The 57,671-nt window shown below is 41.3% G+C and carries 51 protein-coding genes and 1 pseudogene (2 of these 52 running past the window's edge); 24 read left to right on the top strand and 28 right to left on the bottom strand.

The window, feature by feature from the left end; genetic code table 11:
- A protein-coding gene (locus tag HCR01_RS15730) for an adenylate/guanylate cyclase domain-containing protein (RefSeq protein WP_193197081.1) crosses the window boundary here: on the bottom strand, positions 1 to 767 show its 5' end (the start). 1,564 nt of this gene lie to the left of the window's left edge; 767 of the gene's 2,331 nt are visible here — the first part of the coding sequence; its start codon is at positions 765 to 767; the stop codon falls past the left edge of the window.
- Positions 768 to 1,463: 696 nt separating this feature from the next.
- Positions 1,464 to 1,898, bottom strand: a complete 435-nt coding sequence (locus tag HCR01_RS15725; RefSeq protein ID WP_193197080.1) for a hypothetical protein — start codon at positions 1,896 to 1,898, stop codon at positions 1,464 to 1,466.
- Between the two features lie 188 nt (positions 1,899 to 2,086).
- Here HCR01_RS15725 and HCR01_RS15720 point away from each other — a divergent pair, with 188 nt between their 5' ends.
- From HCR01_RS15720 to HCR01_RS15700, 5 genes are all read left to right on the top strand, one after another.
- Entirely contained in the window at positions 2,087 to 2,446 is a 360-nt protein-coding gene (locus HCR01_RS15720) for a VOC family protein (protein WP_193197079.1), read from the top strand.
- 390 nt (positions 2,447 to 2,836) lie between these two features.
- Positions 2,837 to 3,646, top strand: a complete 810-nt coding sequence (locus tag HCR01_RS15715) for a hypothetical protein (protein ID WP_193197078.1) — start codon at positions 2,837 to 2,839, stop codon at positions 3,644 to 3,646.
- A gap of 60 nt (positions 3,647 to 3,706) precedes the next feature.
- Complete coding sequence (locus tag HCR01_RS15710; RefSeq protein WP_193197077.1) at positions 3,707 to 4,999, top strand: recombinase family protein; 1,293 nt, start codon at positions 3,707 to 3,709, stop codon at positions 4,997 to 4,999.
- A gap of 658 nt (positions 5,000 to 5,657) precedes the next feature.
- On the top strand, positions 5,658 to 7,277 hold the full coding sequence (locus HCR01_RS15705) for an ArnT family glycosyltransferase (RefSeq protein ID WP_193197076.1): 1,620 nt from the start codon (positions 5,658 to 5,660) through the stop codon (positions 7,275 to 7,277).
- 326 nt (positions 7,278 to 7,603) lie between these two features.
- The gene (locus HCR01_RS15700; protein ID WP_320073123.1) at positions 7,604 to 8,620 is read left to right on the top strand and encodes a hypothetical protein; all 1,017 of its coding nucleotides are present in this window, start codon (positions 7,604 to 7,606) and stop codon (positions 8,618 to 8,620) included.
- 257 nt (positions 8,621 to 8,877) lie between these two features.
- Here HCR01_RS15700 and HCR01_RS15695 read toward each other — a convergent pair whose 3' ends face one another.
- Positions 8,878 to 9,261 carry a hypothetical protein gene (locus HCR01_RS15695; RefSeq protein WP_193197075.1) on the bottom strand — a complete coding sequence of 128 codons (384 nt, stop codon included), beginning with the start codon at positions 9,259 to 9,261 and terminating at the stop codon, positions 8,878 to 8,880.
- A 479-nt stretch (positions 9,262 to 9,740) separates the two neighbouring features.
- Between HCR01_RS15695 and HCR01_RS15690 the strand changes: the two genes are divergently transcribed.
- A complete protein-coding gene (locus tag HCR01_RS15690; protein ID WP_193197074.1) occupies positions 9,741 to 11,702 on the top strand; it encodes a chloride channel protein in 1,962 nt (653 codons plus the stop codon).
- Between the two features lie 42 nt (positions 11,703 to 11,744).
- Here the strand turns inward: HCR01_RS15690 and HCR01_RS15685 are convergent, their stop codons facing one another.
- Positions 11,745 to 12,158, bottom strand: coding sequence for an AbrB family transcriptional regulator (locus HCR01_RS15685; RefSeq protein ID WP_193197073.1), 414 nt, complete (start codon positions 12,156 to 12,158; stop codon positions 11,745 to 11,747).
- A gap of 401 nt (positions 12,159 to 12,559) precedes the next feature.
- On the opposite strand from HCR01_RS15685, the gene HCR01_RS15680 reads away from it, so the two are divergent.
- The 4 genes from HCR01_RS15680 to HCR01_RS15665 all read left to right on the top strand — a co-directional run bounded on the left by HCR01_RS15680 (position 12,560) and on the right by HCR01_RS15665 (position 17,573).
- Complete coding sequence (locus HCR01_RS15680) at positions 12,560 to 13,003, top strand: Rrf2 family transcriptional regulator (RefSeq protein WP_162394992.1); 444 nt, start codon at positions 12,560 to 12,562, stop codon at positions 13,001 to 13,003.
- 78 nt (positions 13,004 to 13,081) lie between these two features.
- Positions 13,082 to 14,053 (top strand): adenosylcobinamide-phosphate synthase CbiB, encoded by a 972-nt coding sequence (gene cbiB / locus HCR01_RS15675; protein WP_193197072.1) that lies wholly within the window; start codon positions 13,082 to 13,084, stop codon positions 14,051 to 14,053.
- Between the two features lie 154 nt (positions 14,054 to 14,207).
- Complete coding sequence (gene pyrR, locus HCR01_RS15670; RefSeq protein ID WP_193197150.1) at positions 14,208 to 14,744, top strand: bifunctional pyr operon transcriptional regulator/uracil phosphoribosyltransferase PyrR; 537 nt, start codon at positions 14,208 to 14,210, stop codon at positions 14,742 to 14,744.
- A 111-nt stretch (positions 14,745 to 14,855) separates the two neighbouring features.
- Complete coding sequence (locus tag HCR01_RS15665) at positions 14,856 to 17,573, top strand: tetratricopeptide repeat protein (RefSeq protein ID WP_320073122.1); 2,718 nt, start codon at positions 14,856 to 14,858, stop codon at positions 17,571 to 17,573.
- Positions 17,574 to 17,853: 280 nt separating this feature from the next.
- Here HCR01_RS15665 and HCR01_RS15660 read toward each other — a convergent pair whose 3' ends face one another.
- The 5 genes from HCR01_RS15660 to HCR01_RS15640 all read right to left on the bottom strand — a co-directional run bounded on the left by HCR01_RS15660 (position 17,854) and on the right by HCR01_RS15640 (position 26,794).
- Complete coding sequence (locus HCR01_RS15660) at positions 17,854 to 18,234, bottom strand: nuclear transport factor 2 family protein (protein WP_193197071.1); 381 nt, start codon at positions 18,232 to 18,234, stop codon at positions 17,854 to 17,856.
- A 90-nt stretch (positions 18,235 to 18,324) separates the two neighbouring features.
- Positions 18,325 to 20,214, bottom strand: coding sequence for a response regulator (locus HCR01_RS15655; protein WP_193197070.1), 1,890 nt, complete (start codon positions 20,212 to 20,214; stop codon positions 18,325 to 18,327).
- Positions 20,180 to 20,677: a response regulator gene (locus tag HCR01_RS15650; protein ID WP_193197069.1), complete on the bottom strand. Its 498-nt coding sequence runs from the start codon at positions 20,675 to 20,677 to the stop codon at positions 20,180 to 20,182. The genes HCR01_RS15655 and HCR01_RS15650 overlap by 35 nt, the downstream gene beginning before the upstream one ends.
- A 128-nt stretch (positions 20,678 to 20,805) precedes the next feature.
- Positions 20,806 to 24,102, bottom strand: a complete 3,297-nt coding sequence (locus HCR01_RS15645) for a PAS domain-containing protein (RefSeq protein ID WP_193197068.1) — start codon at positions 24,100 to 24,102, stop codon at positions 20,806 to 20,808.
- A gap of 280 nt (positions 24,103 to 24,382) precedes the next feature.
- Complete coding sequence (locus HCR01_RS15640; RefSeq protein WP_193197067.1) at positions 24,383 to 26,794, bottom strand: PAS domain S-box protein; 2,412 nt, start codon at positions 26,792 to 26,794, stop codon at positions 24,383 to 24,385.
- 867 nt (positions 26,795 to 27,661) lie between these two features.
- Between HCR01_RS15640 and HCR01_RS15635 the strand changes: the two genes are divergently transcribed.
- Positions 27,662 to 28,144, top strand: a complete 483-nt coding sequence (locus HCR01_RS15635; RefSeq protein ID WP_162395000.1) for a molybdenum cofactor biosynthesis protein MoaE — start codon at positions 27,662 to 27,664, stop codon at positions 28,142 to 28,144.
- A 48-nt stretch (positions 28,145 to 28,192) separates the two neighbouring features.
- On the opposite strand, the gene HCR01_RS15630 is transcribed toward HCR01_RS15635, so the two are convergent.
- From HCR01_RS15630 to hsdR, 10 genes are all read right to left on the bottom strand, one after another.
- Entirely contained in the window at positions 28,193 to 28,492 is a 300-nt protein-coding gene (locus HCR01_RS15630) for a type II toxin-antitoxin system RelE/ParE family toxin (RefSeq protein WP_193197066.1), read from the bottom strand.
- Entirely contained in the window at positions 28,489 to 28,755 is a 267-nt protein-coding gene (locus tag HCR01_RS15625) for a type II toxin-antitoxin system ParD family antitoxin (protein WP_193197065.1), read from the bottom strand. Before HCR01_RS15625 ends, HCR01_RS15630 begins: the two co-directional genes overlap by 4 nt.
- Positions 28,756 to 28,765: 10 nt before the next feature.
- Positions 28,766 to 29,005 (bottom strand): hypothetical protein, encoded by a 240-nt coding sequence (locus tag HCR01_RS15620; RefSeq protein WP_193197064.1) that lies wholly within the window; start codon positions 29,003 to 29,005, stop codon positions 28,766 to 28,768.
- A gap of 408 nt (positions 29,006 to 29,413) precedes the next feature.
- Positions 29,414 to 30,955 carry a restriction endonuclease subunit S gene (locus tag HCR01_RS15615; protein ID WP_226889367.1) on the bottom strand — a complete coding sequence of 514 codons (1,542 nt, stop codon included), beginning with the start codon at positions 30,953 to 30,955 and terminating at the stop codon, positions 29,414 to 29,416.
- Positions 30,956 to 31,280: 325 nt separating this feature from the next.
- Positions 31,281 to 31,550, bottom strand: a complete 270-nt coding sequence (locus HCR01_RS15610; RefSeq protein WP_193197063.1) for a hypothetical protein — start codon at positions 31,548 to 31,550, stop codon at positions 31,281 to 31,283.
- A gap of 234 nt (positions 31,551 to 31,784) precedes the next feature.
- Positions 31,785 to 31,955, bottom strand: coding sequence for a type II toxin-antitoxin system HicB family antitoxin (locus tag HCR01_RS15605; protein WP_193197062.1), 171 nt, complete (start codon positions 31,953 to 31,955; stop codon positions 31,785 to 31,787).
- A 103-nt stretch (positions 31,956 to 32,058) separates the two neighbouring features.
- Positions 32,059 to 32,436 (bottom strand): type II toxin-antitoxin system VapC family toxin, encoded by a 378-nt coding sequence (locus HCR01_RS15600; protein WP_193197147.1) that lies wholly within the window; start codon positions 32,434 to 32,436, stop codon positions 32,059 to 32,061.
- 197 nt (positions 32,437 to 32,633) lie between these two features.
- Positions 32,634 to 32,777: a hypothetical protein gene (locus tag HCR01_RS15595; protein ID WP_193197061.1), complete on the bottom strand. Its 144-nt coding sequence runs from the start codon at positions 32,775 to 32,777 to the stop codon at positions 32,634 to 32,636.
- A gap of 118 nt (positions 32,778 to 32,895) precedes the next feature.
- Positions 32,896 to 34,365, bottom strand: coding sequence for an N-6 DNA methylase (locus HCR01_RS15590; protein WP_193197060.1), 1,470 nt, complete (start codon positions 34,363 to 34,365; stop codon positions 32,896 to 32,898).
- Positions 34,366 to 34,507: 142 nt separating this feature from the next.
- Positions 34,508 to 37,858: a type I restriction-modification system endonuclease gene (gene hsdR, locus HCR01_RS15585; protein ID WP_193197059.1), complete on the bottom strand. Its 3,351-nt coding sequence runs from the start codon at positions 37,856 to 37,858 to the stop codon at positions 34,508 to 34,510.
- 6 nt (positions 37,859 to 37,864) lie between these two features.
- On the opposite strand from hsdR, the gene HCR01_RS39995 reads away from it, so the two are divergent.
- Positions 37,865 to 37,993 carry a hypothetical protein gene (locus tag HCR01_RS39995; RefSeq protein ID WP_264299912.1) on the top strand — a complete coding sequence of 43 codons (129 nt, stop codon included), beginning with the start codon at positions 37,865 to 37,867 and terminating at the stop codon, positions 37,991 to 37,993.
- 508 nt (positions 37,994 to 38,501) lie between these two features.
- Positions 38,502 to 38,822, top strand: a complete 321-nt coding sequence (locus HCR01_RS15580) for a hypothetical protein (protein WP_193197058.1) — start codon at positions 38,502 to 38,504, stop codon at positions 38,820 to 38,822.
- 76 nt (positions 38,823 to 38,898) lie between these two features.
- Here HCR01_RS15580 and HCR01_RS15575 read toward each other — a convergent pair whose 3' ends face one another.
- The 4 genes from HCR01_RS15575 to alaS form a co-directional block, all read right to left on the bottom strand.
- Positions 38,899 to 39,222, bottom strand: a complete 324-nt coding sequence (locus HCR01_RS15575) for a DUF2103 domain-containing protein (protein ID WP_193197057.1) — start codon at positions 39,220 to 39,222, stop codon at positions 38,899 to 38,901.
- 5 nt (positions 39,223 to 39,227) lie between these two features.
- Entirely contained in the window at positions 39,228 to 39,554 is a 327-nt protein-coding gene (clpS, locus tag HCR01_RS15570) for an ATP-dependent Clp protease adapter ClpS (protein ID WP_193197056.1), read from the bottom strand.
- A gap of 164 nt (positions 39,555 to 39,718) precedes the next feature.
- Positions 39,719 to 41,767, bottom strand: a complete 2,049-nt coding sequence (locus tag HCR01_RS15565) for an FAD-dependent oxidoreductase (protein ID WP_193197055.1) — start codon at positions 41,765 to 41,767, stop codon at positions 39,719 to 39,721.
- A gap of 717 nt (positions 41,768 to 42,484) precedes the next feature.
- Positions 42,485 to 45,145, bottom strand: a complete 2,661-nt coding sequence (gene alaS / locus HCR01_RS15560; protein WP_193197054.1) for an alanine--tRNA ligase — start codon at positions 45,143 to 45,145, stop codon at positions 42,485 to 42,487.
- 280 nt (positions 45,146 to 45,425) lie between these two features.
- Between alaS and HCR01_RS15555 the strand changes: the two genes are divergently transcribed.
- A complete protein-coding gene (locus HCR01_RS15555) occupies positions 45,426 to 45,626 on the top strand; it encodes a heavy-metal-associated domain-containing protein (protein ID WP_193197053.1) in 201 nt (66 codons plus the stop codon).
- Between the two features lie 1,048 nt (positions 45,627 to 46,674).
- A complete protein-coding gene (locus HCR01_RS15550) occupies positions 46,675 to 47,694 on the top strand; it encodes a GGDEF domain-containing protein (protein ID WP_193197052.1) in 1,020 nt (339 codons plus the stop codon).
- Positions 47,695 to 47,696: 2 nt separating this feature from the next.
- On the opposite strand, the gene HCR01_RS15545 is transcribed toward HCR01_RS15550, so the two are convergent.
- On the bottom strand, positions 47,697 to 48,374 hold the full coding sequence (locus HCR01_RS15545; RefSeq protein WP_193197051.1) for an ATP-dependent Zn protease: 678 nt from the start codon (positions 48,372 to 48,374) through the stop codon (positions 47,697 to 47,699).
- 334 nt (positions 48,375 to 48,708) lie between these two features.
- On the opposite strand from HCR01_RS15545, the gene HCR01_RS15540 reads away from it, so the two are divergent.
- Positions 48,709 to 48,939 (top strand): hypothetical protein, encoded by a 231-nt coding sequence (locus HCR01_RS15540; protein WP_193197050.1) that lies wholly within the window; start codon positions 48,709 to 48,711, stop codon positions 48,937 to 48,939.
- 151 nt (positions 48,940 to 49,090) lie between these two features.
- The gene (locus tag HCR01_RS39990) at positions 49,091 to 49,213 is read left to right on the top strand and encodes a hypothetical protein (RefSeq protein ID WP_264299911.1); all 123 of its coding nucleotides are present in this window, start codon (positions 49,091 to 49,093) and stop codon (positions 49,211 to 49,213) included.
- Positions 49,214 to 49,313: 100 nt separating this feature from the next.
- Here HCR01_RS39990 and HCR01_RS15535 read toward each other — a convergent pair whose 3' ends face one another.
- Both HCR01_RS15535 and HCR01_RS15530 read right to left on the bottom strand, forming a co-directional pair.
- Positions 49,314 to 49,505, bottom strand: coding sequence for a hypothetical protein (locus HCR01_RS15535; protein ID WP_162398187.1), 192 nt, complete (start codon positions 49,503 to 49,505; stop codon positions 49,314 to 49,316).
- Positions 49,506 to 49,650: 145 nt separating this feature from the next.
- A complete protein-coding gene (locus HCR01_RS15530) occupies positions 49,651 to 50,529 on the bottom strand; it encodes a phosphodiester glycosidase family protein (RefSeq protein ID WP_320073121.1) in 879 nt (292 codons plus the stop codon).
- A 481-nt stretch (positions 50,530 to 51,010) separates the two neighbouring features.
- On the opposite strand from HCR01_RS15530, the gene HCR01_RS15525 reads away from it, so the two are divergent.
- The 4 genes from HCR01_RS15525 (at position 51,011) to HCR01_RS15505 (ending at position 53,547) form a co-directional block, all read left to right on the top strand.
- Entirely contained in the window at positions 51,011 to 51,232 is a 222-nt protein-coding gene (locus HCR01_RS15525) for a hypothetical protein (protein WP_162398185.1), read from the top strand.
- 303 nt (positions 51,233 to 51,535) lie between these two features.
- Positions 51,536 to 52,603 (top strand): phosphotransferase enzyme family protein, encoded by a 1,068-nt coding sequence (locus HCR01_RS15515; protein WP_320073120.1) that lies wholly within the window; start codon positions 51,536 to 51,538, stop codon positions 52,601 to 52,603.
- The gene (locus HCR01_RS15510; protein WP_193197048.1) at positions 52,590 to 52,814 is read left to right on the top strand and encodes a hypothetical protein; all 225 of its coding nucleotides are present in this window, start codon (positions 52,590 to 52,592) and stop codon (positions 52,812 to 52,814) included. The genes HCR01_RS15515 and HCR01_RS15510 overlap by 14 nt, the downstream gene beginning before the upstream one ends.
- A complete protein-coding gene (locus HCR01_RS15505; RefSeq protein ID WP_193197047.1) occupies positions 52,807 to 53,547 on the top strand; it encodes a class I SAM-dependent methyltransferase in 741 nt (246 codons plus the stop codon). The genes HCR01_RS15510 and HCR01_RS15505 overlap by 8 nt, the downstream gene beginning before the upstream one ends.
- Here the strand turns inward: HCR01_RS15505 and HCR01_RS15500 are convergent.
- Together HCR01_RS15500 and HCR01_RS15495 are read right to left on the bottom strand one after the other, a co-directional pair.
- Positions 53,544 to 54,077 (bottom strand): helix-hairpin-helix domain-containing protein, encoded by a 534-nt coding sequence (locus tag HCR01_RS15500; protein WP_193197046.1) that lies wholly within the window; start codon positions 54,075 to 54,077, stop codon positions 53,544 to 53,546. The two genes, HCR01_RS15505 and HCR01_RS15500, sit on opposite strands and share 4 nt — an antisense overlap.
- A 14-nt stretch (positions 54,078 to 54,091) precedes the next feature.
- Complete coding sequence (locus HCR01_RS15495) at positions 54,092 to 54,466, bottom strand: NINE protein (protein ID WP_193197045.1); 375 nt, start codon at positions 54,464 to 54,466, stop codon at positions 54,092 to 54,094.
- Positions 54,467 to 54,860: 394 nt separating this feature from the next.
- Here HCR01_RS15495 and HCR01_RS15490 point away from each other — a divergent pair, with 394 nt between their 5' ends.
- The 3 genes and pseudogenes from HCR01_RS15490 to HCR01_RS15480 all read left to right on the top strand — a co-directional run.
- Positions 54,861 to 55,634 (top strand): hypothetical protein, encoded by a 774-nt coding sequence (locus tag HCR01_RS15490; RefSeq protein ID WP_226889366.1) that lies wholly within the window; start codon positions 54,861 to 54,863, stop codon positions 55,632 to 55,634.
- Positions 55,635 to 55,822: 188 nt separating this feature from the next.
- Complete coding sequence (locus tag HCR01_RS15485) at positions 55,823 to 56,329, top strand: hypothetical protein (protein ID WP_193197043.1); 507 nt, start codon at positions 55,823 to 55,825, stop codon at positions 56,327 to 56,329.
- A 134-nt stretch (positions 56,330 to 56,463) separates the two neighbouring features.
- A pseudogene (locus tag HCR01_RS15480) lies at positions 56,464 to 57,671 on the top strand (IS701 family transposase); it runs 56 nt beyond the window's last position.

Raw genomic sequence — 57,671 nt, 5'->3', positions numbered from 1 at the left:
CGACCAATATAAACAATATCTTCTAAACCTTCTATTTTTTTATGAATCACAGAACAGGAAAAAGCAACTAATAACTTTTCTTTTGCTTTTGTTCTACAAACTAGCTCTAAATTCTGAGAATATTTTTTAAAAGAAGCATATTGTTGAATTACTTTTATTAATCCTTGCTCATCATCAATTATCAGTGATATTGGTTGATTAATTAATTCTTCTTTATTAAAACCAAATAACTTTTGGGCAGCATGATTTACTTTTTTTATTTTTCCTAAACTATTTGTTACCAGTAAGGCATCTGCCATTGAAAGGATAACTTTATCCATATAATTTTTATATGACATTAAGGCACTTGATAGCATACGTGCTTCATTAGCTCGTTGTGCTAACTTTTGTTGTAAAGCCATCCTGTCAGTAACATCTTCAATTAGGATGATTAATCTATTGCCAGATTCCTTTGTATACTGTTCGCCGATGATATATATATCCATATATACATTGGATTTATCATCATTACATCGTCCGATACCTTGTAATTCAAATAGTTCTTGTTTTCCTTGTAGAATAGATTTTAGAATATCTTCAAGTCCAATAAACTCAGGAAAACTTAGTCGAACATCTTTTCCTCGCATCACTTCTTTGGGGCGATCAGCAAACCGTTGTACTTGCTCGGATGTATCTACGATGCAGAAATTATCATCCAGTTCCAAGCGTTCAAACTTACGTGGAAAAGAAGGTTTGTTAAAAATCCGATTTAGTACTTGGTATTTCATTGCGATGTGGGAATAAGCTTTAGACTTTGCTTGAAAATAATGATCAGAGGATATAAGAAGGAGAGAGAAAACTTCAACCTGTTGCCCTATCACACCATTACTCCACTGAAAACTCAGGATTCAGGAGTAGGACTAATAATTAAAGATTTAGTACTTTTGATGATTCTTTCAAATATTTGATCAATATACAAGCCTGTCTGGGTAGAATTTATAGAATTTGTTAATACTCAGTTGTATTACTGAAGTTAATATTGATTGATTAAGTGTGCAATTTTTATTATTCTCAGATAAGTATGTTTGGTTAAAAGTACTACAAGCAATTTCAAAGGTCTATCTGATATAAATTAAGTAGATTAATATAATCAAATCAGTATTTTATATTTGTTATTAATTGTTGGCAAGTGAATAAATTTTTACACTCAGTCAGCAGTTCTTGGTTAAAAATAGTATTCAGAATATTTGACTTAAATTTTCCCAACCTACCGATTATTTATTAGAAGCAAGCGATGGCGTACCCGCCCGCCGTAGGCGATCGCATCTCTCAATATTCTACAAAACAGAGAATAAAGTTACTTGACTGAATGTCAAAATGCAAATGTTGAGCATCTAAACCAGCTTGAATAGTAGAATATCACAGGATTGCGATCGCATCTTATACTTGATCTGGATCAACCCCCAAAGCTCGCAATCGTTATGCTAGCTGGTCTGCACGTTTGGTTCGGTATATTCGCAAAAAATATTCAATCCGATTTTAAGGATATATAAAACAATAACAGTAGCGATCGCTGGATCAATCGGCAAGCCGTTCGCCGTTGCTAAACCCACGAGGGAAACAATCAAACCTGTCAGCAAAGACGCACTCCCTGGATTCTTTGTGTAGTCTTTAAGTTGACCGCGAAAGCCATCATCGCCACAGAGTTCCTGACGCAGTACCTTTAGTGTTACTTGCCAGAGAGATTTACCTTGCTGCATAAGCGGTTGCCCATTTTTTTCTGTCCATAAATCCTGGAAAGAGCGTTCTAGGTTGCCATTATGCATTGCCAAATTATCCAATGCATGTACTGCTGGCTCGTAATCTTGCAGAATTTCGCGTGAGACATTGATTTCTGTAAGATTTAATTTAGCATCCATAATTTATCCTCGTTATTAATTGACAGCGCCAAAGTATTTTATTGGTCATTGGTCATTAGTCATTTGTCAAGGGTCAAGAATCAGTATTTATTCCTCTTGTGGTTCGCTACCCCTCCACTTCTCCACTCTCTCCTTAGTGGTTCAAATTAGGTCAAAATCTAAATAAACCCGATCGCATCTTACTGATAATGCAGATTACCCAGAGCCTTCATACAGCCATTCTCGTTACTGACTTAGAACGCTCCGAACACTTTTATGGCAAAGTATTAGGACTATCCAAAATAGATCGCTCCTTAAAATACTCTGGTGCATGGTATCAAGTCGGCAACTATCAAATTCACTTGATTGTCGCAACCACCGTACCCACCGAAAACCCAAACGAAAAATGGGGACGCAACCCCCACATAGCTTTCTCTGTTGCTGACTTAGACACCGCCAAATTAGAGTTACTCAATCACAATTATCGCATTCAAGCTAGCGCCTCCGGTCGCGCCGCCCTCTTCACCCAAGACCCTGATGGAAATATTATCGAGCTGAGTCAGCAGTGATGGGAAGTGAAGGAATGAGGCAGGGAGAGAATTAATAACTCTTGACTGCGAATTTTAGATTTTTTGGTTCATGCCCCGCCCGAAAACTTACCCCTTAATAACAAAATTCCGGCATGAATTACGCAAGCAATTGCAAAGGGCTTAAACCGCAAATGTTTTGGCTTTACAAGAGTACCATTTGAGCCAGATTGGTATATTTATCACCTGATTCTCCTGATTTTTTACCAATTGAGAACTCTTGGTCGAAAATCAAAGAGTTTTTGCGATGCCTACTGTGGGCGGGTACACCATCGCTTACCACTAGAACTTTAATACTTGAAAAGGAGCAAATACCTGCATCTATCGCCTAAAATTTATTGGTATAAACTTGTGAGAAAGTTAGGAGACGATATGACTATCGACTTTGAAACTGACACTCCTGTTAATACATTTCGCGATCAACTACGGCAAGTCCTAAACATCGTATTTGCGATCGCTCAGGCAGTTTCACCCTTCTTTGCAGATATCGCCGGAATTGGTCAGCCTATTTGGACACGCTCCGATATAGTCGAAACGCCCGCCACTCCTGCTACCTACACTTTCTTTATCTGGTTGTTCATCTTCGTAACTTGCATCGGCTATTCTGTTTATCAGTCCCTACCAAGTCGGCGCAACGACCCGTTTCTTCGCAGCATCGGCTTTTTCACTGCCACAGCTTTCTTTGGCAGCACGCTGTGGGAGATCGATAACCAACTTCATGGGGTAAATTGGCTTAGTGTCGTGCTGATTATCTTCGTCTTGTTTACTATTGGCAATGCTTTCGTTGAGGTAGTTCGCCGACGTGCTTCACTCACAAACGCTGAGCGCTGGTTTGTGGCTCTCCCTGTTAGTGTCTTCACAGGATGGGAATCAATTGCGACTTTCGCCGTTATATCCCAAGCACTGGAAGCCTCTGGGTTCGACTATTTCGGACTATCACAGGAGAACTTCTCCATCATGACGGTAATTGTTGCTGGGATTTTCGGTACTATTATAACTTTCCTGAGTAGAGGAAATTGGTATTGTGGCTTGGCAATTATTTGGGCGCTAATCGGTATTGTTTTTAACAACATTACTAGCCAGCAAAACACTGCGGTCGCCGTTACAGCAAGCGGGATGGCAATGCTAGTAGCTATAACTTTACTGGGAGCGCGGATGATAGATAAGGACAGACGCATCTAATTCGCCTGATAGGGTTGTGTTTGAGAGTGAGAGAAGAGGAGGCGTCTAACCGAATGACAAATGAAAATCATTGCTTACACTTACAGTGACCCTCTACTAGAACCATCTTTTGAGCAGACTAATTGGGGATGGGAGGTGGATTGTGTTTATCAAGATTTGGGCAATAGATCGCAATTAGAACAATTATTCACGGACTGCCAAACTGAACCAGTAGATTATCTGCTAATTCGTCGCTTGGAAGAATTGGGGGACACTGTAGATGAAGTGAGCGATCGCTTAAATCAACTCGAAGCGATGGGAGTCATAGTAATTGCCACTGAACAATCATACACATCTGAAAACTCGGATCTCCGCAGCGAATTGCTGAATTTGCTACACGAAGTTCAACGTCAGCAACGCAGTCGTCGCATCCGCCAAGGACATGCCCGCAATCGGCTTGATGCTGCACCTCCGCCTGGTAAAGTTCCCTATGGCTACCGCAGAGGTAAAGGAAAATATACTATTGACCGCAGTACTTCGCCAGTGGTCAAAGATTTTTTTGAACACTTTTTACTCTATGGTTCTCTGCGGGGTTCAGTCCGTTATCTGGCGAAAAAATATGGCAAGAAAATCTCTGTAACCACTGGACGGCGTTGGCTGACGAATCCAGTCTATCGGGGCGATACAGCTTATCACAATGGTGAAATTCTCTCCAATACCCATGTTCCGATAATTTCTAAAGAAGAAGCTGCTCAAATTGACCGACTTTTGCGCCGTAACAGCCGTTTACCATCTCGCACTGCTAGTGCGCCACGTTCTCTAGCTGGGTTGGTTATCTGTGATGAGTGTCAGTCACATTTGGTAGTTACCAGCGTCACTCAACGAAACCAAGACAAAGAGTATCTTTATTTACGTTCAATTAGCTGTCCCAAACATCCTAAATGTCGTGCCATTCCTTACCAAGAAGTTTTGGAACACACAATTGAAACGGTTTGCCGTGACTTACCGTTAGCAGTGGCAGGAATGAATTTTCCTCAACTAGATGCAGTCAAGAATAGTTTAAGTGAAGCGATCGCTCGTCAGCAAGAAATACTTGCTCAGTTACCCACTTTAGTCGAAACAGAAATTTTGGATACTGAAACAGCAAAATTAAGGGCTTACAAACTCCGCACAGAAATTTCTGTACTGCAAGCTAAGCTGGCAACTTTCCCACCTGTAAACTTACGTTCTGTTGCTCAAGCTGTTTCTATCCCACAATTTTGGTTAGACCTGTCGGAAGCAGAGCGACGATTTTACTTTCGAGAATTCATCAGGCAAATTGAGATTATTCGTCAGGATAAAAAATGGTATTTGCAAGTAATCTTTATTTTTTAATTGCTAATTGACCACTAACTGATTCAACATCTCGCAAATTTTCGATTTTTACTAGTTATTAAAAAAATATTAGATCTCAGTTAGTTTTTTTACTTTATATTCGTAATTTATTTGACTTCTGGACTACTGTCGGTATTTGTATTTTTACCTGAAATCGGCAGCAAAACTTTTGACTAAAATGTAATCAAAATTACTATCTTTATATCGCCAAAAATACTTTAACTATGATGCAACGCAGAGGTCTGGTTTGGGAATGAGTGATATAATGATGAAGCCTTAGCCAAGTTACCTTGCAGGATAAACTTGTTAGATTTTTTTGTTTATTGATTGACACTAGCAAATTTAAAATTAAGTAAAAAAAAGTTAAACTAAATGCTACATCTAAAATAAAAATTGGTTAACTTACACACTCTTCAACAAGTGATTCAATAGTTTCTACTTGTATTGTTTTTATCAAAAATCTCAAAAAATCCTTGTTAAATAACTAGACAAATAACTAAGATAAATTTCTCAAAAAGTTAGCACCAATTAGAAAAAATTGAGTTAACCTTAAAAACTAGCAATTGTTAAGAACACAGGTTGTTATTGGGTGGCAACATAGGAGATTCGTTCTAGTCTCTTGTAATCAAACCAGCAAGCAAAATGATTATCATAGAATATGCAAGAAGGAAGCTTTGTTTGGGGTCATCTAGAGAGACAGCATCGCACGGTTGGTAAATGGATTGATTGGGTATGGTTGGTAGTACTGCTTTTAGCGGCAGTTTTACTATTTAGCATCAATCTTGGAGGATTACCGCTGCGAGATTGGGATGAAGGCACTGTGGCCCAGGTTGCTCGTGAAATTTGGCGTGCTCCAGAAGGCTCAATGCGTTGGCTTTACCCAACCCTAGGAGGCGAACCGTATCACAACAAGCCGCCCCTGATGCATTTGCTAATTGCTTGGGCTTATTCTCTAGGAGGCATGAATGAAGGAACAACACGCTTACCTGGAGCAATTTTAACAGCTATATCAGTACCTTTACTGTATTGCATTGGTCGAGAGATATTTCGCCAACGCTGGGCGGCTATTTATAGCGCCTTGATTTACCTAACAATGCTACCTGTCGTACGTCATGGGCGTTTGGCAATGTTAGATGGAGCGGTGGTAAGTTTTTTGATGTTGATGATGTTGTGTGTATTACGATCACGCCGGGATTTACGTTATTGCCTTGGTGTTGGTGTCAGTTTTGGGTTGATTTGTCTAACTCAAGGACTGTTAGGCGGATTGCTAGGTGCGATCGCGATCGTATTTTTGTTTTGGGACACACCACGACTACTTACCAGTTATTATTTTTGGCTGGCAATCTTCATCGGCATTCTGCCTGTGGCTTCTTGGTATAGCGCCCAACTGATCCATTATGGTTATACTTTTGTCGAAGACGGCATTGTAAATCAATCCTTAAACAGAATCGGCACCGTCATCGAAAAGAATCCTCAACCACCCTGGTACTATGTCATCGAACTTCTAAAATGGACATGGCCATGGCTAGTGTTTTTACCGCAAACTGTACGTTTAACCTGGGAAAATCGCAACCTCAGCTGGGCAAAACTCGTACTAGTGTGGAGTGGTGTTTATCTGCTGGCAATTTCTTTCATGAGTACCAAATTTGCCTGGTACATATTCCCGATTTACCCTAGCTTAGCCTTAGGTTTTGGTATCCAATTAACAGAGACGGAAAATTCACCTTTACTGTCATCGTACCCTCGTACTTGGGTAGCTGGTTTAGCAATACTTGCTGTGGCTGCTTCTGCTGGTAGTATGTATTTCAGTTGGGGTACAGCACCAAAAACTGACTTACAGTTGATTTTTGCAGCAATAGCTTTAACTATGACCTTAGCAGCTATTTTGGCAGAGCGAGGTGACGGACAATTCCTGAAAATTTTGTTTTGGGGAAGTTATCTTTCGCTACTGCTGTTGATGAAATCCAACTACTGGGTTTGGGAATTAAGTAAAGCTTATCCAGTTAAACCAGTTGCCGCCATGATCGTGCAGGCAAATCCAGCTGTGAAAAAGATTTACACATCTTTTCCCTATCATCGTCCCTCGTTGGATTTTTATAGTGATCGCACTATCATTCCCGCATCTCCAGGTGAACTGAAATATTATTGGCACTACAGCGGACAACCCTACTTCTTACTAAATGCATCTACTGCAAACAATCTCCAACTAGAGTCAATGAAGCTAATTGACCAAGCTGAAGGTTGGAAACTAGTTACAAAAGATACTAATCGACTGTAGAAAGTCAAGTTGTAACATCCAAAATTTGAGCATTGTTTTGGCAATACCTTGCGGTTAAGGGGGAAAGGGAAAAGGCTGGAATTTACTTTTACTCCTTACCCTTTGCCCAGACCACAAGGAAAATTGTTAGGCTTATCCGAATATTGGATGTTATGGTAGCGATCGTCTTTTTCCAGAAAGTTTGATTCTTTTTCGCTAGTTTGTAAAAGCTCCAGGATTTTAGTTTGAAGAGATGATAAACCCCGTAATCTTGCGGTTTTTATAGCGAGATTGATTTTTCTATGCTGGAAAAGACTAAGAAATATTTCATTAGATAGAGAAATCAGGTGTTGATAAATTTACAAAATATTGCATCATTTTCAGATAAACCAGAAGAACTTGTTGAAACCGGAGCAAATCAAAAATTTTCAGAAGCGTGGGCGAAGAAGTATTTGCGAAAGCTAGCTGAACAGGATGATTTGACCGAAGCCCTCAACCGAAGTGAAATGGCAACTGAGATTGCAAAAACGTTAATGCAGACACTCCGAACTACGAGTCTTGAAGCGTGGGCAAGAACGGAAGCACTTCTATCTCAAGAGGTAATTCGGCATCAAATTGACCCTCAATTCATTGATCCGTGGGCAGTAACAAAAGATGCTCACCAGATTTATCAAACTGCGCTATCAGCTTATGCTCAACAGATTCCCCCACCGAAGTTTTCTACATGGATTGCATCGGATTTAGGACATATTCGGCAGAAATACATAGCAGATGATCCTAGAGTCATTGGGTTTATTAGTATGCAATTCCACTACAGCGGACAAATGCTGCTAAACTTGACACCACCAGCACAGCAACTATTGCTCAGTGCTTACTTCAAAGTGATTGATGACCATCTTTACATGCCGCTTCAGCGTGCTTACCATGCAGCAGGACAACATGCTTACAACGCGCCACCATTAAAAGCAGTCCAGCAACTCTTGCCGTTATGCACTGAGATTGCAACCAAGATTGTAGAACGGGTAATGGAGTTATATCCTGCTTATCATTGCCATACAGGTCGTTTAAGTGACACTAATATAAAAATTTCGAGTATTCGTGATACCGAAATGTTCCAAGTCTATCTGTGGGTCTGTGTTTTGGAGAACAACATTAGTGCCATACAACAAGAACTATTTCCGCTGTGTGTGATGCTGTACCCTCGATTGAAGGTACGTTGGGAATTGGTGCGGCAATTGATTCACTTGCTTGGCAATGAGATCCGCTCTCGTCTAGAACCACAACAGGCTGCTTATTTTATCCCTTACTACGAGTCATTGTGGGGAATGTTTTCACCTCAAGTATTCCCAGATAGTACATTATAGATGCCCTTGTATATCGACCTTCAAATTGCATGAGATTTTAAAAAATAGCTAAACTCGTAGGGTGGGCATTGTAATGCCCACCCTACTGTGGTCTATTTGTACGAAAGAAAAACTCTATTCAGAGAATACAGCAATACATATTTACCCCAAACCGTGTTTTATTTGCCTCAAACAAATAGAACACGGTGAAACATAAGTATGTTTTGTTATAATAGTACTGACAGTAATGTAAGATTTAGTTATAACAGGGTGTAAACTTATGGAGATTTTTCCCCTACTTCTTTAATTTGCTCTATGGGAAAAACTTGGCGATCGTAGCTTGTGCTTTCCTGGGTAATAGCAATCATACTAAAGAAAATGGCACTTCCAACAGCTAGGGCTACCATAGGACGCTTGAGTAAGACAAAATCTCTTATAATCCTAGCTAGGGGTCGGCTTTGACGACGTAGCGCCGAAGCAATCATCATCTGTCTCCAGGTAAATGGGTCACGAACGTAATGACCACTTTGACAAACTACTAGACGTTCCTGGCAATACGGACAGGTAAACAAGCCAATGCACGTCTTGACTGGTTTGGGCGTAGCATTTCTCTGGCAAATTGGGCAAGTAACATAATGATTATCAAAGGTGTGTGTATTCATTTACCTTGTCCGCCTAGTCCATTTATTCGCTCTATAACAATAGCTATATTGAATTCCAATCAATATTTAGTAAATCGCTAAGTATGGTTTGATATGAGCCATAAATCACACATAAATTTGCATTCCTAATTAAGGATAGCTCAATAGTTACAACACGAGTATAGCTAGATTTAGCTAAGGATGACTCTCCTTTAATGCTTGTCTATCGTGCGTCCACTCAGCTCGCAAATATTGTATTTTGTTTACAGAGAATAGAGTCGAAGCTCACTTGCATCTAGGAGAGCGATCGCTAACCCTTAATTATTAATTCTCTCCCATTTAACCGTTCTCACCACAAAAATTTTGCACAATGACATTTTTTGCTAAAGCTTTGTAAATCAAGCAAATAAAGTCTACTTGTCTGGTTGCTAAATAATGGCTCACAATGAGAAGTAACAGATAAAAACTTAAATTTTTTCTTACATTTACCCCGCCTCTCGATGACTCTCTTGCCTCCCACTGAACTGAGGAAGGTAACGGAACAACCTGCCTTTCCTACACCTTCTGCGCGTTTAGCTCAGCTAATTAACCGTTTTCAACCATCACCAGAAACCGTAGTGCTGTTTTTAGCCATGCTAATTGGCGGTGGTACTGGTATGGGTATAGTTACTTTTCACTATTTAATCCAGCTGATTCACCACCTGATGCTGGAAACTTTGATGGGCCAGATTGGTGGTTGGGGTGCTTGGACTTTAGCCTGCGTTCCTACCCTTGGCGGACTCATTGTTGGCTTGATGCGCTGGCGCACTCAAGACTTTGGGCCTGGACTTTCATCTCTCATCGCCGCCTCCCAAGGAACAGAAATAAAGCGACCACTGCGACCAGTAACGAAGATGCTGGCTGCATCTGTTTCCTTGGGAAGCGGTGCTTCTTTAGGACCAGAGGGGCCAAGTGTAGAAATTGGTGCCAATTTTGGGATGTTATTATCTCTAATACTACAAGTATCTCAAGAACGACGGCGATTGCTTTTAGGTGCTGGTGCTGCTGCTGGATTAGCTGCTGGATTTAATGCTCCGATTGCGGGAGTATTCTTTGCACTAGAGGTGGTGATGGGAACTACATCCTTCGCTACTTCTGCTGTGAGTGTGGTGCTGCTAGCAGCTGTGGTGGCGGCATTAATTGCTCAAATTGGTTTGGGGGCACAACCTGCTTTTGCTTTACCTGTTTACCAAGTTCGCAGTCCTTTGGAATTACCCCTTTATCTTGGTTTGGGTTTAGGGGCTAGTCTAGTTTCTCTAGCTTATACACAATCAATTCGTTTGGCAAAAGCCTGCTTTGGTGGAAAGGTTGCGGGTTTTGACTTTTTGGGACGAATTCCTCAGCCGATTCATCCCATTATTGGCGGCGTCATCGTGGGTGCAGTTGCTTTACTTTTTCCGCAAATTTTAGGTGTCGGTTATGAAACTGTGGAAGCAATGCTTCAAGATGTACAGTTCTCGCTCTTATTATTGGTTGAGCTGTTGGTGCTAAAACTACTGATGACTGCTATTAGTACAGGTAGTGGTTTTGTTGGCGGTTTGTTTGCACCAGCGATGTTTCTGGGTGCTTCTTTTGGATCGGCTTACGCCAAAATTTTGGCTTTAGTCTTTCCGGTAATTGGTGAGCAAATGGCAGCTCCCCCAGCTTATGCAATGGTGGGAATGGCAGCAGTCCTAGCTGCCAGTGTTAGAGCACCATTAACGGCAATTTTAATGCTGTTTGAATTAACTCGTGACTACCGTATTGTTTTACCGTTGATGGCAGCTGTGGGTCTGAGTGTTTGGCTAGTGGAGCGGATTAAGCCGACTTTTAATTCTAACTCTAATTTACAGCAAATTGGTCTTTCGGAATTGAAAGATGAACAGGCGGAAATTGTGCAACAAATTTTGGTAGAAGATGCCATGCACTCTTCTCCAAAAAAGTTATCTGCAACGTTGGGGGTGTTAGATGCAGCTGTGGAAATGACACGCGATCGCGTGCGGAGTGCTTTAGTAATTGATGAAGCCGATCAGTTAGTTGGTATCCTTTCTCTGGAAGATATTAACCGCGCTCTTTCTCTTTGGCAAACTTACTCAAATTCATCAACAGAAATTGGGGATAATTTATCCAGTCAGACTCTCATAGACATTTGTACCACTGAAATCCTCTATGCTTGGCAAGATGAACTCTTATCTGAAGCTTTAGACCGCATGGCTCTTAGAGGTTTGCATCAATTACCAGTAGTATCACGAGACAATCCTGATCGCATTTTAGGTCTATTAGAAAAAGAGCAAATTGCATTAACTTGCAATTTAGCAGTTACGCGTAAGGCGCTTCGTTACTATTTACCAGTTTTACCCACAACAGATGTAGTTATTAGTCAAGAGTCAAGGGTCAAGGGTCAAGAGTCAAGAGTCAAGAGTCAAGAGTCAAAAAATCTTTGATTGTGGACTTTGGACTTTGGACTTTAGACTCTTGACTATTTATTAAGCTGTAGCTTCTATAGCTTCGACACCTTCTTGATCTTCTGGGTCTACCTGCCTTAGACGAATATGCTTTTTCCCTAAAGTGATGAGAAACTCATCTCCTGGTTTGAGATTCATCTGTTTCGTATAAGCTGAACCTATCAGTAAGTTACCATTCGATTGCACACTAATTCTATAGCTAGCACTGCGTCCACCACGCCCGTTGGCATTGGGCGCACTGTCTAACTGAATGCCTTCGGCATCAATTAGGGCGTTTAAGAACTTCATCATATTAACGCGCTCTATACCATTTTTGGTAACGGTATAGTAGCCGCACTTCTTGGCTTTGTCTTCTTTGCTCTCGTTCTCTAGCTCTTTGACTTTTTTGAGCAGTTCTTCACCGACGAGGGGTTCAATTTTTTTCTGTTTAGGCATCAACTTAGGTTGAAAACGAATGTTTGAAGTGTTGGAATCGATTTTATTTTAGCTGACGTTAAGCTAACAAGAACAGAGTCTTTTAGTTTTTATCTCAGCCTAGCCAAGTATATTACACTGATAGACAGAATTGTTGCTTGATTACTAATATTGTTAAGACAATGTATTTTATATAATTCTGGCAATGCTGATAACTATATATAGTTTGTGAATCACTGCTAGACTGTATTTGTTTAAGTTTTTTAAACTAACCCTAAAAAGGTACTCTACTTGCTGAGCATGATAATTGGAATACACAATGATAAGCAAAACTGATCCTTAGTCAAGAGTGAAGAGTCAAAAGTCCAAGAGTTTTTGTCCATTGAGTATTGACTCTTGACTAAATAACAAAGCTTACCAAAATGAAACTAACTACCAGAGGACACTATAGTGTGAAGGCATTGCTAGATTTGAGTTTACAGCCAGAATATGGACCTGTATCTGTCAGAGCGATCGCCAAACGTCAAGATATCCCTGCTCCCTACTTAGAAAAACTGCTAATAGAAATGCGTCGTGCTGGATTAGTAAAATCAATTCGCGGTAGCATTGGTGGATACCAATTGGCACAACAGCCTGCACAAATATCTATAGGACAAATTTTAGAAGCAGTCGGTGAAACTATTACCCATTTACCCCATCACACACCAGCACCAGCACAAGCTGAAGATTGGGTAACATTTACCCTGTGGCAGAGGCTCAACCAAAAACTCAAAGAGGCTTTATACAGTATTACTCTGGCAGACCTTTATTATGATGCTCGCAGTTGGCAAGCTTCTCTAGGGGAAGAAGCTAGTTTTGTTGTTTAGTCATCGGTCAAAAGTCAATAGTCCAGAGTCCAAATATTGACCCTTGACCCTTGACTGTTGACCCTTGACTGTTGACTCATGACTAATAACATTTATATTTTAATCATTGCCGCACTTTTAGATTATTTAATCGGTGATCCTTGGGGTTGGCCTCATCCAGTGCAAGTTATGGGATGGGTAATTTCTCGCTTCAGCAAATTTTCTTGGCGATTGTGTCAGAATTCTTTAACACAACGCATAGCTGGAATTGTACTAGGCATTGTCCTAATAATTGGGAGCGGCGTTTTTGGCTATTTTATAATTCAAAGTGCCAGATGGCTGCATCCGCTGTTGGGAATCGCTTTAGAAAGCATTCTCTTGGCTAGTTGTTTTGCTGGTAGAAGTTTGCGGGCAGCAGCAATTGCTGTTTTACAACCTTTAACAGCAAATCATCTTGAGGAGGCTCGTAATATCTTAAGTAATTATGTTGGACGAGATACACAAAACCTCTCAGAAGCAGAAGTTTTGCGAGCAATTTTAGAAACAGTTACAGAAAATGCCACCGATGGGGTAATGGCTCCGCTGTTTTATGCAATTGTTGGTGTCTTTGTGCCAGGTGTGGGGCCAGTTCCTTTAGCTTTAGCATATAAAGCTAGTAGTACTTTAGATTCAATGGTGGGCTATCGGGAAGCACCTTATACTTATTTGGGATGGTTTAGTGCGCGGTTAGAAGATTGTTTGACTTGGCTACCTTGTAGGTTAACAGTTATGACTCTGGCACTTTTATCAGGTAAGCCTATGCATGTTTGGCGGATTTGTCGCCGGGATGCAGTTATCGATCCTAGTCCTAATTCTGGTTGGAGTGAGTGCGCCTATGCTGCTATTTTAGGCGTGCAGATGGGAGGTACAAATTGGTATGGCAGGATAGCTAAGCAAAAACCACTGCTAGGAGATGCAATTTATCCCATCACCCCAACTTCTATTTATAATGCTTTGCAACTGACTCGATATAGTTTTTTGCTGTGGTTAGTGGTAGCGATCGCTATATTTTTAATACTGCTAAACAGGTAATGATAAATATAGAGCATTGGGTATTAGGGATTGAAGAAAGGCAAAAGGGGGAAAGAGTAAACCAAGAAGCATCCCTTTAACCTTTTCCCCTCTTAAAAGTCCCTAGTCCCCAATCCCCAGTCCCTAGTCCATTCAGGGGTATCCGTCTATGACTATGTCTACCAAAGTAGTTGAAATTCTCTCATCCGAAGAAATCCGTCGTACTTTGACTCGCCTTGCTTCCCAAATTGTGGAAAGGACACGTGATTTATCCCAACTGGTGCTTCTTGGTGTTTATACCAGAGGTGCGCTATTAGCCGAATTGTTGGCGCGTCAGATTGAGATACTCGAGGGTGTACGTGTGTCAGTCGGCGCTTTGGATATTACGTTTTATCGAGATGACCTCGACAAAATTGGTTTGCGAACTCCCGCGAAAAGCGATATTCCTTTTGACCTCACAGGAAAAACGGTTGTGCTTGTAGATGATGTGATTTTCAAAGGACGAACGATTCGCGCTGCTTTAAATGCAGTCAACGACTACGGTAGACCAGAGTTAATCCGTTTAGCTGTATTAGTAGATAGAGGACATCGTGAATTACCAATTCATCCAGATTTTATTGGTAAGAAATTACCTACTGCTAAAGAAGAAATTGTCAAGGTTTACTTACAAGATTCGGATGGACGAGATGCTGTGGAGTTGATTGGGGATTAAGTGATGAGGAGTCAAAATAATTCGTAATTGATAATGGGCTACGCCCCGCTACCGCACTTCAGCACTCAGCACTCTCAAGTTAGGAGGCCGTAGTAACTCCGAGTAAACCTTGTGTTCAACATTCTTCAGGCAATACCCACATTTTATAGAGATAACAAGGAATTTATTGACAATCTGCTCTCTGGTGGGTTGCCTGCTATTTTGCCTGCCATTGTCAGCTTTTTTTGGTGGTTGGCATGGCGCGATCGCCAGCGGCGCATTCCTCATCCAACTTTTGCTTTTGAGGTGATTAAACCTCAAAGTTCAGGTTTGATGCAACGGATTCTCGGCGGAAATGATAAAGATCCTTTGGCTGACCGCAATATTGCTTACCAAAATCGAGTGGTGAATCGCAGCATCCGCCAAGAACTCCAACAGCAGCTAGAAGAATACCGCTGGGTGTTAATTGTGGGACGTAACGGGCTGGGAAAAACGCGGGAAGCAGCGGAATTAGCCCAACATCTCAATCAAGCAGGCTGGACAGTGCTTTACCTCAAGCCAAATGAATGGTTAGATATTCCAGCCCGGATGCCAACGGAAATAGGCGGCGATCGCAAATTGCTGTTTTTCTTGGATGACCTCAACCAGAAAATGCACCGCAGTCATGAGGAAATATCTCCAGAAGCCGAAAAAAGTCAAGTGGAACGGTTTACAGTCCCGCTGCAACAGCGCCTACTGGATGCCTTAACAAGATATGAGTCCTTCTGTGGCAAAGCGGAAATCCGTGTGATTGCTACAGCACGCAATGAACGGCAACCAGATTTTCCTGGGGAAGCCAGCGCTTGGGAAAAACTGCAATGGGAAAAATACGCCAAGTTATGGCAAAAATTCCAAATTTATGAATTGCCGGAACCGGAAGATCAGGCAATTATTGAAGTATTAACAGTAACCGTTCCCAAAACTAATATTTCCGCCCAGCCAGAACAGTATCCCGAACTAGCGAGGCGTAACGATGCCACTTTTAGAAATGTGGTAGAGAATCTCCAACATCTGCGAAATGATGGTTTGCCTTTGAATCCCAAAAATTATCGGGAAAGTCTCGGCAAAACCTGGGAAAAGCGCTATCAAGAGTCAGTTGAGAGATATCCAGTTAGTTGCTACATTTATGATGCGGTAGACTTGTTGCGGCAATTCGACATCCCACTTTATCGATTCAGTGTGGAGGCGACAGCACGAATGTTGGCGGGGGGAAATTGTTGGCAACGGTTGTGGTATCGTTGGCAAGTTAGCACTGCTACCAACTTTTTAATTCATACTGAACGCATCCTCGAACCCCGCGATGGGCAAATTGAAGCCAAGGGTAGCCATATAGAAGTCGGGGAATACATCTTATCTTTCACTCAACTGATTTTACAACTTGCAGATCAATACCCCAAACAAATACACCGCATACTACTAAATTTTGGTGTACAGTTAGCGCAATCAAGTTACTATCAGCAAGCTATTACCTGTTGGGATAAAGCGATACAAATCCAACCAGATTATTACCAAGCTTGGGGGAACCGGGGTATTGCACTGGGTAACTTAGGACTGTGGACAGAGGCGATCGCATCATACAACAAAGTATTAGAATTCAAACCCGATGACTATTTAGCGTTGTATTACCGTGGTAATGCCTTAGATGAAACGGGGCGAAGTGCCGAGGCGATCGCATCTTATGACAAAGCAATTGCCATCAAACCCGATTTACACCAAGCTTGGAACAATCGGGGTATTGCGCTGCGAAATTTGGGACTACATGAAGAGGCGTTCGCATCCTATGACCAAGCAATTGCCATTAAACCCAATTTACACCACGCTTGGATTAATCGCGGCAATGCACTCAAAAACTTAGGTCGATTTGCAGAGGCGGTTACTTCATACGATCAAGCAGTTTTAATTAAACGCGAAGACTATTATACCTGGTACATTCGGGGTAATGCGCTCAAGAACTTGGGTCGATTTGAAGAGGCTGTTGCTTCCTACGACCAAGCCCTCGCTATCAAACCTAAAGACGATGAAGCCTGGTATAATCGGGGTCATGCTTTGGGCGATTTGGGAAATTACACTGAAGCGATCGCCTCTTACGACCAAGCACTCGCCATCAAAGCCGACAAACACGAAGCTTGGTACAATCGGGGCAATGCTCTGTTTAATTTGGCAAAATATCCAGAAGCGATCGCATCTTACGACCGAGCACTTGACCTTGAGCCTGATAAACACGAAGCTTGGAATAATCGAGGCAATGCTCTGTTTAATTTAGAACAATATACCGCAGCGATCGCATCTTACGACCAAGCACTCAAACGACAACCTGACAAACATAAAGCTTGGAAAAACCGAGGCAATGCCCTATTTAAATTAGGACAATATGATGATGCTATAGCATCTTACGATCAAGCACTTATAATTAAACCTGATAAACATGAAGCTTGGTACAACCGAGGCAATGCCCTATTTAATCTCGGAAAATATGATGATGCGATCGCATCTTATGACCAAGCACTCATAATCAAACCTGACAAACACGAAGCTTGGAACAATCGGGGATTAGCGCTGACATCTTTAGTAAAATATAACGATGCGATCGCATCCTATGAGCAAGCACTCTTAATTAAACCCAATGATGACTGTGCCTGGTACAACAAGGCTTGCTGCTATGGATTCCTGGGGAATGTAGAATTGGCGATCAAAAATTTACAACAAGCTATCAAGCTAAATCCTCAAGAATGTCGAGAAATGGCAAAATCTGACTCTGATTTTAATAAAATTAGGCAAGATAGGCGTTTTCAAGATTTGATTAGTCATTAGTCAAGGGTCATTAATTATTTTGGCATTGCTGAATTGAAGTATGAAATTTAAAAGCTTAACATCTTAAACTCTTACTCTCTGTGCCTCTGTCTTGAAAAGTTTCCTGGGTCGGGCTAACCCTCCTTCTCCTGACGGAGACCGGAGGCGAACAGAACTTTTCACTGCGTCTCTGGGTGTTAGCATTCGCGGAGCGTCTCGTAGAGAAGCGGGGCGTAGCCCGGTAAATTCATCCCTGGATTCAGCAACGCCATTATTTTCATGCTCTGCATCTCTGCTCTCTTTACCGCATAATTGGGCTACCGTGATGATGTATTAAATACCATTTCCCTCCGAAATGCTGAAATACATTTGTAGCCATTGATTGTGCTTCGAGTCTTCTCCCACCGACGACTTGAAAGACATTTTCTATCAGCACAACATAAGCAATATTATCATTTACTTCAGTAGTAATTATTTCCGTATTAATTTCAATGTATGCGGTGTTTTTAAATATCTGCGCCCAAGAATTGCGAATCTCCTTCCAACCTCGCAATATATTACCTCCAGGATGAATACAAAAACTACCAGTTCCCTGTGACCAAACTGTACTCATCGCCTCAATGTCTTTTTTTTCAAAAGCTCGATAAAAAGCTTCGTTAGCTGCTAAAACTTCAGATGTCATTGGGAATGAGGGAATGGGGGAATGGGGCAGAGGGGCAGGGGAAGCAGGGAAGAGAATAATTAATGACAAATGACAAATGACAAATGACTCTTAACATCTTTTAACTGTGCTAATGGTTTGTAATAGTTGGCTAGCTGTGTAAGGTTTAGAGAGAAAAGCTTTAATACCCATATCATAAGCTACATTGACCTTATCGCTCGAAGCCAATCCGCTAACAGCAATAATTTTGACATCTGGGTTAATTTTTCGGAGAGTGCGAATAGTAGTTAACCCATCCATAGACGGCATTACCATATCAGTTAAGACAAGAAATATTTTATCCCGGTGTTCTGCGTATAAAGCTATTGCCTCAATGCCGTCACTGGCTGTAATCGCTTTGTAGTTATGACTTTCCAGGGATGTTTTTGTAACATCTCGAATGGCGGCTTCGTCATCTACAACCAAAATCAGTTCTCCATTACCTAAAGGTAATTCTTGTTCTTGTTCTGCGATAGTTTCGGTTGCTTCTTGTGCTGGCAAATATACCTTAAATTGGCTGCCTTTACGTGGTTCGGTGTATACATTGATAAAACCACCGTGGCTTTTAATAATACCAAGTACTGTAGAAAGACCTAAGCCTGTGCCTTTACCGAGTTCTTTGGTAGTAAAAAATGGCTCAAATATACGCTCTAATATTTCCGGTTTAATACCAATTCCGCTATCAGTAATAGTAACGGCAACATAGGAGCCAACTTTAGCATCAATATGCATCTCGGCATAATTTTCATCAACTAAAAGATTTTCCGCAGATATTTTTAAAATTCCACCATTAGGCATAGCATCACGAGCATTGACACAAAGATTCATCAGTACTTGATGCAGTTGAGTGGCATCACCACATACAGTGTAAAGATTATGCGGAATTTGAGTGGAAACTTCAATTGATTTAGGAAAAGTTTCTTTAATAATTTGTTGAATGTCAACTATTAAATGCTTGAGTTGCAGAAGGGTACGTTCCCCTTCAATCCCTCTAGTGAAAGACAGTACTTGCTTGACTAAATTTGCCCCACGTTGAGCGTTTTTGATCATTATTGACAGGAATCTTTGAGAATGCTCATCATGTACTTGTTTTTCCAAAAGTTGTGCTGTCATCAAAATGGGAGCAAGAACATTATTGAGGTCATGGGCAATACCACTTGCTAAAGTACCAATACTCTCTAATCGCTGAGCGCGGAGAAATTGCGCTTCTAGTTGTTTTTTTTGCGTGATATCAGTGTTAACAACCAGGATTGATTGTGCTTTGTGACTGAACTCACGCACTAGTGTCCAACGGCTTTCGACAATAATTTCTTTGCTGGATTTTGTTATTTGATATAACTCGCCTTCCCAAGAACCATTTTTTGTTAAAATGAGGAGTGCTTCTTGTAATTGAGATAAATTTTTTTCTTGCCAGAGATTGTGTTTATGTTTAGCGATCGCCTCTTCATTGTTCCAACCATACAGACGTTCGGCGGCTTTGTTCCAAAATAAAATTTTGTCGTCTAAATCATGTACAAAAATTGCATCGGTGGCAATATCTAGTAAAGCAGCTTGTTCGCGAATTTTCTGTTCTGTTTGTTTGCGCTCTATGGCGTAACGAATAGAACGCTCTAGTAAAGGTGCTGTCAACTGGCTTTTTTCCAGGTAATCGGCTGCTCCGGCTTTCATTGCCTCCAAATCTATTTCTCGATCTCCCTGGCCTGTCAGTAAAATCATTGGAGAAGAACAGCCTTGAGCAATTGCTTCGCGCAACAGTTCCAGTCCGTTATGTTCCCCCAAGCGGTAGTCTACAAGATAAATATCATGCTGGAAATTAGCGATCACATTTCTTGCTGCTTCATAGTTATCTAACCATTCCAATTCACAGCCAGTTACTTGAAACTCACAAAACCAATCACGAGTTAAAATATAATCATCTTCATCATCATCAATTAAAAGAACTTTGATTGGGCTGTTGTCCATTGTTTTCTCCCACTGCTTTTAGCGGCAGCTTTACAATCTCAAACCAGTATTTTCCTAAAATTTTCATGACTTCTACTAAGGAGGCAAAAGTCACTGGCTTAATGATGAAGGAGTTTGCACCTAAATCGTAGGTATTATCTATATCTTCCTCTGCCCCGGAAGTTGTCAGTACTACAACGGGAATTCGCCGCAATTGTGGGTCACTTTTAATATCTCTGAGTGTCTCAAGACCGTCTTTTTTGGGCATGTTTAAATCTAATAAAATCAAATCTGGACGCGGCGCGCTGCTCTTGTCAGTATATTGACCACGATTATACAGATAATCCATCAACTCCTCACCATTCCTGACGACGTATGGTTCGATTGACAATTGACATTCTGCCAACGCCTCACGAACCAATATACTGTCGTCTTCATCATCATCAGCCATTAAGATAGTGACAGTTTTTTGCCGACCTTTCACTCTGTATTCTCTCCTTTACACTAATTGTTACTATGAATTAATTATTAACATGCTGTGGATTCCCAGACACAATTGTATAATTAACCTTTTTTTCTGGTCTATTAGTAATCCATCTCTAGGAGTAAAAATCAAGGATGGAAAATAATTGGTAATGTAACAATAAATCTTGCTCCTTGTCCTGGTTTACTTTGTGCTGTGATATTACCATGATGACGTTCAGTAATTTTTCGACAGATAGCTAAGCCCATACCAGTGCCTTCGTATTCTCTGCGACTATGTAGACGTTGAAAAACATTAAAAATGCGATCAAGATACTTTTCTTCAAAACCAATGCCATTATCTTCAACAATAATTTGACAAAGTTCACAACAATTGCAGACTTTATCTGATGGATTTTTTGATAATTGACTAAAGATTTTGATCACAGGTGGTACTTGTGGGCGATGAAATTTGAGGGCGTTGCCGATTAAGTTTTGCAATAATTGGCGCATTTGTAGGGGATCGGCTGTAATCGTCGGTAAGTCTTCTAGATGCACCTTTGCCCCGGTTTGCTGGATACGCACTTCTAAATCAGACAGTACTTCTTGTGCTATTTGTGTTAGATTCACCGACACAAAAGGTTTTGCCCTAGTGGTAACTCGTGATAGTCTCAACAAATCTTCAATCAATGTCTGCATTCTCAAGGCTGCATTCTGCATCCGCTCTAGGTAGTCATGCCCCTGTTCGGTTAAGTTGTCACCACAGCTAGCTTTGAGTCGTTCGCTAAAGGTCTTAATTTTACGTAGTGGCTCTTGCAAATCGTGAGAGGCAATAAAAGCAAATTGTTGCAGTTCTTCATTAGAACGGGTGAGTTCTTGCCGCTGACGAGTTTCTTGTTCTAGGATTAGACTTTGAGCTAGGGCAATGCCTATTTGATTTGCCAACTGCTGCAAAAGTTCAATTTCCCAGTTACTCCACTGGCGGGGGTGAGCGCACTGATGGGCAATTAGCAGTCCCCAGAGTTGATTTTTCAGCAAGATTGGGACGACGAGGTTAGCTTTGACGGCAAATTGTTGTAAAAATTCGATGTGGCAAGGTTGAATATCAGCTTGTTCTATGTCGGGAATAGCGCTAATTCGCCCTTGGCAGTAATGCTGGATGTAATCTTGCTTAAAGCAAGGGTCGGTAATCTGCTGCCCTAAAATAACGGGTAAACCGGGAACTACTGCTTCTTGAACCGCGATAAAAGCGCCATTTGACCGTAAGCGCAAAATTAATACACGGTCTGCGTGCAGTAGCTTTTGCACTTCTGTAACACTGGTTTTGAGAATTTCATCGATTTGTAAAGACTGACGAATTTTCAGGGTAATATCGGCGAATAATTGCGATCGCAAGTTTTGACGTTCTAATTCTGCTTGTGTGCGCTTGCGATCGGTCATATCCATCATTGCACCAATCATCCGTACTGGCTTGCCTGTATCGTCACGGACAACATAACCGCGATCAAAAATGTAGGCATAAGAACCATCGCTGCGGCGAAAGCGGTATTCACTTGACCAAAATTGTTTACCGCTATTAATCACAGCGCTTACACCAGAAACAATTTTTTGCCTATCGTCTGGATGTAGACGTTCAGTCCACCAAGCGTTATCAAAATTTATTTGCTCTCTTGAGTATCCAAAGAGGGCCTGTACAGAGTTATTCCACCACACTTCATCTTTGAGTAAATCCCAATCCCATAAAGCATCATTGGTAGCGCGGGCAACTATTTGGAAACGTTCTTCACTTTGACGCAGTTGTTCTTCTGCCAGTTTACGTTCAGTGATATCCGTATGGGAACTTGCCATTCGCACTACACTATCATCTTCATTCCACACCGCCTGACCGCGATGCAAAATCCATTTGTAAGTACCGTCCTTACACCGAACTCGATGCTCGTTGATGTAAAACGAGGTTTTTTTAGCAAAATGGTCAGCGATCGCTTGTATCACCGAGTCTATATCATTTGGATGTACTCGTGTTGCCCATTCATCTAATTGATTAGAAATCTCATGGTCTTCGTAACCAAGCATTTCTTTCCAGCGAGTTGAGAAAAACACTTCATTATTTTTAACGTTCCAGTCCAAAATGCCATCCTTACTACCCTGTACTGCTAATTGCCAGCGTTCTTCGCTTTTTTTCAGGGCATCTTCTACACGTTGGCGTTCAATTGCTGTAGCTAGAACATTTGCAACAGCTTGAAGAAAATAAATATCATCTCTAGTGAAGGTGCGCTGTTTGGTTGTGTGCGCTCCCAAAACGCCAAAAGGGCGCTCTTTACCATGAATCACTACGCTCATACCACTGACCACTTGGCTGTGATGACCGATAATAACTGGCTCAGGGGAAAGAGCTGTATAGCCGATTGGCGAATGCATCTCAGTTGTGATTTCTGGCTCTGTGAGGTCTTGTTGGCAACCTATGCCGGCACGCAGCAGTAGTCCATTACCATCTGGTAGTAGTTCCAAAACCTTGCAAGACTGGACTTTCAGGCATTGAGCAACGATTGTGACGCACGAGTTCATCAGCCTGGTCAAATCTGTATCAGCTAATGCTATTTGGCTAAGTTCTGCCACAATTGCCTGCTGGTTGGCATGAACTTCCAGCGCCTCCTCTGCTTGCTTGCGCTTGGTGATATCTATATATACTCCAGACATCTGCACAGCTAACCCAGATGCGTCTCGAAAAACTACTCCTTTGCTTGCTAAAGTGCGAATACGAGCACCAGGCAAAACAACTCGAAATTCGATGTCATATTCTACCCCATCTTGAATAGCTTGGTGATGCGATCGGCTAACGAGATCGCGATCTTGGGGATGAATTAAGTTAATGAAAGCTTCGTATGTATCAATGAAAACGCCTTTTTCCAAGCCAAAAAGTGCTTCCAGGTTATCTGACCAAGTAATTTTATGAGTCAGGAGATCCCAGTTCCAGATGCTCATGCGAGCAGCGTCTAACGCCATCCTGAGTTGTGTTTCACGCAGTTGTGCTTGTGTAGTTTGCTGCCGCAATTCCTTCATAGCCTGATGAGCTTCCAAAAGACGATGCAATCTTTGACGTAAAACTGGCCATTGAATCGGCTTGCTAATAAAATCAGTTGCACCCACAGCAAAAGCTTGCTCCACGGATGCTTGATCATAAAGAGCGGTAATCATTAACACAGGTGTGTCTTTGCCATTGGGAAGTTTTTGCAACTGAGAGCAGCAACTAAAACCGTCCATGACTGGCATCATGGCATCTAGCAGTACTATATGTGGGTGCAGGCGAGTATAGATAGCTAGCGCCTCTAAACCATTATTTGCCTGTGCCACTTGATACCCTGCTTCTTCTATTAGCTCACACAGATGTATTCGAGTTAAATCGTCATCGTCTACAACTAGAATAAGGGGAAAATTTTTCTTAATCATGAGTCAAGATTCAAGAGTCAAGAATTCTTAAAATCAAGACTAGCTTGTCTGGGCTGATAAGTGTTTCTTAAATATATATAAGGTTAATACGTGTATTTTTGCTGTACCGAAGTAGAGGATGATGAGGATAATATGGTTGAGGTAACTTCTCAGTCAGTGTTCTTGATCACATTCTTGCTGTGATATTAATCACCAACCAGCCAAATAATCTAGTATCAAATTTAGCCAACTATCAATGAGAAAATTACCCAAATCTAGATCAAAATGCTTTAATCTTTAACTAATGACTAATAACTGTATGCAAAGTTTTCAATAATTCCTGTGTTGTGTAGGGTTTGGGTAAAAATGCTTTGTGCTTAGCTGTTTTATCGATTGGTATCTGTTCGCTTGTCGATAGTCCGCTGATAGCAATAATTCGTAATTGTGGATTTATTTTCTGTAATGTGCGAATGGTGGTTGCTCCATCCATATTGGGCATCATCATATCGATAATCGCTGCACTAATTTGATCTTTGTGCTCGGCGTATAGTGCTACTGCTTCGATGCCATCACTAGCAGTCATTGCTGTATAATTATGACTTTCTAAAGAGATTTTGGTAATTTTCTGAATCGCAGCTTCATCATCTACAACTAAAATGCATTCTCCGCATCCAGTCGGCATTTCTGTATCTTCTAACGACTGAGTTGCAAATGTATTAACTGCTGGCAAGTGTACCTTAAATTTTGTGCCTATACCTACACGACTTGAGACGGTGATAAAACCACCATGCCCTTGAATAATTCCGGTTACTGTTGACAGTCCAAGTCCAGTTCCTTTACCAGATTCTTTGGTTGTAAAAAATGGTTCAAATATTCTATCTAATATTGCGCTTTTGATGCCAACTCCTGTATCAGAAACCGTCAGGATAATATAATAACCGACATGAGCTTCTGGATGCATACTGGCATAGTTTTCATCAATGAAAATATTCTCGGCAGATATTGTCAAAGTTCCACCTTTAGGCATGGCATCACGCGCATTGAGACACAAATTAATTAGTACCTGATGCAGTTGGGTGCTATCGGCACAAACAGGCAATAAGTCTGGCTGAATTTCAGTGTAAACTTGGATTGATTTGGGAAACGTTTGGGCTACGATTTGCTTCATTTCTAAAATTAAGTTCTTGACCTGAAGCACGGTACGATCGCCTTCAATTCCTCTAGCAAAAGACAACATTTGTTTTACCAAATTAGCACCACGTTTGACGTTACTTTCAACTATTGATAGCGTTTGGTGAATACTGCGATCGCGGTATTTACTTTTAAGCAGTTGCACTGACATCAAAATTGGTGACAACACATTGTTTAAATCGTGAACAATGCCACTAGCAAGAGTGCCGATACTATCCAGGCGTTGAGCGCGTAAAAATTGTTTTTCTAGTTGTTTTTTCTGGGTAATGTCAGTATCAACGACAAGAATTGATTTGGCTTGAGAATGTTCATCCTTTACCAGCGTCCAGCGACTTTCAACTATGATTTCCTTGCCAGATTTGCTGGTTTTGTGTAACTCACCCTGCCAAGAGCCATTTTTCCAGACAGCTTGGTAAATTTCCAGTTGTTGCGGCAAAGATTCGGTATCTGAAAGTTCACTAGCATTCTTCCCAATAGCTTCTTCTGCCTTCCAGCCGTAAAGGTTTTCGGCACTTTTGTTCCATAATAAAATTTGGTTGGACAAATCTCGGACGACAATTGCATCCGTAGTAATATCTAGCAACATCGCTTGTTCACGTAGTTGGTTTTCTACCTGTTTGCGTGAAGTCATGTCCTCAACCATATAGGCAAATTGCGGATGGCTACTAGAACTGACTGCGATCGCACAAACTGTTGCTGACAGCCACATTTTACCTTGGGGAGTATCGTGAGAATATTCAAACCTAACTGGCAACTGGGTGCGTTCTGCTTGACGGTAGTGATGAATCCACTGGGATAAATATTTGTGTGCAGTACCTATCTCGCGTGCTAGGCGGTTTTGCATGGCTTCAGGGGTAAGCCCAAAGAATTTCGCTGTGGTAGGGTTATCTGAAATATGCACAGTGTCATTATCTACCAACTCCACAATTCCCATCATCATCGGCGCACTTTCAAAGAAACTCTCAAGAGCACATCTACTTTGAAATAATGCTTCTTGTGACTGCTTGTACTCCTTTTTGATGTTTGCTAGTTCCGCCAGATTCCGCCGAATCTCCAGTTGTCTAACTACCAGGCGGCTAAGAGTTTGCAGTGCTTCCAGCTGTTTTGAACTAATTTGGTGTGGTACGCGATCTATTACACACAGAGTACCGATCGCTTTTCCTCCTGGTGTAAACAAAGGTACGCCTGCATAAAATCTCACGGATGGTTCACAGGTAACGATGACATTTTTGGCAAAGCGTTTATCTGCTAGTGTGTCAGGAATAATTAAAATACCATGCTGGATACAAGTCGGACAAAAACCTTGCTCTAAAGGCATTTCCTCTACATCTAACCCCACCTTGGCTTTGAACCACTGACGGTTAGCATCAATTAAATTAATCCAAGCGATCGGTGTATCACAAATCTGCGCCGCTAAGAACACTAGATCGTCAAATGCTTGTTCTGGTGCAGTATCGAGAATCTGGTACTGATGGAGAGCCTCTAGCCTAGTTGCTTCGTTATCACACACTAAAAATTTCATTTAATTTTTCCTACTATTACTGAATTACAACTAGCCGTTGTATTACTAGCAGTCATCTAAGTTCATGAAGCAGGGAAGTGTAAGCTTGGCGGCACTAAAATGCTGCCTGTTAGAAGTTTGGTTTCAAGTGCCATATAAATTAGACTTCTGGGGAACGGGTAAGGGGGAAGGGTTAAAGGGATTGAAAAATCCTTTCCCCTTTTACCAACTCTTGCACTCATTTAGTTTTGCAGGAGGTCTATTTGCTAAGTGGTGGCTCAAATTAGAAATTTGCTGCTTGGTTAACTCAGCTGTTAATTGCACTTGATAACTTAATGAATTCACTATCAGATTATCTAAGAAAGTAGCAAGCAAATAACTTGATAATTTGTATAGTACAGTAATACGTCTTAAGATGGATGACCACAAATTTGAGTTACTTAAGTAACTTTACGTACAATTTACCAAATTTACGTCATCATTAGAAGCTCTAGCTCACAGAATAAATTGCTGGCACGCGAGGAAAAGGCTCCTAAGCCTTGATTTCAAAGTGAAATGATTTTGTATCTATTTAGTATTTCTTGTTTATTTACAAATTTTCACAAACACTCGCTTATTTGTGCAAGCTAAAAAGTCAAAGAGAAACCGCATCAATACTTTTCGATTCAGGGAGAAAAGGAAAAGGCTGAAATTTACTCCTTACCCTTTACCGTTTTCTCAAACCACAAAGGAGAGTCAGGATGCTTATAAGGGAAAGTATTAGGAACCGCATTTGGTATTTGTTAAACAACATATACCAGAGCATGTAAACAGAGCTAACAGCACTTAATTCAAGGACAATATATTTAGTGCTAACCAAAACTGATCCTAGTTAATCTCAATCCAGTTATGACAACCCTCCTTAGTCCGATTAAACCAAGAACCGAAGATAGCTTTGCTATTAGCTTTGCACCATTGTCTATTGCCGAAATCTACGCCAAAGCCGACGACCCCGCCGACGGTGCGGTGGTTGTGATGAGTGGGATGGTTCGCAATCAAACCGATGGTAAACCTGTAGTTGCCTTGGAGTATCAAGCTTATGAACCGATGGCATTGCGGGTATTTTATCAAATTGCTGCTGATATTCGCTCCTCTTGGTCTGATGTAAATCGAGTAGTGATTTATCATCGCGTTGGACGTTTGCAAGTCGGAGAAATCAGCGTTTTAGTGGCTGTAGGTTGTCCTCATCGCAGTGAGGCGTTTGAAGCTTGTCGCTATGCGATTGATAACCTCAAACACAATGCACCTATATGGAAAAAAGAACATTGGGAAGATGGTTCTAGTACCTGGGTAAGCATTGGTGCTTGTGAACAGTCAGGAGAAAATTGTTAAAATTTTTGAGCTTATTGACCAAATAATTACGAATTACGAATTATTTGGTCAGTCATTATCTGTAAATAAAGACTCTAAATCTCGATAACCACTCACCACGCGCAAAATTTCCACTCCATCATCAAGTACTTGATAAAGAATTACATATCTATCTAGAAGTAAACCACGCAATGACGGTTTAATATGAGCATAACTGCGTCCCATGCTGGGAAAATTTGCTAAATTTTGGCATTTTTTATTAAATTCTTGAAATAACTTTTCTCCTGCTTCCAGGTTTTTTGTGAGAAAATAATCAGCAATTTGATTTAAATCTCGACTTGCAGATGGCGAGATGATGTAATTGCTCATTCCTGCAACTCACGCGCTTTTTGAAATCTGTCGAGTATTTGCATCACTACCGTCTCACCATCTAAACCTTCGCCACGCTCAAGTTCTGCAATTGCGATATCAACTTTTTGCCGAGTATCTTCTTCCCATTCCTGATAACCCTCGTCCGATTCTGCTAGCAATTTCAAGGCTTTAATAATCACGTCTTCCGCATTTGCATATCTACCTGTAGCAATTTGCGCTTGGATAAATTGCTCTATTTCTGGTTTGAGTGTAATATTCATAATTTGTACTTCATTCTCCACGTCTGTAAGCTTCAATTTCTGCTGCTATCTCTTCATCAGTCAATGGATTATCTGCGTGTATCGCTTGTGTTTCTTGGAATAATTGTTTTAATTTTTCTCCTAAAGCAGCCCTTTGACTATCTCTTGCCAAAATAATCACTTCTACTCTTTGTCCTGCTTGAAAGGGTAAGTCAGATAATACTACCTGCCTTGGGTCTTCAATGGTGATGTATGTTTTATAAGCATTCATATTTATCGTGTTACTTAACTTTTATCTACCTTTGTTTTAACAACATTGCCACATTCTCGGCAATTCTTTTCTCTAGTTCCCCGCTTCTAGATTCAGATATGCTGTAAATCGCAGCACAAATAAAATTTCAAATGCGATCGCACAATTCCAGTATGAGCACTCTATAAAAATGCCTTTTGGCTATCTGAGCGATCGCAGCAATGATAAAATCCCAAATGCGATCGCACAATTCTGGTATGAGCCAATACGGTTTAGTTAAGGCTTAACTCTTTGTCAAAGTCAATTTTTTTAACGAACCGCGAAGGACGCAAAGAACGCAAAGGAAGAGAAGGAAGAAATGCTTAACTGAACTGTATTGCGGTATGAGCACTCCAGAAAAATGCCTTTTCGCATCGCATTACTTTCCAGCTACTCAAATCCTGGTAAAACTCCTTGTCCTTCTACTGTTTTGCTCCTCCGCTTCCCTGCTGCTTGGCTTTTTTTGTTGCTATTGTTTAACTTCTCTCGTTCTGCTCGAATTCGCTCTAGCAACACAGATGCAGGTTCATCATCGGGGTCTTGGGGGACGAGTTCACCTCGGAACGCTTTGGCGAGGATGGATTGGTTGAGGCGATTAAGTTGTTCTTCTGCTTGTTGATGTTGCTGCTGAATTTGAGCAATAGCTTTAAATAAAGTGTGTATTCGTTGCACAATTTCTTGCTGCTCTTGCAATGAACAAAAAGGAATTTCAAACTTTGCAAGTTTTTGAGCATTGATATTAGACTGACTTACTCCATCAGTCTTAACTTTCCAGTAGTAATCCTTTGCATAGGTTGTATTTAAACAATAATTCAGATACTCTGAGTTAAGCTCAAGGTAATTATCGATTCTGATTAAATAACCAGCAAAAATAGCGGGACGCTCACCTCGGTATATGCTTGTCTTGCCAACTAACTCTGGGCTGTTTGTTCGGTTGAACAAAACATCACCAGGTTTCAAAGTGTATTTAACAATTTCATCATCATCTGAGGTGTAGGCAATATCATTCCAATTTATCTCTCCATTTTGAAGATTTCCCATCCTCAGCACAGGAACTTTACCTTCTGTTGAAGACTTGGCTGAAGTTCCATATTGAAAAGTATGACAAAGCTTTTCCAATGTAATGTATTGCCAATCATCAGCAAGCGGCTCAGAGCCAAACTCTTCTTCATAAGCGTAAATTGCTTCTATGTTCTCTTTCTGTTTCTCTGTCTTAGCTTCGACTAATCGTTTCTCCCTAATTCTCTCTAGCAAAACTGAAGCAGGTTCAACATTTGGGTTTTGTTCGCGCCAATCGGCTGTTAAATCGCCTCGGAAGGCTGCTGCGAGGACGGATTGACGAAAGCGATCGCACAATTGCGGAATTGCCTCTAGTGCCTCCTTTGCTCGTTGAGTGCGATCGTTTAATTCCTCAATCTTGGCAACAATCCGCTTTTGCTCATTGAGAGGTGGAAGAGGAATATTAAAATTAAGAATCATTTGTTTTGTGAGAGCTTGGCGAGTAGCTCCGTATTCCTCTGCAATGATCCATTTTTGAAAACTGGGGGATGCTATGTATCTAGACAAAAAGCCAGCATCAAGAATTGAATTTGTTCTTATTATGCAAACGTGCTGATTCACTCTTGCGCCATTCATCTCAGGGGGAGCTTGTGTTACACGCCCAATAGATGCACCAGTAATGTTCAGTAAAACATCATTTGCTTTTACTTCAACATTTTTTAGCTCATTAGCTTGCTTATCATCTAGATAAGCTAAACCATCTAATTTTAAACCATCAAAATGAACGTTCATTGAACGAATTAAAGGAATTCCTGATAACTTGTATGATTCAGAACCGCCACGCGGTGTAGCGCCACTTCCTATTTTCTCTTCTACATCTCCTAATTTTATCCACGCCCAACCTTCAGGCAATTCTATCAATTCGCCGCTCATGTAACCTACAAATTCCCTAACTCTTGTACAAACTCTTTTAAATTTAACTTTCTTCCTCTGTGCCCTCTGTGTCTCTGCGGTTTATAAATCATTTATTTAACCACAGAGGCGCAGAGAACGCAGAGAAAAGAGGTTAAAGAGCAACTTATAATAACTCTTATTCTTTGCGACTTTGCGCCTACCCTGCGGGAAGCCGCTCCGCGTCTATGCGCGAAACAAGATTCATAATCTCAATCAGCAACGCCAAAAGAATTGTCATTACTCAGAGCCATAAAGATATAGATCATGATTTTCTACAGCATCAGCAATGCCAAGGTTAATTGGCTCAGATCCTAAATTCCAAATTGGATGGATCAGCTTGTGCAGTTGATAGTTTTTCGCGTAACCGTTGAAATACCTCTTCAGCATCAACCAACTCACCCCGTTCAGCCGCGTCAATTCCAATTTGAATTTCGTGCTGGAGTTCCTTAAAGCGTCCTTTGTACACTTTTTCCCATTCGTCAGTTTGCAAAAACTCAACGAAGGCTAATACCTCTTGTTGCTTCTCAGGCGATAAGACCCGCAGCTTTTCTACAATGGCTTGTTCAATGGTCATTTAACTACTCCCTAGCCTTTACCAAAATTCCTCAGATGACGCTTCTATTCTAAAAAGTTGTTTGAAAAGTGGTCGGCTGTGATATTAAGCACTTATTGATCCCCCCTAGCCCACGCCAGTCGCTCCACTTGGGGAGACCCCATCGCCTTTGGCGTCTCCCCTTGGGAGAAGACCGCGCTGGCTCCCCTTAAAAAGGGGGGAAACGGAATCAAAGTCCCCCTTTTTAAGGGGGATTTAGGGGGATCTAAAATACTCAGCCAAACAAAGCTCAATCACTTCTTTCAAATTTTCTTGTAATTCATCTAAACTTTCAGCTTGAGTATGCGCCCCTAGAATCCCTGGAACAATACCGACATATAATTTTTTGACTGAATCATATTCTACGTAAGCGGTAAACGTTTTCATAGGTTGTTAAATCTCATCCTATTCTGAAAACAAACCTTCCAAATCCCGATAGCCATTAATAACCCGCCAAATTTTAACAACTTCTTCAATTACAGCGATTTTTCTAGATTGGTACTCTTTGATATCCTGCTTGCACAAAATGTTTATCAAACGTTAATGCCATTTGAATATTTAGACGACTCATTACTATAAATGAAATACAGTCAGTCAAAGAATAAGACTTATCATCATGTTGCTGAAAGTATTGCCATCCTTCAAAAAACAACGCTTCGTCTACCTGAACCATCTGAATAGTCGTGCTGTTGAGTAGGCGATTTCCTATCTCAACTGCTTTATCATGATGATTACGGCTATTGAGGAAAGTTACTATTTCATTAAATACATAAGACGAAGTGATAAGTTTTGGGGGAGAATTTCTTAACCCTTGCCAATACTGCTTTGCTACATGATGATATCGCTCATCCGTTAACTCAAGAGCAATTACAAAACTCGTATCTAAGAGGTTGTTTGAAAAGTCCTCTTATCGGTATCAAAAGTTTTAGATCCTCCTAAATCCCCCTTGAAAAGGGGGACTTTGATTCCGGTTCCCCCCTTAAGAAGGGGGGTTAGGGGGGATCAACAAGTGCCTAAAATCACAGCCAAAAACTTTTCAAACATCCTCTAAAAAAAGAATTGCCATCAATCTGAGCCATAAATATAGAAGTCATGATTTTCTGCTGCATCGGTAATGCCAAGGCTAATTGGCTCAGAACCTAAATCCCAAATCGGATCGGCTTGTGAGGGAGATAGTGTTTCTCCATTTTTTTGAAACTTTTGGTACAAAAATTCTGCAAAATCTAAAACTTATTCTTGTTTGTCTTGTGGAAGAGAACGCCACTTGGTTAATAACTCTTGTTCTGGACTCATTAATATTCACCCACTAATATTACTACTCATATTCCTATTCTAAGGTTGGCATTCCCACCGAAGCACTCACCGCCTCCGCCGCTTCTTCCCCTTCCAGCAATATCATCAAAGCTTCCATCTCCTTTGTCGCAATTCGCAGCTTTTCCATAATCTCAGCTGCAATCACCTCTGGCTCAGGCAAATTATCCCCCGATCGCAAACTATCATCCCGCAGCCAAGAAATATCTAAATTCTCATTGCGCTTAACAATTTGCTCCCGCGTAAAACACCGGAAACGCCCATCCTCTCCTAAATCTACACGCTGGCTATCACCATTGGGGTCATCTCCATAGCACTGCTTAAACTCAGAGAAATGCTCACGAGTCAGGGGAATACGCTTACCAAAGCTGGGCATATTAGTCCGCATATCGTAAATCCACACCGCTTTAGTATTGCCCTTCTCTGTTGTCCCCCGTTGGAAAAATAAAACATTCGTCTTGACACCCTGAGCATAAAATATGCCAGTTGGCAACCGCAGGATTGTATGCAAATTGCACTTAGCCATCAAGTCAGCGCGAATTGCTCGCCCTTGTCCATCTTCAAACAAGACGTTATCTGGCAAAATCACCGCAGCGCGTCCACCAGGTTTAAGCGATCTATATATATGTTGCAAAAACGCCAATTGCTTGTTTGAGGTGGGATAAGTGAAATCATCCCGCGACGGTAGTCCACCGCCCTTTTTTGTCCCAAAGGGTGGATTAGTCAGAATTACATCAGCTTTCGCTAAACGCTGTCCTTCAGACGAAAGGGTATCGCCTAAATCTACAGTTCCTTCAATCCCGTGTAACATCATATTCATCAACAGCAAGCGGTGAGCATCTTGCACCAACTCCATGCCATAAAACGCCTGATGCTGCTGGAAGGATTGCTGTGCTTCCGTCCACTCGAAGGGGTCATGATGTTGGCGAATGAAGCGATCGCCTGCAATCAAAAACCCTCCCGTTCCCGCCGCTGGGTCTTGAATCAACTCTCCTGGTTGCGGCTTCAGCAAGGAAACCATACAATCAATCAACGGTCTGGGTGTGAAGTACTGGCCTGCACCAGATTTCTTCTCGTCGGCATTTTTCTGTAATAGCCCCTCATACAAATCGCCGAACTCGTCCCGATGTTCCGAAAACCAGTCCAACTCATCAATACTGGTAACAAGCTTGTTGAGGATGCGGGGTTGCTTGAGGGAAGTTTGAGCATTGGCAAAAATCGCCTGGACTCGCAAAGACGAATCCTCGGAACCCAACATGAGTAAGAGCGATCGATAAAATGTCAGTTGCTCCACCCCATCTTTACTTACCAAGTTGCCCCAGCGATAACCTTCGGGTAATTGCGCCTCTGCTCCTGTTTCCTGCGCCATTTTTAAGAATAGCAGATAGGTTAATTCTGTAACGTATTGTAGATAAGTAACGCCATCATCTCGTAGGACATGGCATAAGTTCCACAGTTTTTGAACAATATCAGAAGTAGCGGCCATAATTGGTATTTTATGATTTTTTTCACGCAGAGGCGCAGAGGCGCGGAGAGGATGAGAGTTTTGAGATGCATGAATAAGATGCTTAAATATCTTAGTTTGCTCTGTGTCTCTGCGTCTCTGCGTGAGCTTTTTATTCCATCATTTAATTAGCAACATCCCAAATACTTCCATGAATTTTAATCACAATATTCTCTAAATCTCCACCAAAAACCTTATTTAAACGCTCGAAGCCGCCGCCTTGAGTTTTAAACTCTCCTCTATCTAAAGCTTCGCGATCAACAATCTTCTCTGCCTTGAGTTGCTTGCCAATTCGTTCCAGCCACTTACGTTGCGGAGCAGTCCAAGGCTGACTCGCCAGGATTTGTTTGATGGCGCGCTCAACTCGTTCACCATAAGGAATCAAAGCATCACCCAAAGCCGCTTGACGAATAAAGCCAATAATCGAAGCCGCAATATCCTCATTAGTCGTTTCTCGCCATGCAGTCTGCAAGTTTGTTTCTGAATATCCAGCTACATCAAGTATCATTCGCAGTTCTTTTAATTGCGCCCTAGTTAACTCACGCGGTCGCTGTGTGACAACTACTAGTGCCGGAATTTTGTTAATGTTCTCTAGCAAGAAGGCTCGAAAGCTGTCTAAATAATCTTCTGGACGTTCGGCGTTACCATAACCTCGGTCAATTGAGCGTAACTCGTCAGCATGACGGGAAATTAAAATTGGCTGAGTTCCACCATCTCGACGGTCAAGGATTTGCGCGATGCCTGCGGCGGGCGGAGCCATCGCCTTTTTCTCTTGAAACCATTCCCGCACCTGCTGTGGTGTACTTTGTTTGAGATGGGAAACAATATTTTGTATTGGCATTTGGGCGATCGCTTCTAACTGTTCTCGGTTACTGTTGCTTAAGTGTCTGCGTTGGCGTTGCAGCTTGGCTAGGAGTTGGTCAATTACCAACTTTACAGCATCAGGTGTGTTGACTGTTTCCAACTCTTGCACCAGTTGGGTAAAGGAAATGTTCGGGTTAACTACAATCGGTTTCATCGTGGAGACAGGAGCGATCGCTTCATATAATCGCACGGCATCGAAGACACGAAACACCTCTTTACCAATATCATTACAAAGGCGGGTTGCCCTTCCCAACATTTGCTCGTAGAGAATCCGGGAATTGACTCGGCGAATGAACACAAGATTACAAATTGCAGGGATATCAATCCCAGTCGTCAACAAGTCTACAGTCACAGCAACTTTCGGATTAACTTCATTGCGGAACTTGCGAATCAACTCTAACGGCTTATCGGCATTTCCGGTAATTTTGACAACTGCATCATCCTCGACGCTACCATAATATTCCTGAAATACTCGTTTAAGTTGGGTGACAACGATATCTGCGTGAGCATCAGTGGCGCAAAAAATCAGTGTTTTTTCTGGGAGGGATGGATCAATTTGCTGCACCAAAGCTTCACAGACAACTCGGTTAAAATCCTCGGTGACAACTCGACGGTTGAATTGTTCTACCTCAATCCGCACTTCATCTGGTGCATGAACTAGGTCAAGCTGTCCAGTTTGGGGATTGAAAAACTCCATCTGTTCGCCAGGATTCCACACCATTCCTTCCTCAGAAAGCTTTGTTCTAATCTGAAAAGGTGGCTCATGGTCGATTAACCAGCCATCGATCACAGCTTCTCGATAGCTGTATATGTAAACGGGATCGCCAAAAATTTCCGTGGTATGTAGTGCTGGAGTTGCAGTTAAACCAATCTTAACTGCGTCGAACTGCTCCAGAACTCGACGGTATTTCGAGACGTAATCGTTAAAATCTCGAAACTCCAATTCTGTATCACTTAAATCTCGGTCGAGTAAATAGCCCCGGTGACACTCGTCTACTACAATGCAATCATACTGATCTGCTGTGAGCATTGAACTATCAGATGGGTAAAGAACTCGCTTTACCATACTCTGCACCGTCGCAATCTGAACTTTAGTATCGCGATCGGGTTCGGTGTCTTTCAAATCTTTAATCTCGAAGATATCAGCAAAAGTTTGCAGGTTCTCCATCCGGAAATCTTTGAAAGCGCTGGCGGTTTGCTCACCTAATGCAGTGCGATCAACCAGAAACAACACCCGCCGAAATCGTTTGGTTTTTAGTAACCGATACACCAAAGCAATGCAAGTTTTAGTTTTCCCTGTCCCTGTCGCCATCGCTACGAGTAATTCTCGTTGTTCCCGTGCTAAGGCAGATTCTATTGTTTGAATAGAGCGAATTTGATAATCCCGCAATTCCAACCCGTAATTAAAGCCTTCTTGGGTTAAGCGAATATGTGCTTGGTCAACGTCTTGAGCTAGGGCATCAAGTAAACCTTGAGGACTGTACCATGTTGGTAGGCACAAACGTAAGTTAGTCGGTCGGCGCAAATCACAGAACCAGATGCCACTTTTAGTTTGAAGTTGCTGCAAGTATGGTCGTCCGTTGGTAGCAAAGACAAATGGTACTTTGTAATTTTGCCACAGTCCCCCTGCGACAACTTCCCCCAAAACTTGGAAACCTTCACTGTAGCGTTTGGCTTGGTTCAGCGCACCTTCTGAGACATCTTTACTCTGGCGCTTGGCTTCAACTACTCCCACAATCTGTAAGCCGCAGAACAACGCATAATCGGCGCGTCCATTAGTAGTAGGATACTCTGCGATCGCTACATTTCTGCCCTTCTGAGGACGGATACCATTTTGATAAGTCAATTCGTCTGAATCTGCTTCCCATCCGCATCGTTGCAGTTGAGCATCAATCAGTCTCCGTGTCTCCCTCTCATCCAACAGTACGCCACTCTCTGCAACCTGAGCTTGAGTAATAGTCTGCTGAATGATTTTCTCAGGCTGCTTTTCTGCCTGAGCCTGGATTTGTGCTAAATGATTCAACACCTCCTGCACTTTTGCTTCTGCCTCCCGTGCCAAATCTTCGGCTGCGGATCTACGCTGTGCCTCAGCTTCCGCCAATGCTTGTGCTGCTTCAACCACCGAAAGATTCTTTTGCACCTCATCTCGCAAGAGTGCTAACTCGGCTTTGAGAGCTTGTGTCTCTGTTTTTGGGTCAGGTGGGGGAATAAACGGGCCTGGGTCAAAATTGCGATTGCCACCAAACGCTCGATGAAACCAAATCCCCAACTCACGGGCATATTTCAGCCCACTTAACGCCGTGCGGTGATTTCCTGAAAGCTCATGGGTTGCCTGATTGCCAATTTTACGTAACTCATGGAATAAGCGATCAACTTCTCCTTTTATTAAACCGCGATCGCGCAATCGATTCAGCAAATTAATCTGCCGTTCATCAACTACCTCATAAAGTCCAATTTTGGCAGCCGCTAACTGAGCCAGCAATTCACCAAACTGCCGCAACTTAATCAAACAAGTATTAGGATCATCTGCAAAATACCGCTCAGCTAGAGCGCCCAAGCGCACAAGTTGTGTATCGTGGACTGCAAGAAATGAGAAGTTTAATGATGGCATACTGATTTGGAGGAGCAGGGGAAGCCAGTAGGGTGCATTAAAGCACAGCTTAACCCACCATTCATCTTGGTGCGTTACGGCAAAAATTTTTACATTATGTATGCGATCGCTAGTCGCTGGCTAAAAGTACCTTAACTTAGAACTTGCGAATGTCTTGAAGAAAATCTAGCAGATGACTCGCGATCGCAGAGCAATATAGATTAGTTAATTTTACTTAGCTTTTTTTATTGTTGTATCAAATGTATGATAAACTTAACGCAATGAATGATTTAAGCAATACTTATAAATGGAATAGCATTTGCTGCAAACGTTTAAATTTTGATAATTAGCGTTTGACTATGAGCAATCACTGTTTGGTTGATAATTGATGATTAGCTTGATAAAGCTCAAATTTTGCAAAGTATTTTTGCAGACATCACACAATATGATTCAGTTGAGACAATTAGTAACCTAGTATAAACGCGTTAACGGAGCGGCACGAAAGTTTTTACTAATGAAAAATTATAAATAGCAAATTCATTATTTGTTGCAATTATTTACATAGGTTCCACTGTTCTATTGCAGTTTGTAAATAGTTTTTGGAGCTGTAAGGAATATTCCTTTAGACTGAATCTCAATAGAAAAAATTTTGGGATCAATACAAATGCATTCGGTAAACTTTTTTTGTCACGAAGTTGCTGTTGCTGTTTCTTTTGTAGCTTGTATTGTTGGGCTGGTATTACTGTGGGATAACAAACAGCAAAGAGATGATGCAGAAGAAACAGAGCTAATTCTATTTAGAATGAGCTTTGCTTACTGGCTAGTTTACTGTGTTGCTTTTGGCGTTGAGAAACTAGTTTTACCCGATTGGGAAACTGTAATAATGACTTTAAAAATAACTACTGCTTTGTCATATTTTTTAACTTTTTCTTGTATCCTCAGTCTGCCACTACACAAATTTGCAGTACATCGTGTTGAGGAGTAATCAAGGGTCAAGAGTCAAGAGTCAATATTCACAAACTTTTTGACTTTGGACTTTGGACTTTTGACTATCAAATTGATTAAATTTTCATAGCGATCGCGATCGCCGTTTCGAGTTGATCCTGGGCCAAAGGTGTAAGAATAAATACTTCTTGTACCGTTTTACCCTGGCGTGCGATTGCTTTATAGCCTCCGCGAATCGGTACAGATACGCGGAGTTGCATTTTAGGACAATGACCTTTTACCCGTCCAATGACTCCTGGGGTAACGGTTTGAATGCCATCTTGTTGGCATAGACGTTCTAGAATAGGGATAAGACCTGAAATGTGAGTCGAGTGATTCCAAACTAGTCTGCCAACTTTTTGAGAAGCCGCTCGGAGGGATTTTGCAGTAGGTTTGCCCATGATAATTAAGCTGCTTCCAGAGGTGCCATTGTTAGACCAGCTCGACGCAACTGTTGATGGTACAGTTCCGCCGTTTCTTGAGGGCCAACCCAAACGATCGCTTGACCTTCAAAGTGTACCTGATTAGTGAGATCCCAGGCGCGATCGCTAGTCATATCGGGAATATATTTCATCAAACATTCAGACACGTGTTGAAATGTATTAAAGTCATCGTTTAATACAATCACCTTGTAATTCGGATAAGTTTTACGGGTGACTTGATTAGACCGTTCAGGAGCTACAGTTGGTGCTGTGGCCATCCCGTAAACCGCTGCTGAAAGTGTCGTAACCATAGAACAATAAGGCAACAGGATTTTACAAAACTACACTATAAATAACTAGTTTAGTTCATAGTGGAGAGTCAAGGGTCAATGGTCAACGGTCAAAAGAGTTTTAATTTTGGACTTTGGACTTTGGACATTGGACTCTTGACTTTGGACTTTGGACTCTTGACTAATTACCGCCAATTATCCCAGTTTTCGTTAAAAATAGATGTATCGGGGAAAGCAGTGGGGTTGCCATTTTGCTTCAACAGGCGTTTGAGGGCTTCTAGTTGTGGTTCTGATTTGGGTAAGTCATCAACTAGTTGGTAAGGTGCAACAGCATTTTTGATGGCGAAAGCCGCAACAGTTCCCGCAGCTGCACCAGCAGACCATTCAAAAGAGTGTACCCGATACGCAGCAGCGGCTATGTGGCTAGTAGCAATGCTTTTGCCTCCTACGAGCAAATTGTCAATTTTTTGAGGAATCATCGCTCTCAAGGCAATTTGGAAGGGATAAGCTTGGCCAGCACCACGCCTTTCACCCGGACGTTCTTTGTTTCCAGGTGCTTCTGGTGGGCTGTTTACCATGCAAGGATGAAAATCTATGGCGTAATGACCAATACCCACAGCATCCGGGAAGATGGTAGAACGAGTCCGCCGCATTGCTTTATCTGGTGAAACTCTACCTTCAATTACTGATACTGCTTCTAAACCTGAAAGTGCTGCTCTTAGCCTGCGATACATATCTGCTGGTAGAGTCTTACGATAATACTCGTCATTATAGTCACGGCGAGAAATATCAATTTCCCAGATACCAAAGCCGCCTGGTTGTCCCCAACTGGGGCGTCCAATAACGCGGCGTCCTTCTCGCATATAGGGATATTTCGATAAACCATGCGCTGTCCCCATCGGGGAATTTATACCTGTTAAAAGTTTATTATTCGTTCGCGGCTGCTTGACGCCATTACCAAGTTGAGAATCTGTTGTTCCAGCGTAGAGCCAATAAAAGAATGAGAGAGCGTTTTCCTCAGCTTTACGAAGGCTTTCTGTCCGCAGTCCTCCCATCCACCCCCCTGGTTTTAACTGCCCAGTGCCTTGCAACTGTTGGCGAGTGAAAACTAGGTTATCTCTGGCGGTTCCTGGACGGTAGTCGTTACCCCAAGTCCAGTTTTGCATGGAGATATCTCCCGGCGTCGGAGCAGTAAACTTGACACCACCGAATGTCGCTGGTTTCCCTTTCCTGGGACTCCAAATACGACGGTAGGTAAAAACTAAATCAAAGTTTGCCAGTCGCGTTAATTCATAGCTGAAATATGGTGAATATTGTAAATAGAATGGGGGCATTTTCTGCTGTTGCGGTTCCTTGGTTGCCTCCATTGCAAAGGTGTAGGTAAAACCTTGAGTACAATAAGGGTCGTTTGTAGTACTGGAAGAAGAAGGTTCTAGGTAGGAACGAGCATCAATACCTAATCGGTAGGGGACATCAGCCAGGGCGATAATTTCTCCAGTTTCGCTGGCGTCTACGACATACCACTTGGGGGCGTTGTTTTTAGATGCCTTGGGGATAAAGCGGATAATGGTTTTGGTAAACCGAGACGAGTCTTGGTAGCGATATGCATCTTCAATGCTTTGAGATAAAGTAAAGGTATTGAGAGGTGGTGAACCTTTTACTGGTTGATGTTGAATTGCGATCGCACTATTAATTATTTTGCCATTAGTACTAATATCCAGATCCTTTACTACCGTATTTGGAAACCATTGCAACTTACCTCTGCCCCGCTTTTCAGCATCTTTGAGCATTTGATTGAGAATATTGTGAGCATCGCGGGGAAGAAAGCAAGAGTCACTTACCCAACAATCACCGGGGTTAAGTTCTCCGTACTTGCGCTCAATCCGGTTTCGCAACTCCAGGTAGCCGCGAGAATAAAACTGGCGAGCTCGCTGGGTTGGTCGTTCGTCTAATGCAGATGTCCCTTGAGCAGAAATTTGTCCTCCCAGCCAGTCGGTAATTTCCGTTAGACAAACAGTTTGTCCTGCTAATAATCCCTCGTAAGCTGTAGCGACGCCGGATAGTCCACCACCCACAACTAAAATTTGGCAATTAACGCTTTTGTCTGGAGTTCTGGGTGCAGCATTTGCACGAGCAGCGAAGATAAAAGCAAAATAAGGTGCAATTAAGGTAGATATTAAGCTGAGACCAATCAACGATGTCTGGCGATAAGCTACTTTGTGTTTACGCTTCATTATTTAAGAAACCTTTGCAAATCCTGTGTCACCTTGTAGACGGTAGCATTTGATAAATGTTCTGCTCAAGCTTATTTTGGACAATTATGGCTGAATATAGGTCATGTAAGAGAATTAGCAACTGTCAACGCCGAACCAAGAATAGCAGAAGCAATATTTCTCAGCATTGGCTTGGGGCGAAGGGCGATCGCTCTTATAAAATAAATTGACGAGCGTGATTTTCTCTTCTTCAAGCCTCTTGGAATAAAAATGACGAATTTTAATGAAAGATGAATTTTTGTCAATTATTTTTGAGGAAATTTTAATAGTCAATCGTTCTTAAGTATGTTTTTGAGTAGTACACGGCTACAGGCTCAATCGATATCCGATGTTATGTAAAAAATATGAATTTGATAAAGAATTTAGTATTTTGATTCAGTTAATAGGAGAGATAGATGATTTTATTTTTAAAATAGATAAAGTTCTATCGGATGAACAATTGTTTCGGTTATTTGAATCCGATAATCCCTGAAATCCTTTTACCGTATACATTTACCATTTAAGGATAAGTCTAATATTTACAAGGTTATTATGAGTTTCCCTACCGCTTTACTAATCTTATAAATAATTTTGACGAACTACTTAATTAGACGATAGATTACAACTTTGCTTAATCTATACTAAAAATTTTTAATAATTTTCAGGCAGACAAAATGCCTGCCATACAAGAAAACACAACTAACTCAACCCAGACTTTAACTCACTTCGTGCTTGTTCTAACGCTTCTGGTAATTTACTTGCGTCGCGCCCTCCGGCTTGGGCTAAGTTTGGGCGTCCACCGCCACCACCACCGCAGATTTTAGCGATCGCACCGACAAATTTACCAGCTTGCAAGCCTTTTTTGTTGACTTCTGGACTAAAAGCTGCAACTAAGCTAACTTTCCCGGCTTCGGGAACGGAACCTAATACCACTGCACCGTTACCGATTTTTTGCAACAAGCGTTCGGCTGCGGTTTTCAAAGACTCTGGGTCAACGTCTTCTAATTGAGCGACGATAATTTTATAATCGCCTATGGATTCCGCTGTTTGTAGCAAGCTATCAGATTTAGCGATCGCCAACTGTCCTTTCAAAGTTTCCAGTTGCTTTTCAGCTGTTCGCAGTTCGTTTTGCAGACTTGTGATTCTATCTGGTAGTTCTTCGGGTTTAACTTTAAAGCGATCGCTTAAATCCTTCACTACTTTATCTCGAACGTTGAGATAATCCAGTATTGCTGGCCCCGAAACAGCTTCAATGCGCCGTACTCCAGAAGCTACACCAGCTTCCGAGATAATTTTAAAGACGCCAATCTCAGCGGTATTGCTGACATGGGTTCCACCGCACAGTTCCATTGAGACGCTGGGGAAGTCGATCACACGCACTTCTTCACCGTATTTTTCGCCAAACATGGCGACAGCACCCCTAGCTTTGGCTTCCGCTAAAGGTAATACTTCCACTTTTGCAGCGTGTGCTTCAGCTATCCAACTATTAACTTGTTCCTCAATTTGTTGAACTTCGTCTGCTGTCAAAGCACGCGGACAGTTGAAGTCGAAGCGCAACCTGTCAAAAGATACCAACGAACCCGCTTGCGATATTCCATCATCGACAATTTTTTTCAATGCCGCTTGCAGTAAGTGAGTTGCAGTATGGTTAGCTTGGAGACGACGCCGACAAGCGCGATCAATTTGGGCGGTGACGGTATCGCCTACGCAGAGTGTACCGCGTTCGATACGTCCGAAGTGGATGAAGAAATCAGATTCTTTTTTCACGTCTTCAACGCGAACTAAGATCCCATCACCGGAGATATAACCGCGATCGCCAATTTGTCCCCCAGATTCAGCATAAAATGGCGTTTGGTCGAGAACAAGTTGTATTTCTGTTCCGGCTTCTGCTTCTTCTTGGAACACACCTTCTACTAATATTGCTTCGACTCTCGCTGTTGCTACTGGTTGGGTATAGCCGATAAATTCGGTAGCTTGGATGTGTTCTGCTAACTTGTCGAGGGAACCTTGCACAGTTAAATCGATGGTTTCGTGTGCTGCTTTGGCACGTTCCACCTGCTTTTGCATTTCTACATCAAATCCCGCTTCATCAACGGTGAGATTATTTTCCTCGGCGATTTCTTGAGTAAGTTCGAGAGGGAAACCGTAGGTATCGTAGAGAGTAAAAGCACTTTCACCGCTAATTTGAGTTATTCCTTGCTGCTTCACCTCTTGAATGATTTCTTCTAGTAGTTTTTCGCCTCTATCGAGAGTTTTGAGGAAATTGGATTCTTCGCGTTGCAGTTCGGCTTTAATTGCTGCTTCCCGTTGCCGCACGTTGGGGTAAGCTGATTCGCAAAGAGCGATCGCAGTTTCAGCAACTTGTGGTGTAAAGACGTTGTATGCAACGTCTTGACGATAAATCCCAATTAATCGCCCATGACGCACCACACGCCGAATTAACCGCCGCATTACGTAACCCCGCCCCACGTTAGAAGCGCGGATTTCATCGGCTATCATGTGGATGACAGCACGAATGTGATCACCAATGACTTTTAGAGAAACTTTGGTTTTTTCGTCGCTACTGTGGTATTCAATGCCAGCAATTTCCGCTGCTGTCTGAATAATTGGGAAAATCAGGTCAGTTTCGTAGTTGTTGGGGACTTTTTGGAGGATTTGCGCCATTCTCTCCAAACCCATGCCGGTATCGATGTTCTTGTTTTGCAGAGGTGTTAAATTGCCTGAATTATCCCGGTTATATTGCATGAAGACGAGGTTGTAGAACTCGATAAACCGGGAGTCGTCTTCTAAATCAATGTTGTCGTCACCGCGTTCCGGGTGGAAGTCGTAATATATCTCGGAACTAGGACCACAAGGCCCAGTAACACTCATTGCCCAAAAGTTATCATCTGCGCCCAGACGTTTAATTCTAGCTTCCGGCACACCAATTTGATCACGCCAAATTGCAAAGGCTTCATCATCTTCTTCAAAGACGCTGACGACAAGGTTTTGAGGCGAAAAATTAAACACTTTTGTAGAGATTTCCCAACCCCAGGCGATCGCTTGTTCTTTAAAATAGTCACCAAAGCTAAAGTTACCCAGCATCTCAAAAAACGTGTGATGCCGTTTAGTGCGTCCAACATTCTCAATATCATTGGTACGGATACACTTTTGAGAAGTGGTAGCCCGCTTAAATTCCGGCGTGCGCTGTCCCAGGAATATCGGCTTAAATGGTACCATCCCCGCGATCGTCAGCAGCACGGTAGGATCTTCTGGCACGAGAGAGGCACTTGGGAGAATTTGGTGTTCTCTTTGGGCAAAGAAGTCAAGGAATAGGTTGCGAATTTCGTTACCGCTGAGTTTCTGGGGATTTGAAGACATGGGTGAACTGAAGTATTAAGTATAAAGTGTGAAGTATAAAGCAGTTGGTTATTTTCTCGTACTTTATCCTTTAGCTGTTATCTTCACCTTTTCTGTAAGTTTATATATTTTCGCATTTTGTTCCGTGTTGCTGCTAGGTGACTTTGCCAATTGGTGAGTTATGTACAGTGATTGTGATATTTAACCCCAATTACCTAACTCTAGCGGGATGAGCGATCGCGTTTTAATCAATATATTAATCCTTAAGAAATAATTTAGAATACACGTACAAAGGTAACAAATGGCACTAAAACTGAAAGTATCGAATATTACTTGTGAAAAATGTGCAGATACAATTACTGAATCGATTCACGTAATGGAACCTGATGCCAAGGTGGATGTTGATGTCAACGGTAAAACTGTCACAGTAGAATCAGCCGCTTCTGAAGAGTCAATTAAACAGGTGATTGTTGCTGCTGGTTACACAGTTGAAGGTTATTAATCTAATTTTTAGCAAAAGTTTAGATTAATAACGAGTTGAATCAAAAAATTCTTTCTTAATTTTTCCGCTCTTTAAATGAGCAGACTCACATTTATCCCCTCCTCTGAGGGGAATCTTTCAAATTATATTTTTTATTTAATTAAAATGATGTGAAAAAGTAAATTAATACAAAAGATTACAAAAAGAAAAACTTTTTATTTCTAATATACGCATACATTAGACTTATTGCCAAAGTCTTAAAATGTTATACATTTTTTGTTACTGTCATGTCGTTAGACACATATTTTAACTAAGATTTAAGTTCTGGGCTGCATAGCAGAACTAAGTTAAAACTGATGATTTTACATCGTTTTCAACAATAGCTAAAGTCTTCTAAAGAAGACCAAATTTTAGCTTGAGTTCACAAAGCATGGAGTTGAGATATTAGCGCGGAAATTTATTTCTGGGCGGGATAGCAATGAAGCAAGAGATTGAAAAACCGAATTATTAAGTGGCAATTTTTAGATATTGTATTTCTCTCCACAACAAATAAATGACATTTTACTACGCAATCTAACTATTGACTGGATACTATTTAAATGTGCTAAAAATTAGTATATTTATAGTCCATAATACAATATCTCGGATTTTGCAGGTGAATGGAAAATTTAGTAAATTCTTAAAGTTTATATTCAGGTTAAAAAATTTTTCTTGTCTGAAATAGTGAATAGCGGAAAATCTTGATTTTGCAATTATCTCAAATAACTAACACCTGGAAATTACAGTAATACTTTTATGTTGAAGAAGAATATTCAGTATTTATACCGTTTGAAAAAAATACTGTAAAGATGACATTAGGTATCATCAGTTGCAGTCCTACGGACTATAGGAGAGATAAAGTCTTAAGAGGAGATTAAAAGTGCAATATTATTGTGGATTTAGCATTAAAATGGTCAAATACCAGGAATATATACTAGCTAAAAATCCTGGAATTTTTATTATTAGGAAGAATAGCGGCAAGTTTTACTAGGTTAAGCATCTTGAAATCAAAATAGAATAAAAGCAAACAATGAATATTTCTATTCTGGTCTTTGGAAGTAATAACTTTCTTGCAACACTTCCAGATCAGATCTGTTATACAAGCGCTTTTAGTGTAGAAGTTATTACCAATTTAGATCAAGCAATATCGCGCATTCAAATTACCCCGCCCGATGTAATACTTGTGCAGGCTAGCTTGGATGGCAGTATGGAACTGTGTTGTTGGCTTAAAGATCAGACAAAGCTATCTTGGATATACTGTATTCTCTTTGAGGATCGTCCTCAGCAGCTTGCTGATAGAAATATGTATGGTTGGCAGAGGGAGTTAGAAATGACTGCTGCTGCATTAAAACAAGGAGCAGATGCTTATATTTGGCAGCTTCTCGAAGATAAAATAGACTCTAAGGCATTGACTACCAACCATCAATTAATACTAGCCCAATTGACAGTTGGCTTGCGGAAAGCACAAAAGTACCGCGATCTGATGCGGACAAATGATTTATTGTCAGCGATCGCCTTGGCTGATTCATTAACAGAAATGAATAATCGCCGTGCTTTGGAATGGGACTTACCCAGGCAAATTCAAAAAGCTAGGACTCAGCGAGAACCGATGAGTTTGATTATTTTGGATGTGGATTATTTCAAGAAAGTCAATGATACTCATGGACATTTAATTGGCGATCGCCTCTTGCAATTGCTGTGTACTCGGCTGCGACACAATTTGCGTTTTCAAGATACTGCATTTCGCTATGGTGGCGAAGAATTCGTGATTCTTTTGGCTCACACTACAGGTGAAGAAGCATTAGGTGTAGCACGTCGTCTCAATCGCATAGTTAGCGAGCAGCCGTTTGCACTCAACAATAAATTCACTATTAATATTACGATTAGCCTGGGTACAGCCTGTCTAGAAGCAGAGGATGATGATCAGGGAGAAAGTCTACTGTATCGTGCTGATCAATGCCTATTGCAAGCTAAAGCTGCGGGACGTAACCGGGCGATCGCTTGGAATTACTCATCCCATGTCTCACATCTAAAAGCTATTTCTTCTTGACATTACTCAGCACTACTAATTGCACTTTGACAATCTTCTACTGAGGCGCGTTGTTGCATAGCCTTGACTAAGGCTTGGTAACTAGACCAGTTTTCTTGCAGTAAATTTTTTGCCTGAAGGGCATGAAACCGCTGTTTCTGCTGGCAAATAAATTCAGAAAAGCCCAAAACTGTCAATACACCTGCTAGCTTATTTTTGTCATCAGTTCCACCTTCAGCATTGTCAAAAACTAGAGTTTCAGCAGCAATACCCGCCATCCAAATAGTGCAGTAGCGATCTAGCATTTGGGCGCTGATTTTTCCCATTTCCAGTTGAGTTGCTAATTCTGCATCATCAAAAGTAACACCACCTTGCCCAACTTGCCCCTGCTTCCAAGCTTCCCACGCGCTGAGTGTGTAGTTGGTAACAGGAATATCCAACAGGTAAGCAACAAGAAAATGCCCTGCTTCGTGATGGACAATGCGATCGCGGTGTTCAGGAGAGAAACCAGCAATCCAATCTAAAAAGATCGTACCTCCTTTACCTTGCAAGCCAAAACTATCTAATGTGGCTATACCCAAGATGGTGAAGGTAGCAAGTGCTGGTACTGTAGGCGACAAGTGAATGAATGGCCCCAGTAGGGTAGAAAGGGTTATGAGAAAGATAGATATTGCAACTAAATTTAGGGCAGTTTGGCTCATGCGGAGTTTTCTGAGTGCAGCTTAATCTTTCTTCATTATGAAGCGAAATTAGCTACGAGTGGAATGTGATTAGACAATATCGTTTTGCCAAACTTTCGGCGTTGCTGAATTGAAGTATGAAATTACAAAATCAATGAAGAGTGCTCAGTGCAGAGTTAGTAGTTCCTTCCAACGGTACAAGATTTTTGTCAAACAGTAGTGCAAAGATCAAATAATTATAAATGCTGAAACTCCTAGCCACTCAAAGGCGTATCCGTAAAGTAACTACTCTTTGTAGCATTCCAGCATAGTTATAGAAGAAACTAACGCGTTTAAAACAAGTGGAGATGCCTACATGAAAATAACAACGGAGAACACATTCGGCTCAGGCATGACTGATGAAGATTGGTTTAACTTAGGAAAATCTGATGTCTGGGCTGGAAAACCTAAAGTGCCGCCAGAACAAGATTCTCAAGCTGCTAGTATGTACGAACTGGGTTACTGCGAGGGAGAAATTAAATCTCCGCCAACTGAAAGTAGTCAGTATCCTACAGCAATACCCCGACATGATACAACCGATAGTTAAGGCAGATTGCAAAAATCATTTGCTCTCCTTGCATAAATCCTTAAGAAAACTTCGATAACTCTAGAGAAAGCATTGCTTTAGTTTGCTTAGCATGGCTGAGCAAGTCTAAAAGCAGACTTGAGTTATAGAATCGAAAAGGAAAGCGGTAAACATGGTGCAATCAGAAGAACTATTGAGAAAAGCTAATTTTAAACCTCCTAAAGTGGGAGCGCCTGACAATCGCCAAGGAGGAGCAACGCGTGAACTCAGAGTGCCTGATAAAAAATTGGGATAGGAGTATCTGAGTTTAAAGGTCAAATTTGACAGATTTTAGTCTGTTCTGAAGTGAGAGCTAGAATCAAAAGCCGCATCCAAGAGTGGGTGCGGTTGTTGACTCAGACATCAATATTTATCTGTTCTATTTGTCTAGCAGCTTTGTCCCAAAGCTTTGCTGAAGTCTCATCTTTCCAATGAGTTCTGAGATTTTCGGCTTTTTTGTGGGATATTCGCTCTAACATCTCTAGGACTGCGGCTAATGTCAACTTATCAACGAATGCTTCTAAAGCATCCATATATTCTTTTGTCATAGCCAACCTCCTTAACTACTGCTCAGGTCTTTTGAAAAGATTACAGGTTGAGATTGCAAATCTAGATTGCGATCGCCCTTAACAATCACATTAATTGCAAAACTTGAGAAATTTGTGAGGAACCATTTGAACCTCTAAATTTTGATCAGTTTTCCTGAACCAACAAAACTGACTTCACAGGTCGCTTGATGGGATTTCCCTCTAAATCAACTTTCCCATAAAAGGTCTTGCCCTTGTAATAAAGTGAAGACGAACTTCCCCCATCTAAATTCATCGCTTTCTGAGCACCAAGGGTTTTCATCAAATCTGCCAGTGCTGGTAAGGATATCCCATTAGCGGCAGCGTTTGGTTTTTGAGCCACCATTACTAAAATCAGACTGCCATCACGAGTAATACCTACGGCTGTTCTGGCGTTGGGTTGGTTGCTGCCAAGTGCATCTCTTCCATTAGCATTATCTACAAAGCCTTCTTTTACTAAGGTGAGTTCTGGTAACAGGCGTGGCCCTGCGCCAATGGCATCAACTAACTGACAACCTGCTGGCGGTGACTCACTATGCAGGGCAATATCATAGCGGACACTCTGTCCACATGCATAGCGCCGCAATTCTGTGCGATTGAAAATCTGGCCCAAGTAAGATTTTAAGTTGGGATTATTCACTAGCCGCTCGTTTTCTTTGGGGTCAGCCACCACTTGACCAGAAATGACAACATAGGACGTAGATTTTCGGTTGGCTGGGTCAAAAAAGCCTGCATTTAAGATCGCGATCGCTTGATGCTTCTGGGCAAATTCCTCTACAGTATTTACCGAGGATGATAATGCAGGAGTTACCAAAAATCGGCTATTAGCTGGAATCACAAGGATATGAGCTATGCTTTGGGGCAAGGTGCGCTTAAGGTAGCGGATAGTTTTTGATGGTGAAGCTTTAACAGTTGGTATAACGGAAGATACAGACGGTGGATAGGAACGTAAGACAAGCCATATCCCCAAACCAACTAATGTCATCAGTAGCCAGATTTTTCTCACTTGTTACACCCAAAATACTCTTCGGTTAGCTCAAAAATAAATTTTTTTGTTGAAATCAATATAGACTATGCAATGCAGATATTCTATTTTTCTAGGTTTTTATACATCTGCGATCGCCCCATTATCACAGGAAGTTTTTATACTGGTTAAAAATTTAGAAAATAGCTATATGGAGAGATATTTTAGATATATTGCTGAGTTAAAAAATAAAGTAAAATATTTAATGCGTCGGGACTCGATTTGTTACAAACTGTTTCAACTAGGACTGGAGTGGCTATCGTTTTTGATCCTCCTTCAAATGTAAGAAAGTCTCCAAACAAAGCTATCTTATGTTTAATCAGGGAGAAAATCACAATTAAAATTTGTGGTTCTACAAGTTCCTGGTATTACACAGATGTGTGTGACAATATGGTAGTAATTGATTCTAGCCAAATAACATTCAAGCAAAACTGAGCTTTGATATTCTGATCAGGAAAAGCCCATGAAGCAATTTAAAATCATCATTGAGAAGCATTCAGATGGATATGTTGCTTACCCAGTTGGCGTTGTAGGAGCGGTTGTTGGTCAGGGCGATACCTACGAAGAAGCCTTAGCCGATGTAAAGTCGGCGATCGCTTGCTATATTGAAGTCTTCGGTAAGAATATTCTTGACGATACACCTTCCGTCGAAGTTTTTATCGCTGAGGCAGAGATTGCTGTTTAATGGCGAAATTTCCGGTAGATGCCCCACAACGCCGAGTAATCGCAGCATTTGAGTTGCTGGGTTTTGTAGTGGTTCGTGAACGTGAGCATATAGTTATGAAAAAAGAGAACGAATGATGGCACGGAAACACCATTAGTCATGCCGAACCACTCCAAAATCAAAAGTGGCACTCTGAGAGCAGTCTGCACACAAGTTGGCGTTTCCAGGGAAGAATTCTTAAACGCCTACAATCAAATTTGACTCGTCGCAGTACTGGAATGCCGTAATATTGGTCGGTTGAGTAACAAAGGTTATCTGCGTCTGGTGAGCCTGGTCATTGTGCCGCTTAGGTTGTCGGTGAATATTAATGTTAAAGCAGGTATAGCAAAACGTTGTGGAAGCATGACACAAACTAGCGCCTATGACTACATCGCAAAAGCTGCACTTGACCAGTATGGTATGGCTCAAGGGAAACTTTGGTTTTTAGGTCATAGTGGAAGCGTAACCTTTTGCGTAGAAATACAAGAGAAAAAATTTCTTCTCCGTATTCACCAAGCAATATCTAGACTCCAGGACAATGTATGGCAAAGACCCGATGTTATTGAGTCTGAACTTCTGTGGCTTAATGCCTTGCACCGTGATACAGAGATAGTTGTGCAGGAGCCAGTAAAAAATCTACAAGATCAGTGGGTTACTCAAGTTTTGACAGATGAAATCACAGAAGTGTTTTATTGCTCACTGTTGCACTGGATTGATGGCAACATTCTTAATTCTCATCGAACCCCACAACAAGCTTACCGACTCGGTTTGTTGATGGCTCAATTGCACCAGCATAGTAATCAATGGCAACTGCCACAAAACTTTGTTCGTCCAGCCTACGATCAGAATCGGCTGCAAGCAGCACTCTTAGCACTTTATCCAGCAGTATTACAAGAATTGATTTCAGCAGAGAATTACAAGATCCTCGAAGTAGCAGTTAGCCGAGTTCAAAGCATGATAGAAAAACTTGGTCAAACACAAGATATCTGGGGACTGATTCACGCTGACCTTCATGAAGGCAACTATCTATTGCATAACGAGGAATTCCGTCCAATCGATTTCGCTGTCTGTGGCTTTGGATACTATCTTTATGATGTTGCTAGTTCGCTTCAATATTTACTTCCTACTGTCAGAGCTTCGTTTTTTGAAGGTTATCAAACTATCAGAAAACTACCTGAAAATTACTTACAAATTACAGAAAGTTTCTTGATTATGGCACTGATAGAAGTGCTTTCTTTTCATGTGAATAATCCACAAGAGCATGAGGAGATTTCAGAAACAGTGAAATATATAGCTAGGGAGCATATTCCTCCGTATCTTGAAGGCGAGTCATTCTTGTTTGACAAGTACTAAGGTAGTTTTAGGCGATCGCCTGTATTTTTCCAGACGACGCTCTCATCACAGCGTTTTTGCCAACTTGGAAGCGGAACTTGGCAAAATAATCTCTACCAAATTAGATGAGCTTACCCTAACGGTAAACCTACCTTTACTCAAAATTCTGTTACTTTGTATCCAATATAACTTGACCAAAGTCCTCAAGGAATCGTGTAAACCTAATGTCTGAAAAGCCATACCAAAAACGTCTGTCCACCTCACAAACTCCTTACACAAGCAATGTTCATCACTCAGATAAATGGCAACAACAAATAGCGCAAGTAGCATATCGCTTCAACCAACAGTATCAAAATCAATCCTTTGAACTACCCACAGAAGTCCAGGCGATGCCAATATTTCGAGAGTGGATTACTGGGATATTAGCAGGGAGAATTGTTTCTCCTTTCTGGGAAATTGCTCAACCTCAAAAAAACCAGCACTGTTTAGATATTGGCTGCGGTGTCAGCTTTTTAATCTATCCTTGGCGGGATTGGCAAGCATTTTTTTATGGGCAAGAAGTCAGTAACGTCGCAAGAGATACTCTCAATTCTCGTGGTTCGCAGTTAAACTCCAAGCTGTTCAAAGGCGTTGCATTGGGTGCAGCGCATCACTTAAATTACTCGTTAGATCAGTTTGACTTAGCGATCGCCACAGGATTTAGCTGCTATTTTCCCCTAGAATACTGGAATGCTGTGTTGGTCGAGGTCAAACGGGTATTAAAACCAGGTGGACAGTTCGTGTTTGATATCCTCAATCCAGAACAACCTTTAGCAGAAGATTGGGCAGTTCTGGAAACTTATTTGGGTGCTGAGGTTTTTCTAGAGCCTGTGGCTGAGTGGGAAAAAATGATTAAAGCTGTTGGCGCTAAGGTTGTAGCGCAGCAATCAGGAGAGTTATTCGATTTATATAAGGTGCGGTTTTAAAACCTTAAGTAATACATCAGTTGGGCAATCGCATCACCAGGAAGTTCCAATCGTCGCTGGAAATCAATCAAATTCCGGTAAGGCCCAACTGATAACCGATTTTGCACCACTGCTTGCGCCAGAGACAAATCTATAAATGGAACTTGTGCTAGCTTCTCGACTGTTGCCGTGTTCGGGTTAACTAAATGCGTAGAATTAGTGAGAGATTCGTCATCATAGTAACTAAAATTTAGCAGTGGTTTTAGTGGCTCTAGCCGCAGTAATGGCATACTCAAAGCCGCAGCAATATCTTCAATACAGTAAAATTTAACACCTGATCTCGAAAGTTCTACAAGCGATCGGGCTTGATGAATTGACAAACCAGGTAAGCGCAACCAATCATCCACAGTTGCTTGATTAGCATCAATGCGGATACCCAATACTACCGCTATCTCAATTTCTTCCCCAGATTGTAGCCGATAGTACGGATCTTTGAGCAGCTTAGCACGGAGCTTTTGTAACCTGGGGTTTAAAGGTAGCCAGTTGTTCATGATGGTCGCTTGTATCAAGAAATCTGGTCTAGTAGCTGACGGCGCTTTTGCTCAAATTCGTACTCTGAAATTAGTCCATCCTGACGCAGAGCATCTAACTCACGCAAAGCGCTAGCCACCACTCCTACCTGATTGCTTGTCTGCTGTGAATTCCTGGTTGCTGACTTACCCAGATTAAAATTACGGTCAAAAGCTTCTTCGTCTTGAGCTAAGTACCAAACCCCCTCAATAGCACTAGCTACCTTGGGAATTGGCGTCCAAGAAAGCAAAACATACAACAGACCCCAAAGCGGCTGTCCCAAATAAAATTTATGTAACCCTGAAATTGTCAGCGTCCCAGAAAGAGCTAAAATAGCGGCGACGCTTCGGCTTTTGCGCTTAGTTAACATATTTTCAACAAACCTACTACTACCACAGTTCCTAAGACAGATATAGTAGCAAAGCACTTTAATAAATTAAGCATTACAGAATTCTTAGTTACCAGCAAGCATATAAATCTATTCTAATTATCTAAATTGTAAAGCAGCTTCGATTGATCATAACGGGTATGTCGAACTGCTACCAAATCACAGTGCTAAGGATAGCTACAGGCCAAAGCTAGAATTCGGTAGCTAGTTAGTTTATGAATTAAGTTCATCTGTGAGCAGTATGAAAATCTTAAGCAGCACAGAATACTTGGGCTGTATAGGAATCTTACTTTAGCCTTGCTAAGTATGCTGGTTTTAGCTGTTAGTTTTAGTCTTTTTCAGAATAAAAGCATCAAGCCATACACCAATCAGTGTGATGGCGCATGAAAAAGTAGAAGCTGATAGGATAGCCAACATGACATATTTTGAATCAAATGAAAGCAATTTATTTGAAATAGATGGTATCCATTTAAGAATCTGTGAACCCAATCTTATAGTGTTACCTATCCCGGAAAATCGCTCTGACTCCAGTATCTCTGTAGAAGTTGTGGAAACTAAGGTTTACCTAATCAACAACACGCCAAATCCTTTTTATCTCAACCCAAATAAAACCTTAATTCCAGAGCTTTTGACATCAGATGGTCAAGTATTGCAAGGGCAAATAACTTTAGATGAACCTGTTGACAAACTTCAAAGGAACATACCTCCCCAGATAGGTTTTGGAATTAGGTTGATACAGTTCATAACAAACTTAGCCCAATGGCTAAAGCGAAGTGAGACTAGAGCGTTTTATCCTCGTTTAATTGCTCCTGGAAAAGGCATATCTATTACTCTAGCTTTAAGACTCATTTGGCAAAATAACCATCTGAAACTTCAAATTATCAATTGCCCTAACTCTTCATTAATAATTTTTTGCTTTCTTGACAAATCTTGGTTTTTCAATATTCCCCAACCAGGGTCGTATCAGCTTCGGTTTATATTGGGTAATTATGGTGAAAATGAATCAAGCTCAGACCCGCTGACAGAAGAAACAGTGAGTCCGCTGCAATTAGCGACTCAATTCGTGAATCTTCGCTTAATTGAACCTGTGGGAGTTGGCAACAATGCAGTAGAAGTGGATGGCATTCGTTTTGAAATTTGGCGTTGCTGAATCCAGGTATGAATTTATCTCACGCAGAGACGCAGCGGAAAGTCTGAGCGCCGGCTTCCGGCGAACAGACGCCACTTGCTTCAAGCCGGGGAACCCGTCCAACGCAGTGGCTCAACTTTTCAAGACAGAGGCGCAGAGAGTAAGAGTTTAAGATGTTAAGTTTTTAAATTTCATACTTCAATTCAGCAATGCCTGAAATTTTAGTGCCAGAACGGGTGTTGACTCTTCCTGAGAAAAAGCGCCGTGTTGTGACTCGCGTGCAGTTAGGGATTTGTATTACCAACAATACCCCCAATCCAGTCCGTTTTAACTTTTTTGATACCTTAATACCCCAGGTTGTGGGAGCAGATGGTCAGGTACATTTGCGAGGGTATTATCGGCGTCACACTAAAAGGCCATTAGAATCTGATTTTCCGTTAGTTATGCCTGGAGAAAGTACAACCTTATTTCAAGAAGCTGGTCTTTATTGGCGCAAGGGTGACCAGTTTATCCTTAGTATTGCTGCTCGTGATGGTGGCTACTGGAATTTTAAAGTTCTCAAAGTGGATATGTATCAAATTCAGCTTGTCTACAACAACAAATATACAGTGCAAGAAATAGAAATATATTACAGAGAAAGTCTGAATACGAACTTAATAGAAGGTCTTTGGATAGAGATGGTGTCTATGCCAAAAGTGGAGTTTCATCTAGTCTAACTCTAAAACTCAGGCGATATCAAGATTGCCATTTACAGAGATAGCCACTATCTGATTAACGGGACTTAAACAAAAATTAAGCCAAAAAAGAGTATAGTGCTTAACTAACATAGCTTTCACGTTAGAAAAAGCTCATGAAAGAAACCACTCCCACAGCGATGCCCCCCTGCTTTGACAGATGGTGTCAAAGATTTGATGATGTGTTTACTCATAAAGCTCAAAAAAGAGAGTTTAGACACTATATAGGGGGATTACTGGGGGAAAGAGAGAGAAAAAACCTGTTTCAAATGGCGGATAATGCTGTAGTGTAACGTACCACCGATTACATCACTTTTTGACCGAAGCACCTTGGTCTAGTGGGCAGGTGAATGAGCGTCGATTAGAAATCATGAATAAGTGCAGTCAAACGAGAATTAGTAGAGGTTTTAGCTTAATAATTGATGATTCTGGTCAGAGAAAAAGTGGTAATTTTACTGCTGGTGTGGGGAGACAGTATATTGGAGAAATTGGCAAAACAGCTCATGGAATCGTAGTAGTAACAACGCATTTATCTGATGGCAGAAAAAGCTTACCGTTAGATATAGAGTTATATCAACACGCTGATTCTTTAGCTCAAGGGAAACAAGACCCTCTATTTGAGAAAAAACCAGAACTAGCAGTCAAGTTAATAGATAAAACCCTAAACAGAAAATATCAACCTGGGATAGTAATTGTAGATGCTGGATATGGCAACAATACATCATTTTTATTAGAGTTGGAAAAACGGCAATTAAAATATTTAGGAGGGTTAGCTAAAAATCGAAAAATAACAGTTAATCAAACAGACAATATTCAACAAACAATTCGGTTAGATGAATTAGCCCAGCGCTTACCCGAAGAGGCTTTCACAGAAATTCAAATATATTTGGATCAACCAAAACATTATGGGTAGTAACTTGTGAAGTGGAAATATCAAGTTTAATTGGAAAGCGAAATATTGCGATCGTCATGAATGCTTCTACTTTCTCAGCCACCACCGATATTGACTACTTCATCACTAATATATCTTCATCAATTGTTACACCACAATGGATAGTTGATACATATTCTCAAAGGAATTGGGTAGAAGTTTTTTACAGGGAAGCTAAAGGATGGTTAGGACTTAAAGAATATCAAGTTCGCGAGCAAAGGAGTTTATTGCGCCATTTTATTTTGGTTTTCTGTGCCGATACTTTTATTCTTTGGCATCAGTTAACTGGAGGATTAAGACGACGGTGGGCAAACAAACCTTTAAACACTTTTACTGTAGCTTTAGAAGCGTTCAGAACAGCTATGTCTTTTCGATTTATTGATTGGTTGAACT

Origin of the sequence: Nostoc sp. MG11 (assembly GCF_014904695.1) — a bacterium.
Classification (GTDB): Bacteria; Cyanobacteriota; Cyanobacteriia; order Cyanobacteriales; family Nostocaceae; genus Komarekiella.
This window is presented reverse-complemented; position numbering and strand designations above follow the sequence as displayed.

Excerpts from the sequence above, each read along its gene's own strand:
- HCR01_RS15715 (WP_193197078.1), top strand. The coding sequence starts at position 2,837 with ATGACTATCGACTTTGAAACTGACACTCCTGTTAATACATTTCGCGAT.
- pyrR (WP_193197150.1), top strand. The coding sequence starts at position 14,208 with ATGTCTACCAAAGTAGTTGAAATTCTCTCATCCGAAGAAATCCGTCGT.
- HCR01_RS15605 (WP_193197062.1), bottom strand. The coding sequence starts at position 31,955 with ATGAAAACGTTTACCGCTTACGTAGAATATGATTCAGTCAAAAAATTA.
- HCR01_RS15695 (WP_193197075.1), bottom strand. The coding sequence starts at position 9,261 with ATGAATACACACACCTTTGATAATCATTATGTTACTTGCCCAATTTGC.
- HCR01_RS39990 (WP_264299911.1), top strand. The coding sequence starts at position 49,091 with ATGGTGCAATCAGAAGAACTATTGAGAAAAGCTAATTTTAAACCTCCT.
- HCR01_RS15725 (WP_193197080.1), bottom strand. The coding sequence starts at position 1,898 with ATGGATGCTAAATTAAATCTTACAGAAATCAATGTCTCACGCGAAATT.
- HCR01_RS15680 (WP_162394992.1), top strand. The coding sequence starts at position 12,560 with ATGAAACTAACTACCAGAGGACACTATAGTGTGAAGGCATTGCTAGAT.
- HCR01_RS15660 (WP_193197071.1), bottom strand. The coding sequence starts at position 18,234 with ATGACATCTGAAGTTTTAGCAGCTAACGAAGCTTTTTATCGAGCTTTT.
- HCR01_RS15620 (WP_193197064.1), bottom strand. The coding sequence starts at position 29,005 with ATGAATGCTTATAAAACATACATCACCATTGAAGACCCAAGGCAGGTA.
- HCR01_RS15490 (WP_226889366.1), top strand. The coding sequence starts at position 54,861 with ATGGCGCATGAAAAAGTAGAAGCTGATAGGATAGCCAACATGACATAT.
- HCR01_RS15635 (WP_162395000.1), top strand. The coding sequence starts at position 27,662 with ATGACAACCCTCCTTAGTCCGATTAAACCAAGAACCGAAGATAGCTTT.
- HCR01_RS15630 (WP_193197066.1), bottom strand. The coding sequence starts at position 28,492 with ATGAGCAATTACATCATCTCGCCATCTGCAAGTCGAGATTTAAATCAA.
- HCR01_RS15720 (WP_193197079.1), top strand. The coding sequence starts at position 2,087 with ATGCAGATTACCCAGAGCCTTCATACAGCCATTCTCGTTACTGACTTA.
- HCR01_RS15690 (WP_193197074.1), top strand. The coding sequence starts at position 9,741 with ATGACTCTCTTGCCTCCCACTGAACTGAGGAAGGTAACGGAACAACCT.
- HCR01_RS15590 (WP_193197060.1), bottom strand. The coding sequence starts at position 34,365 with ATGGCCGCTACTTCTGATATTGTTCAAAAACTGTGGAACTTATGCCAT.
- HCR01_RS15545 (WP_193197051.1), bottom strand. The coding sequence starts at position 48,374 with ATGAGCCAAACTGCCCTAAATTTAGTTGCAATATCTATCTTTCTCATA.
- alaS (WP_193197054.1), bottom strand. The coding sequence starts at position 45,145 with ATGTCTTCAAATCCCCAGAAACTCAGCGGTAACGAAATTCGCAACCTA.
- HCR01_RS15525 (WP_162398185.1), top strand. The coding sequence starts at position 51,011 with ATGAAGCAATTTAAAATCATCATTGAGAAGCATTCAGATGGATATGTT.
- HCR01_RS15640 (WP_193197067.1), bottom strand. The coding sequence starts at position 26,794 with ATGAAATTTTTAGTGTGTGATAACGAAGCAACTAGGCTAGAGGCTCTC.
- HCR01_RS15710 (WP_193197077.1), top strand. The coding sequence starts at position 3,707 with ATGAAAATCATTGCTTACACTTACAGTGACCCTCTACTAGAACCATCT.
- HCR01_RS15655 (WP_193197070.1), bottom strand. The coding sequence starts at position 20,214 with ATGGACAACAGCCCAATCAAAGTTCTTTTAATTGATGATGATGAAGAT.
- HCR01_RS15625 (WP_193197065.1), bottom strand. The coding sequence starts at position 28,755 with ATGAATATTACACTCAAACCAGAAATAGAGCAATTTATCCAAGCGCAA.
- HCR01_RS15495 (WP_193197045.1), bottom strand. The coding sequence starts at position 54,466 with ATGTTAACTAAGCGCAAAAGCCGAAGCGTCGCCGCTATTTTAGCTCTT.
- HCR01_RS15540 (WP_193197050.1), top strand. The coding sequence starts at position 48,709 with ATGAAAATAACAACGGAGAACACATTCGGCTCAGGCATGACTGATGAA.
- HCR01_RS15575 (WP_193197057.1), bottom strand. The coding sequence starts at position 39,222 with ATGGGCAAACCTACTGCAAAATCCCTCCGAGCGGCTTCTCAAAAAGTT.
- HCR01_RS15580 (WP_193197058.1), top strand. The coding sequence starts at position 38,502 with ATGCATTCGGTAAACTTTTTTTGTCACGAAGTTGCTGTTGCTGTTTCT.
- HCR01_RS15485 (WP_193197043.1), top strand. The coding sequence starts at position 55,823 with ATGCCTGAAATTTTAGTGCCAGAACGGGTGTTGACTCTTCCTGAGAAA.
- HCR01_RS15505 (WP_193197047.1), top strand. The coding sequence starts at position 52,807 with ATGTCTGAAAAGCCATACCAAAAACGTCTGTCCACCTCACAAACTCCT.
- clpS (WP_193197056.1), bottom strand. The coding sequence starts at position 39,554 with ATGGTTACGACACTTTCAGCAGCGGTTTACGGGATGGCCACAGCACCA.
- HCR01_RS15550 (WP_193197052.1), top strand. The coding sequence starts at position 46,675 with ATGAATATTTCTATTCTGGTCTTTGGAAGTAATAACTTTCTTGCAACA.
- HCR01_RS15565 (WP_193197055.1), bottom strand. The coding sequence starts at position 41,767 with ATGAAGCGTAAACACAAAGTAGCTTATCGCCAGACATCGTTGATTGGT.
- HCR01_RS15685 (WP_193197073.1), bottom strand. The coding sequence starts at position 12,158 with ATGCCTAAACAGAAAAAAATTGAACCCCTCGTCGGTGAAGAACTGCTC.
- hsdR (WP_193197059.1), bottom strand. The coding sequence starts at position 37,858 with ATGCCATCATTAAACTTCTCATTTCTTGCAGTCCACGATACACAACTT.
- HCR01_RS15535 (WP_162398187.1), bottom strand. The coding sequence starts at position 49,505 with ATGACAAAAGAATATATGGATGCTTTAGAAGCATTCGTTGATAAGTTG.
- HCR01_RS15645 (WP_193197068.1), bottom strand. The coding sequence starts at position 24,102 with ATGATTAAGAAAAATTTTCCCCTTATTCTAGTTGTAGACGATGACGAT.
- cbiB (WP_193197072.1), top strand. The coding sequence starts at position 13,082 with ATGACTAATAACATTTATATTTTAATCATTGCCGCACTTTTAGATTAT.
- HCR01_RS15610 (WP_193197063.1), bottom strand. The coding sequence starts at position 31,550 with ATGACCATTGAACAAGCCATTGTAGAAAAGCTGCGGGTCTTATCGCCT.
- HCR01_RS15615 (WP_226889367.1), bottom strand. The coding sequence starts at position 30,955 with ATGAGCGGCGAATTGATAGAATTGCCTGAAGGTTGGGCGTGGATAAAA.
- HCR01_RS15705 (WP_193197076.1), top strand. The coding sequence starts at position 5,658 with ATGCAAGAAGGAAGCTTTGTTTGGGGTCATCTAGAGAGACAGCATCGC.
- HCR01_RS15500 (WP_193197046.1), bottom strand. The coding sequence starts at position 54,077 with ATGAACAACTGGCTACCTTTAAACCCCAGGTTACAAAAGCTCCGTGCT.
- HCR01_RS15555 (WP_193197053.1), top strand. The coding sequence starts at position 45,426 with ATGGCACTAAAACTGAAAGTATCGAATATTACTTGTGAAAAATGTGCA.